The sequence below is a fragment of the Streptomyces sp. NPDC057428 genome, assembly GCF_042803195.1.
Classification (GTDB): domain Bacteria; phylum Actinomycetota; class Actinomycetes; order Streptomycetales; family Streptomycetaceae; genus Streptomyces.
Window position 1 is genome coordinate 57,672 of sequence record NZ_JBHVCT010000002.1, and the last position, 55,014, is coordinate 112,685.

Genomic DNA, 55,014 nt, shown 5'->3' on the forward strand with positions numbered 1-55,014 from the left:
GCGGTGCAGTCCGCCGTGGACTGCCGCCCGTCGACGGGCCGCTTCAGATACTTCTCGACCTGCTTCTGGTACGGACCGGCCCCTGCCGAGCAGGACGCCGCCTGCGCGGCCGTCCCGGTGCCCAGGACCAGGGCCGGTGCGGCCACCAGGCCCGCGACCGACAGGACGGCTCCGCGCCGTGCCCGTATGCCGCCCGTCTTCCCCATGATTCCCATGTACGCCTGCTCCCCTTCGCGCCGTCCGCGGTAAGTGACTCCACTTGTTGGACGTACGCCAGGGTGCTGCGGTTGTGGCCGGAAGGTCTCAGTTGTGCATAGGTGCCACGTTTTCGGTCCGGAGACGCTCGCTCCGCGCCGCCCGGGTGCCGTACACGGTGATCGACAGGACGCCGAGGAGCGCCAAGACGCCCAGCGCGACCGTGCCGGCCCAGCCACCGGCGTGGAAGGCGACGGCGCCGAGCGCGCCTCCCACGCTGGAGCCGAGGTAGTACACGGACTGGTAGATCGCCGAGGCCTGCGCGCGGCCGGTGGTCGCCGTACGGCTCACCGACGACGAGGCGACCGCGTGCCCGGCGAAGAAGCCGGCCGTGATCAGGACGAGCCCGGCCAGGACGGCGGCGAGCTGGTCGGCGAGGGTGAGCAGCAGACCCCCGGCCGTCGTGGACAGGGCGAGGTAGAGCGCGCCCCGGCGGCCCAGACGGGCGACCAGCCTGCCGGCGCCGGCGGAGGAGAGCGTACCGACGACGTAGACCAGGAAGATCGACCCGACGACGCCCTGCGGAAGACTGAAGGGCTCGTCGGTGAGCCGGTAGCCGATCACGGTGTAGACCGCGCCGAACACCGTCATGAACAGCGCGCCGATCGCGTACAGCCGTCGCAGCAGGGGGTTGGCGAGGTGGCCGCCGACGGTCTTCGCCAGGGCCCTCGGGTTGAGCGTGGCCGGGGTGAAGTGCCGGGCGGCGGGGACCATGAAGTGGAAGGCCACGGCGCAGGCCAGGGCGAGCAGCCCGATCGCGCCGACCGCCACGCGCCAGCCCCACAGCTGGGTGAGCCAGCCGGAGAGCACGCGGCCGCTCATGCCACCGATGCTGTTGCCCGCGACGAAGAGCCCGATCGCCCCCACCAGTGCCTTGGGCCGTACCTCCTCGGCCAGGTACGCCATCGCGGACGCGGGCAGTCCCGCCAGGGCCGCGCCTTGGACCGCGCGCAGCGCGATCAGCCAGCCGAGCGACGGGGCGAAGGGCACGAGGAGCCCGATCACCACGGCGACCGCCAGCGAACCCGTCATCATCTGCCGCCGCCCGAAGCGCTCGGACAGTGCGCTCAGCGGGAGGACGCACAGGGCCAGCCCGCCAGTGGCCGCGGAGACCGTCCAGCTCGCCTGCTCGGCCGTGGCGTGGAAGGACGCCGACACGGCGGGCAGCAGGGCCTGGGTGGAGTAGAGGAGGGCGAAAGTCGCTATCCCCGCCACGAAGAGGGCGAAGCTCATGCGCCGGTAGCCGGGACCACCGGGTGCGAGGCGGTCCGGCGAGGTCGGTGAGGAGGCGGCGGAAGACGGAACGGCGGCATCCAGCACGATGGCGGACGCCCCGGTACTGGCAGGAGGCATGCGTCGAACGTAGAGCGCGAGGTTTCATGCGTCCAATGCATGAAACCCTCATAATCGTTCCCATGGCGCATCAATACAGCTCACAGCCTCGGCTGTCACCGGGCAGTTACGAAGAAGACATCCGCGCCGTGCTCGCGCCCCGCCTGGCGTACTTCGAGGCGGTGGCCCGGCACGAGCACGTCACGCGCGCCGCGCAGGAGCTCGGCGTCCCCCAGTCGACGCTGTCGCGCGCCATCGTGCGGCTCGAGGAGGACCTGGGCGTCGCCCTGTTCGCCCGGAGCGGCCGCACCGTCTCCCTCACCCCCGCCGGCCGCACCTTCCTCGGATCCGCCGAACGCGCCCTGGCGGAGGTGGAGAAGGCGGCCGACTCGGTGCGTGCCGACGCCGACCCCACGGCGGGCAAGGTCGCCTTCGGTTTCCTGCACACGATGGGTTCCGAGACCGTTCCCGCCCTGCTCCGGGCCTTCCGCGCCGACCACCCCCGGGTCCGCTTCCAGCTGGTGCAGAACTACGGCGAGGCGATGATCGAACGGCTCCGCACGGGCGGACTGGACCTCTGCCTGACCTCACCGGTCCCGGACGAGCCGGACCTCGTCACCTGGCGCCTGGACGAGCAGCGGCTGCGCCTCGTGGTCCCCGACGACCACCGGCTCGCGAGCCGCCGCCGGGTCCGCCTCGCCGAGGCGGCCGACGAAGCGTTCGTCACCCTCGAACCCGGTTACGGGCTGCGGCGGATCACCGACGACCTCTGCGCCGAGGCCGGTTTCACCCCGCGGATCGCCTTCGAGGGTGAGGAGGCCGAGACCCTGCGCGGACTGGTCGCGGCCGGGCTCGGCGTCGCCCTGCTCCCACCACCCGCCGTCGCCAGGCCCGGAGTGGCCGAGCTGACGGTGACCTCGCCGCGCGCGGCCCGGGAGATCGGGGTCGCCTGGCTGGACGGACACCCCGACACGCCGCCGGTGGCCGCCTTCAAACAGTTCCTGCTGTCGCGCCGGGGGAGCCTGCTGCCGGACTGATCCGGCGCGGCGGCGCCCTCACTGCCGTGACGACCGCCCGAACCCCGCCGCGAGCGGCATCCGCAGGCCCAGCGGCGGGGGAGCGGCGAAGGCGTCGGCGACCGGGCGGGCGTACGACCGGGCGAACAGCGAACCCCGTACGAAGTCCGCGGCCAGGGCCATCACCTCCGACCGGTGCTGGCGCAGGGCGTGTCCGTCCGAGTGGACCTCGAACCGACAGGTGTCCCGGTTGGCCTTCTTGGCCCGCTCGGCCAGCCGGTAGGAGAGCTCGGGATCCGACCGGGCGTCGTTCGTGCCGTGCACGATCAGCACCCGGCGTCCCGCCAGGTGCCTGACCGGCTCGGGCCCGTTCCCGGGGCCGTCCGGGAGCCAGGGTGCCATCGCCAGCACGGAGTTGACCGCGGTGTGCCCCGCGGCCCGCAGGGCGGCCCGGCCGCCCGTCCCGTGCCCGGCGAGGCAGACGGGGACGTCGCCGTAGCGGCGTACGACCTCGTCCGCCGCCCACTGTGCGTCGGCCACCGGATCGGCCCCGGCGTTCCAGCCGCGGCTGCGGTAGCGCACGACGTGCACCGTGAGTCCGTCCTCCCGCCCCGCCCCGGCCAGGGTCCGGGCCAGCGGCAGCTGGGCCGCGTACGACAGCGGGGAAGGGCGACGCCGGGATTCGGTCTCGCCGTCGGGGAGCAGCAGGACCACTCCGCTGACCTCGGGTGTTGCTCCGGCCGTGTGAACGGCCCGTCCCAGCCTGGCGGAGGGCAGGGGAAGCGCGCGCTGTGCCATGACAGAACAGTGTCAGAAGGGCGGGTGTATCCGACCCGGCCCCGCGGTCACTGTTACGCATCGGCACTCGGAAATCTACGCGCGTAGGCGTTAGAGTGCCCGAATGACGAGCCAGACCCGGAATGTCCCCGGCCCCGAACAGATCCGCCGCGCGCCCAAGGTGCTGCTCCACGACCATCTCGACGGCGGCCTCCGCCCCGGCACGATCATCGAACTGGCGCTGGCCCAGAGTTACGACGCACTCCCCGAGACCGAGCCCGACAAGCTGGGTGTCTGGTTCCGCGAGGCGGCCGACTCAGGTTCGCTGGAGCGCTACCTGGAGACCTTCGCACACACCTGTGCCGTCATGCAGACCCGTGACGCACTGTTCCGGGTGGCCGCGGAGTGTGCGGAGGACCTCGCGGAGGACGGAGTCGTCTACGCCGAGGTGCGGTACGCCCCCGAGCAGCACCTCACGGCGGGCCTGACCCTGGAAGAGGTCGTCGAGGCGGTCAACGACGGCTTCCGCGAGGGCGAGCGCAGGGCCCGCGAGAGCGGCCACCGCATCCGCGTGGGCGCGCTGCTCACCGCCATGCGGCACGCCGCGCGCGCACTGGAGATCGCCGAACTCGCCAACCGCTACCGCGACCTGGGTGTCGTCGGCTTCGACATCGCCGGCGCCGAGGCGGGCTTCCCGCCCACCCGGCACCTGGACGCGTTCGAGTACCTCAAGCGCGAGAACAACCACTTCACCATCCACGCGGGCGAGGCCTTCGGGCTGCCGTCCATCTGGCAGGCCCTGCAGTGGTGCGGCGCGGACCGGCTCGGCCACGGTGTGCGGATCATCGACGACATCGAGATCGCCGACGACGGCAGCGTGACCCTGGGGCGCCTCGCCTCCTACGTGCGAGACAAGCGCATCCCGCTGGAGCTCTGCCCGACCTCGAACCTGCAGACGGGCGCGGCCGCCTCGTACGCCGAGCACCCGATCGGACTGCTGCGGAAGCTGCATTTCCGTGCCACCGTGAATACGGACAACCGGCTGATGAGCGGTACGAGCATGAGTCAGGAATTCGAGCGACTGATCGAGACATTCGGATACACGCTCGACGACATGCAGTGGTTCACAGTCAATGCGATGAAATCAGCGTTCATTCCTTTCGATGAACGTCTGGCGATGATCAACGACGTCGTGAAGCCTGGTTACGCGGAGCTGAAGTCCGAATGGCTCTTCCAGCAGACGGCTGTCACCAGCGGTTCTTCGTCCTTCGCCGGCTGACCGAGGCAAAAGGGGAACGGCCGGGAGAATCGGGTCCCGGCCGTTTTCCGTGTTCCGGCATGTTTGCGGTAGGGGTACCGGGCTGACTACCTTGCAGAGCCGCTCACATCCCCTTCCCAAGGATGAATTCCACATGAAGAAGTCTGCTGTCAGGACCCTCGGTGTCGCCGCTCTCGGTGCCGCTTTCGCGGCCGCCGGTGCGGGCAGCGCCTCCGCCGTCGCCGTGCCCCTCGACGCCGCGGCCGGTGCGCTGCCCGCCGGCATCGCGCTCGACTCCGTGACCGACGCCCTGCCCGCCGTGCAGAAGGCGGCCGGCGGACTTCTCGACCAGCAGCAGCAGCGCGGCAGCGGCAAGAACCTGTCTGCCCCCGGCACGAACCTGCTCGGCGGTCTGCCCGCCGGCGGCCTGACCGGCGTCCTGCCGATCGGCCGCTGAACCAGCCGTACACGCATGTGGGGCGCACACCCGGGTCAGGGTGTGCGCCCCACATGTCCTTTCCCCGTGGTCCCGCAGGTCACCACGCTGTCGCGGCCGGGGACTTCTCCGACGGGAGCAGTACCCACAGGGCCAGGTAGAGCAGGAACTGAGGCCCGGGGAGCAGGCACGAGACCAGGAAGATGACACGCATCGTCCCCGCGGAGGTGCCGAAGCGCCGTGCCAGCGCTGCGCACACTCCACCGATCATGCGTCCTTCAACGGGGCGGACAAGTGCGGCCATGGTGGGCTCCTTCGTCAACCGTTCGGGGAGCTGCACCGTCGCGCTCCCGGTACCTCCATAGTGACTCCGCGAAGGGGTGCAGGGCGTCGCTCTACGGGGCGACCCCGACCCCGGTAATCGTCGGGGTCGATCCCTGAGGAGCCTCGCTCCGGAACGTCCGGGTGCCGTTCCCCATCCGGGAGAGGTCGCCGGCGCCCGCCCGGTTGCCCCGGCGCAGCCGGGCCCGGCACAGCGGGACGACCAGCAGATGGGCCAGCGCGACCCCGACGGTGTTCAGCAGCAGTGAGTCGACGTCGACGACCTGACCGGGCACTCCCGTCTGCCCCAGCTCGATCGCCATCGAGATCAGGGCACCGGCGGCGACGGTACGGGCCAGCGAGGCCCAGGGGGACACCAGCAGCCGGCCGCCCGCCATCGGCAGCAGCACGCCCAGCGGCGCCAGCAGCAGCAGTCCCTTGCCGATGCGGCGTGCGGCCTCCGCCGGGCCCATGGCCAGATCCGCCTTGATCCCGTCGAACGGCTGCAGGTTCGCCGCCGTCACCCAGGGCACGTCCAGCGGGCGCAGTGTCAGCCAGCCGACGAACAGGAGGTGCGCGAGGAGGAGGACTACCCCCGCCGCGCGGAAGCGGATGACGGCCCGGCCGTCCGAACTGTGACGCACGTACACCGAGACGCCACGATCGGCAGGATCGGTTCCGCCCCCGTCGGGGAAGGCTCTGTGACGGGTACCACGACCGGCCGGGCACCACGGGCGGAGAGGCCTCAAGGAAGCTCTACCGCACCCAGCGTGGGCACCTCCGCGGGGCGGGCCTTCGTCTCCGACGTGCACAGATAGCCCCGCGGGGCGTAGTTCCCCGGCCCTCCGAGCAGCACCGAGCCGTTCGAGCCGATGCCGTCGCTCTCCGTGAACGTGCAGACCACCTGGGCGAGTGCCTCCGCGGGGAGGTCCTCCGGCTGCTCGCTGAGGCGCAGAGTGCCCTTCGGGTCACCCTGGCGGGCATCGGCGGCCCGCAGCCCCACCGGTACGTCGCTGGAGAAGCCGGCCCGCCGCTCGTCGGCCGAAGGCTCGCGCTCCAGCTCGTCCAGCAGCGCCTGGGCGACCATGAGCCGGTCGGACCGTGACTCGTCGAGTTCGGCCGTGCGCTCCACCGTCGCGAGCTGAGAGGCGCAGATGAGGTGGATCCTCACCGAGACGCTCCCCGGCGGAGGGGGCAGGGTGGCATCGGACGCAGCGGTACGGCACGGCATCCGCGACGGCGCCGCGCCCGCGTCGACCGGCACCGAGGTGCTCCGGATCCCGCAGCCCGAGGCCAGTGCCGCGCACGCCGCGACGACGGCCAGTGCTGCTGCGGCCCGGCGCCGGCCGCCCCTCGGACGGCCCCTTCGCGGTGCACCGTACGCCCGCTCGCTGCGCGTCACTTCGCGTCGCCCTTCTCGTCCCGGTCGTCGTCGCCCGGCATGCCGGTCAGCCCCTCGGCGTCACGCGGGAGCCGCAGCACGAACATCGCGCCCTCACCGTCCGGGAGGTTCGAGGCCGTGATGTCACCGCCGTGGATGTGCGCGTTCTCCAGCGCGATGGACAGGCCGAGACCGCTGCCCTCGGAGCGCGGCCTGGAGGCACTCGCCTTGTAGAAGCGGTCGAACACGTGGGGCAGGACCTCCTCGGGGATGCCCGGGCCGTGGTCGCGCACCTCGATGACGAGATCGTCGTCGTCGGTCCGTACCGACACCCGCACCGGCGAACCGCCGTGCTTGAGGGCGTTGCCGATCAGGTTCGCCAGGATCACGTCGAGCCGCCGCGGATCGAGCCGCACCATGATGCCGCGCTCCGCGTCCAGGTCGACCGCGTCCAGCCAGGCGCGGGCGTCGATGCAGGCGGTCACCTGGTCCGCGACGTCGACGGTGTCCAGGACGAGGCGGGCCGTACCCGCGTCGAAGCGGGTGACCTCCATGAGGTTCTCGACCAGGTCGTTCAGCCGCCGGGTCTCGCTCACCACCAGGTGCACGGCCGGGGCGATCATCGGGTCGAGACTGTCCGCCTCGTCCTCCAGCACCTCGGCGACCGCCGTGATCGCGGTCAGGGGAGTTCGCAGCTCGTGCGACATGTCGGCGACGAACCTGCGGCTCGACTCCTCCCGCGCGCTCATGTCGGCGACCTTCTTCTCCAGGGAACTCGCAGCCTTGTTGAACGTGTGGGAGAGATCAGCGAGTTCGTCCGTTCCGGAGACCGCGAGACGGGTGTCGAGCTTCCCCTCGCCGAGCTTGCGGGCCGCGTCGCCGAGCCGCTGCACCGGTCGCAGCACCGTCGTCGCGGCCGCCTGGGCGAGGAGTGCCGATCCGACGAGGGCCAGCGCCGTGGCGATGCCCAGCGACCAGGCGAGCGAACTCAGGTCCTCGCGCTCCTGGTCGAGCGACTTCAGCATGTAGCCGGCCGGACCACCACCGATGATCTTCGTGCCGGCCACCAGGTAGGGCGTGCCGCCCATCGTCGTGCGCTGCCAGAACAGGTGGTACTCAAAGGTGTTGCTCGACGTCAGCGGCTGCTTCTTGTTCACCTGCTTCTGCAGCGACGCGGGCACGTCGACCTTGGTGAACGAGTCGATGTCGGACGACCCGGTGACGGGCTTGCCGTCACGCGTGCCGACCAGCAGTACTTGGTAGCCGGGGCCGCTGCTCGCCATCTGCTCGGCGGCGTCCCGAAGGTCCGTCGACGAAGGCTCCAGTGGCAGCGAGGCGGCCTTGTTCTGCATCTGGCGGCGGAAGTCGCCCAGCGCCGAGTCCTGGGTGCGCGTCAGCACGGCCTCACGGTTGAGCCAGTACGCGATGCCCGAGGCGGACACCGCGGCCGTCAGGGCCACCAGCGCGAACACGATCAGCAGCCGCAGCCTCAGGCTGGTCCAGCGAAGACCCGCGAGTACGGAACGCTTCGCGGGATCGCTCACTGAGGCGAGTCCAGCCGGTAGCCGACGCCGCGCACGGTACGGATCAGCGTCGGCGAGGAGGGCACGTCCTCCACCTTCGCCCGCAGCCGCTGCACGCAGGCGTCCACCAGCCGCGAGTCACCGAGGTAGTCGTGTTCCCACACCAGACGCAGCAACTGCTGCCGCGAAAGGGCCTGTCCGGGCCTGCGGCTCAGTTCGAGCAGGAGACGCAGCTCGGTCGGCGTGAGCTGCAGGTCCTCCCCGTTCTTGGTGACGGTCATCGCCGAACGGTCGATGACGACACTCCCGAACGTCGCCGAGTCGGTCGACTCCCTCTCGCCGCGCCGCAGAACCGCACGGATACGGGCGTCGAGCACCCGGCCCTGCACGGGTTTCACCACGTAGTCGTCCGCGCCGGACTCCAGTCCCACCACGACGTCGATGTCGTCGCTGCGCGCGGTCAGCAGAATGATCGGCAGCTGGTCGGTGCGCCGGATGCGCCGGCAGACCTCGAAACCGTCGATCCCGGGCAGCATCACGTCCAGCACGACCAGGTCCGGCCGCTGCTCCCGGAGCAGCTCCAGGCCGTCCTCTCCCGTCGCCGCGGTGGCCACACGGTGGCCCTGGCGAGACAGCGAGAGTTCGAGGGCCGTGCGGATGGCGTCGTCGTCCTCGATCAGCAACAGGAAAGGCACGGGGGCCATTCTGGCCCATGGTGCTGCCACCTTTCGACAATCCCCCCTACTTGATCCCCGGCTCGATCCCCGGCGCGGGTGCCCGGCCCGCCCTGTGACAGCCCTGTGACAGTCGGGGGACAGCGCCATGAAACTGCCCCGGCAAGCTCAATGGCACACGGAACGAACGGACTCCACCGATGGGGGGCGCCAGATGAACGCACTGCACAGCACCACCTCAAGCGCAGTTGTCACACGCCTCCACGACGTCGGGAGGAGCCCGGAGAAGTCCGGCACCGGAGCGCGTGGGTGTTTCCGGGGTGCCGGTCGTCAGCACTCGTCGTACCTGACGATGGTTGACGCGTCCACGGGGGAAAACGGGGGAAAAGCGTACGGGGAGGGCTCGGGGGAGCGGAAGGTCCCGGCGCAGGCCGAGAGCGCCGAGGTGGCGTTCACCGCCTACGTCCAGGAGCGCCGTGCCTCCCTGTACGCGACCGCCTACCACCTGACCGGCGACCGGTTCGAGGCCGAGGACCTGCTGCAGAGCGCCCTCTTCTCGACGTACCGGGCGTGGGACAGGATCAGCGACAAGGCGGCGGTCGGCGGATACCTCCGCCGGACCATGACCAACCTGCACATCAGCGCATGGCGCAGGCGAAAGCTGAACGAGTACCCGACCGAGGAGCTGCCGGAGACGGTCGGCGACACGGACGCGATGCGGGGCACGGAACTGCGTGCGGTGCTCTGGCAGGCGCTGGCGCGGCTGCCCGAACTCCAGCGCACGATGCTGGTCCTGCGCTACTACGAGGGCCGCACGGACCCGGAGATCGCGTCCATACTCGGCATCAGTGTCGGCACGGTGAAGTCGAGCATCTGGCGGTCGCTCCGCCGGCTGCGCGAGGACGACGTCCTCAGCTTCGGCCGTGACGAGGAGGAGTCCTTCGGCGAGCTGGTGGCCTGAGGTCTACGGGGGAACGGGGGAGAACGCCGCCGCTTCGGGGGAAGCGGCGGTACGGGGGTGACACGCAGCGGGGGCGGACAGGCCGGGGGGTCCTGTCCGCCCCCGCTGTTTCGTCGCGCGACGGCCACGACGGCCCGGGTCCGGGCGGTCACGGCCTCAGTTCGGTACCCGGCTCCGGGGAGCGAGACAGCGGCCCGCCGCGGCGGCGGCCAGGCGGCCCAGCGCCTCCTGCTTGGCGCAGGGATACGCGCCCAGCGCGGCCTGGCGGGCCACGATGTGCCGCTCGGCCCGCATCAGCCGCCACCCGCGCCGCAGCAGGAACGGCACGGACTTCCGCCCTTCCCGCAGATCCCGCAGCAGACGCCGGCGGAACGTCGTGGACGGCCGCCCGCGCAGGCACAGGGCGTCGGCCAGTATGCCGAGCTCCTGGCAGCGCTCCACTATGTCCGCCGCGAAGATGCCCTCGGCGACGAACAGGGGCGTGCGTTCGATGTCGAGCGTCTCGCGGCCGACCCGCGCGCTCGTGGCGATGTCGTACAGCGGGACGTCCGTACGCCCCGTGCGGCACAGCTCGGCGACGGCCGCGACCGCACCGTCCGCGTCCCAGGACAGCGCCGAGTCCCAGTCGATGTCGGTACTACCGGTGACCCGGGGCAGTGTCGGGTCGTTTCCCTCCTTGTAGAAGTCGTCCAGGCGCAGCACGGGCAGACCGCTGCGGGCAGCGAGGGACGACTTGCCGGAGCCGGAAGGACCGGCGAGCAGCACGACGCGAGTGGGGATCGGTTGGGAACTCACAGAACAGAAGTGTGAGGCATTGACCCGCGTAGGGGATCCCCCGGAGGTCCTGTTGGTATCGAGCATCACACCTCAACTACTCTGCGCGCACGGATGATTACTCAACACGTCCCGATCAGGTGGGAAAACATGGCACGTCACGCACTGTCCAAGCCCCCCCGCCGCGCACTGCTGCGCGCCGGTCTGACCCTCACCGCACTGGGTGCGGCACTCGGTGCGGGAGGCACGGCGGCCCAGGCCGCCGTCCTGCCCGCCACACCCGCCACCGGTGCGGACTCCGCGGACAGCACCCTGGGGGCGGTCGGCGAGGCGGCGTCGCCCGCACTGACCAGCGCCCTCGGCTACGGACTCGCGGGGGCCGTCAAGCCCGTCACGGACCTGCAGCTGGATCCGCTCGCCGGGACGGGGGTGGATCCGCTGGACAACGCGGTGGGTACCCAGATCGCCGACTTCAAGCCGGTGACCACAGCCCTCGTCACAGACCCGCTGACCAGCGGGGCCGCTCTGGGCGACCTGCCCGTGATCGGCGAGGTGACCGGTCTGATCACCGGCTGAATCGACCGCGGACGCGCGTACGGGGCCGCTCGGGGCGGCCCCGCACGCGCGTCCGGCGGCTCAGTACGAGGAGCCGGAGGCCCCCAGGGCGCCCGTCGGGTGCCAGACCGTCTTGGTCTCCAGGAAGGCCGTCAGGCGGTGCGTGCCCGGGTCGGCCGACCAGTCCGCCCCGTCCACAGCCTGTGGACGGTTGCGCACGACGCGCTTCAGGTTGTCCGCGGCCGCGATCTCCAGTTCCGTCGCCAGTTCGGCGTCGGCGCCGGTGAGGTCGATGGCGTTGACGTCCTGGTGGGAGGCCAGCGGGGCCGCGAGCTCGGCCGTCCTCCCCGACAGGATGTTCACCACGCCGCCCGGCAGGTCGGAGGTGGCCAGTACCTCGCCCAGCGAGAGCGCGGGAAGGGGTGCGTCCGCCGAGGCGACGACGACCGCGGTGTTGCCGGTCGCGATCACCGGGGCGATCACCGAGACCAGGCCGAGGAAGGACGACTCCTGCGGCGCCAGGACCGCCACCACGCCCGTCGGCTCCGGGGTGGAGAGGTTGAAGAACGGGCCCGCCACCGGGTTCGCCCCGCCCACGATCTGGCCGATCTTGTCGGTCCAGCCCGCATACCAGACCCAGCGGTCGACCGCCGCGTCGACGACGGCCGCGGCCTTGGACTTCGACAGCCCCTCCGCGTCCGCGACCTCGCGCACGAACTGGTCCCGGCGCCCCTCCAGCATCTCCGCGACGCGGTAGAGGACCTGGCCGCGGTTGTACGCCGTCGCGCCCGACCAGCCGCCGAACGCCTTGCGCGCGGCGACGACCGCGTCACGGGCGTCCTTGCGGGACGACAGCGGGGCGTTGGCCAGCCACTTGCCCTTGCCCGCTGCGGCAGTGGCTGATTTCTTCGCGGTCACCTCGTACACCCGGCCGCTCTCGGAGCGGGGGAACTTGCCCCCGACGTACAGCTTGTAGGTCTTGAAGACGCTCAGTCGCCCGTCAGACATCGAGGTAGGCCTCCAGACCGTGGCGGCCGCCTTCGCGGCCGAAGCCCGACTCCTTGTATCCGCCGAACGGCGAGGTCGGGTCGAACTTGTTGAACGTGTTGGCCCAGACGACGCCCGCGCGGAGCTTGTTCGCCACCGCGAGGATGCGGGAGCCCTTCTCCGTCCAGATGCCTGCCGAGAGGCCGTACTGACTGTTGTTCGCCTTGGCGACCGCCTCGTCCGGGGTCCGGAACGAGAGGACGGACAGCACCGGGCCGAAGATCTCGTCACGGGCCACCGTGTGCGCCTGGGTGACGTTGGTGAAGAGGGTCGGGGCGAACCAGTAACCCGACGACGGGAGGTCGCAGGGGGCCGACCAGCGCTCCGCGCCCTCCGCCTCGCCGGTCTCCACCAGGGCGGTGATCCGGGCGAGCTGCTCGGCGGAGTTGATCGCGCCGATGTCGGTGTTCTTGTCCAGCGGATCGCCGAGCCGCAGCGTGGACAGCCTGCGCTTCAGGGCGTCCAGCACCTCGTCCTGGACCGACTCCTGGACCAGCAGCCGCGATCCCGCGCAGCAGACCTGGCCCTGGTTGAAGAAGATCCCGGTGACGATGCCCTCGACCGCCTGGTCGACCGGTGCGTCGTCGAAGACGATGTTCGCGCCCTTGCCGCCCAGTTCGAGCGTGGCCTTCTTGTCCGTGCCGGCGATCTGCCGGGCGATCGCCTTGCCGACCGCGGTCGAGCCGGTGAAGGCGACCTTGTTCACGTCGGGGTGCGAGACGAGTGCCTCGCCCGCGTCGCCGTAACCCGTCAGGATGTTGACGACACCCTTGGGCAGGCCGGCCTGGCGGCAGATGTCCGCGAAGAACAGGGCGGAGAGCGGAGTCGTCTCGGCGGGCTTCAGCACCACGGTGTTGCCGGTGGCGAGCGCCGGGGCGATCTTCCAGGCCAGCATCAGCAGCGGGAAGTTCCACGGGATGATCTGGCCGGCCACCCCGAGCGGACGGGGGTTCGCCCCGTAGCCCGCGTGGTCCAGCTTGTCGGCCCAGCCCGCGTAGTAGAAGAAGTGAGCGGCGACCAGCGGGAGGTCCGCGTCGCGGGTCTCCTTGATCGGCTTGCCGTTGTCCAGGGTCTCCAGGACGGCGAGCTCCCGGGAGCGCTCCTGGATGATCCTGGCGATCCGGAAGAGGTACTTGGCGCGCTCGGAGCCGGGCAGGGCCGACCACTTCTCGAACGCCTTGCGTGCGGCCTTCACGGCCCGGTCCACGTCCTCGGAGCCGGCCCGTGCGACCTCGGAGAGCACCTCCTCGGACGAGGGGCTGACCGTCTTGAAGACCTTGCCGTCGGCGGCCTCGGTGAACTCGCCGTCGATGAACAGGCCGTACGAGGGGGCGATGTCGACGACGGAGCGGGACTCCGGAGCCGGCGCGTATTCGAATGCAGATGCCATGGGGATCAGTCCACCGTCACGTAATCGGGGCCGGAGTAACGGCCGGTGCTGAGCTTCTGGCGCTGCATCAGCAGGTCGTTCAGCAGGCTGGAGGCGCCGAAGCGGAACCAGTGGTTGTCCAGCCAGTCCTCGCCCGCGGTCTCGTTCACCAGGACCAGGAACTTGATGGCGTCCTTGGTGGTGCGGATGCCGCCGGCGGGCTTCACGCCGATCTGCACACCCGTCTGCTGCCGGAAGTCGCGCACGGCCTCCAGCATCAGCAGGGTGTTCGCCGGCGTCGCGTTCGTGGCGACCTTGCCGGTCGACGTCTTGATGAAGTCCGCCCCCGCCAGCATCCCGAGCCAGGAGGCGCGCCGGATGTTGTCGTACGTCGACAGCTCGCCGGTCTCGAAGATCACCTTGAGCCGCGCCGAGCCGCACTCGGCCTTCACGGCGACGATCTCCTCGTACACCTTGAGGTAACGGCCGGAGAGGAAGGCCCCCCGGTCGATCACCATGTCGATCTCGTCGGCCCCGGCCGCCACGGCGTCGCGGACGTCCGCGAGCTTGACGTCGAGCGCGGCGCGGCCGGCGGGGAAGGCCGTCGCCACGGAGGCCACCTTCACCCCGGAGCCCGCCAGCGCCGCGACGGCGGTCGCCGCCATGTCGGGATAGACGCAGACCGCGGCGGTGCGCGGGGTCGTGCGGTCGGTGGGGTCGGGGTTGACGGCCTTGGCGGCGAGAGCCCGGACCTTGCCCGGGGTGTCCGCGCCTTCCAGCGTCGTCAGGTCGATCATCGAGATGGCGAGATCGATCGCGTACGCCTTGGCGGTCGTCTTGATCGATCGTGTGCCGAGGGACGCGGCGCGCGCTTCGAGGCCGACGGTGTCGACGCCGGGCAGCCCGTGCAGGAAGCGGCGCAGCGCACTGTCGGACGCCGTCGCGTCGGCGAATGCTGGAGCAGTGGTGGGCATGGTCACCACACCAGCATATCTACGCGCGTAGCAACATGTACAGGCCCGTTCTCCTTCCGGTCCTCCCGCGACCTCCGCGAGGCCGGGCCGCACCTGCTCCGCCACTTCAGGCAGAATCGGGAGCATGACGAGTCCCACACCCTCCGCCGAGCCCGCCCACGCCGACCGGACCTACCGGTCGGGTGCCGGCATCGTCAGCGGCGTGCTGCTGATCCTGCTGGTCGGCTGGATCGGCGGGGACGCGGTGTTCCGGGGCACGGGGCGGGTGCCCTGGCTGTCACTGGCCGCCCTGCTGACCGTGGTCCCGCTGATCGTCGCGTTCACCCTGAGGCCTGCGGTCTTCGCCGACGTCGAGCGGATCCGCATCCGCAACCCGTTCCGCACGATCGTGGTGCCGTGGGCCGACGTCTCCACGGTACGCGCCACGTACTCCAGCGAGATCTTCACCCACGGCGGTGACAAGTATCAGTTGTGGGCGGTCCCGGTCTCGCTGCGCGAGCGCAAGCGGGCGTCCAGGAAGGCCGTCCAGCGGGCGCACGACGATCCCTACGGCCGCACGTCCGCGCACGCCGACGTCCGCGACTCCCAGGCGCTTACGGCCGCCGCGGATCAGACGGTGGGCGACCTGCGGGAGCTCGCCGAGCGCGCCGCCGCCCGCACCGAGAAGGCCACGACGACCGCCTCGGTGCGCTGGGCCTACGAGGTGATCGCCCCGGCCGCCGTGGGTCTGGTGGCGCTCGTGGTCCTGTTCGCCGTCAGCTGACGGGGGAGCGGGGCGTCGGGCCCGCGCGCGTGCCCACCGGTCACGCCGCCTTCGCCTCCCCTGTGCGGCCCGCTCAGATGCCGGCCGCGGCTGCCAGGTCGCGCTTGACGGCGGCGAGGAGTCCGGCGCCCTTCGCGGCCGCCCCGGGCAGCTCGTCGGCCGATGCGACCGGGACGACGACCTCCAGGTAGCACTTGAGCTTGGGCTCGGTGCCGCTCGGGCGGACGATGACCCGGGCGCCCGTCAGGTGGTAGCGCAGGCCGTCGGTGGGCGGCAGCGCGCCGGTGCCCAGGGAGAGGTCCTCGGCCGAGGTGACGGGCAGGCCGGCCAGTTCGGCCGGCGGGTTCTCGCGCAGGCGCCGCATGGCGTCGGCGATGACCGACAGGTCCTCGACCCGGACGGACAGCTGGTCCGTCGCGTGCAGCCCGTGCTCGACGGCCAGGTCGTCCAGCAGGTCCAGGAGGGTGCGGCCCTTCTCCTTGAGCGCGGAGGCCAGCTCCGCGATCAGCAGGGCGGCCGTGATGCCGTCCTTGTCGCGCACCCCGTCCGGGTCGACGCAGTAACCGAGCGCCTCCTCGTAGCCGTACCTCAGCCCGTCGACGCGCGCGATCCACTTGAAGCCCGTCAGCGTCTCCTCGTAGCCGAGGCCGGCCTTCTCGGCGATACGCCCCAGCAGTGACGAGGAGACGATCGACTCGGCGAACACGCCCGTGACGCCCCGCTCGACGAGGTGCGCGGCGAGCAGCGCGCCGACCTCGTCGCCCCGCAGCATCCGCCAGCCGCCCTCGACGGCGGGGTCGGGTACGGCGACGGCGCAGCGGTCGGCGTCCGGGTCGTTGGCGATGACGATGTCCGGCCGGGCCGCGCGTGCGGTCGCGAAGGCCAGGTCCATGGCCCCCGGCTCCTCCGGGTTGGGGAAGGCGACGGTGGGGAACGCCGGGTCGGGCTCGGCCTGTTCGGCGACCAGCACCGGCTCGGGGAACCCGGCCCGTGCGAAGGCCGCGGTCAGGACGGACGTGCCGACGCCGTGCATGGCGGTGTAGACGGTCCGGGCGGTCCGGGGTGAGCCGGGGCTGAGGACGGCGTCCGTACGGGCGAGGTAGGCGGCCAGGACCTCTTCGCCGAGGGTCTCCCAGCCGGACTCGGGACGCGGCACACGCTCGAGCGGGCCGACCGCCTCGATCGCGGCGGCGATCTCCGCGTCGGCCGGAGGCACGATCTGCGAGCCGTCACCCAGGTAGACCTTGTAGCCGTTGTCGCGCGGCGGGTTGTGGCTGGCAGTGACCTCCACGCCGGCGACCGCCCCGAGGTGCCGTATGGCGAACGCCAGGACGGGTGTGGGCAGCGGGCGGGGGAGCACCGCCGCGCGCAGCCCCGCTCCGGTCATCACGGCCGCGGTGTCGCGGGCGAAGTCGGCCGACTTGTACCGGGCGTCGTAACCGATGACGACGAGCCCGCCGGCCTGTCCCTGCGCCCGCAGGTAGGCGGCCAGACCCGCGGCGGCACGGATGACGACGGAGCGGTTCATGCGCATCGGCCCGGCGCCGATCTCGCCCCGCAGGCCCGCCGTGCCGAACTGGAGCGTGCCGGCGAAGCGGTCGGCGAGCTCGGTGAGGTCACCGGCGTCGATGAGCCCGGCGAGCTCCGCGCGGGTCTCGGGGTCCGGGTCCTCGGCGAGCCAGGTCCTGGCCCGCGTGATGAGGTCCTGCTGCACGGTGTCCGCCTTTCTGCGGTGCGGTTGTGTGGGGCGGGGAGGGTCGGCTGTCGCGCGGGGCGGTCACCCCGCCGGCCCCTTCCGTGACCGGTGCTCCGGTCGAGGGGCCCCGGACCGCCGCGCCCCGATCGCCGGAGCGGCCGATGATGCCGGGCCCGGACGACGCGAGACGCCGGCCGAGGCCGATTCCGCCGGGTCGCGGGGTGATCAGATGCGGTCGAGTACCCGGGCCAGCAGGGCGCCCATCCGGGTGGCGGAGTCGCGGCCGGCCTGGAGGACCTCCTCGTGGTTGAGGGGCTCGCCGCTCAGGCCCGCGGCCAGGTTCGTGACCAGGGAGATGCCCAGCACCTCGGCACCGGCCTCACGCGCCGCGATGGCCTCCAGGACCGTCGACATGCCGACGAGGTCGCCGCCCATGACCCGGACCATGCCGATCTCGGCCGGGGTCTCGTAGTGCGGGCCGGGGAACTGTACGTACACGCCCTCCTCGAGCGTGTCGTCGATCTCCTTGCACAGGGCGCGCAGCCGCGGCGAGTACAGGTCGGTCAGGTCGACGAAGTTCGCGCCCACGATCGGCGAGGCCGACGTGAGGTTGATGTGGTCGCTGATGAGGACCGGCTGGCCGGGGCGCATGCCCTCGCGCAGCCCGCCGCAGCCGTTGGTCAGGACGATCGTCCCGCAGCCCGCCGCGACGGCCGTGCGCACGCCGTGCGCCACGGCCGCGACGCCGCGGCCCTCGTAGTAGTGCGTGCGGCCGAGGAAGACCAGGACGCGCTTCTCGCCGATCCGGTACGAGCGGATCGTGCCACCGTGCCCCTCCACGGCCGGGGCCGGGAAGCCGGGCAGCGCGGTGACGGGGAACTCGGCCTCCGGGGCGCCGAGCGCCTCGCCGGCGGGGGCCCACCCGGAGCCCATCACGAGAGCGACGTCGTGGGTCTCGACGCCGGTCAGCTCGCGCAGGCGGGCGGCGGCGTCGGCGGCGGCGGCGAGGGGGTCGCCCTGGATGTGGTCCGGAATAACAGATACGTTCACGCGGATGAGGGTAACCGCTGATTCCCTACGCGCGTAGATGTGCTCGTTGAGAGTCTGGCCGGACCTCTTCGTATTCTCGTACAGAAACTGTGGCGGGCCCAGGTTCAGCAGGGGTGCTTGCGCACGTTCATCACGTAGTCGTGCGGTGCTCCGGCGGACTCGGCGGCATCCGCCACCTCGCCCAGGTACCTGGCGGAGGGCAGCCCGCCCTCGTAACCGTTCAGCACGTACATCCAGGCGGGCTCGTCGCCGTCCAGCGTGTGGACGCGCACGCGCATGCGCCGGTAGACGTCGAGGCCGACGCCCTCCCAGCGGTCCATGGAGTCCTCGTCCATGGGTGCCAGGTCGTACAGCGCCACGAAGACCTGGGAGCGGGGGGCCTCCACCACCGTGGCCAGCGCGCCCTCCCAGCCCATCTGCTCTCCCCCGAACGTCAGCCGCCAGCCGTTGAGCCAGCCCGTGCCGCGCAGCGGGGAGTGCGGTGCGCGGCGCGTCATCAGCCGCGCGTCGAGGTTGCCGGCATACGCGGCGTAGAGCGACATGGGGTCGAGGGTACGGGAGGTGACGCGCGGTGCGGCGGTTCCGGGGCGAGGGACCACCCGTGCGGGACGCCCTGCGGCGGCCGGTGAACCGCGCCTCGACCGGGCGCGTGCCCGTATGGAGGGCCCCGGGGCGAAGCAGCTTGGCGCGTGCGGGACAATGAATTACGTACTGCATACGCCGGGGCGGCCCCCCGGACCCCCGGCCGGGGCGGCAGACGGCCGTGGGATGACACCACGCGAGGCGGACTTTTCGTGACCCGGATCGTGATCATCGGCGGCGGCCCCGGCGGCTACGAGGCTGCATTGGTGGGCGCCCAGCTCGGCGCGGAGGTGACCGTCGTCGACTGCGACGGCCTCGGCGGCGCGTCGGTACTCACCGACTGCGTGCCCTCGAAGACCCTGATCGCGACGGCCGAGGTGATGACCACCTTCGACTCCTCCTACGAGGAACTGGGCATCATCGTCGCCGACGACACCCCGCACATCGAACAGGTGGCGCGGGTGGTCGGGGTCGACCTCGGCAAGGTCAACCGGCGGGTGAAGCGCCTGGCGCTCGCCCAGTCCCACGACATCACCGCCTCCGTCACCCGCGCGGGGGCCAGGGTCATGCGGGGCCGCGGCCGCTTGGAGGGCCTCCAGGCCTCCGACGGCTCCCGGCAGGTCGTGGTGACCGCGGCCGACGGGACCGAGGAGCGGCTCACCGCCGACGCGGTCCTGATCGCGACGGGCGGCCACCCTCGGGAGATCCCGGACGCCCTGCCCGACGGCGAGCGCATCCTGAACTGGACCCAGGTCTACGACCTCGACGAGCTCCCCGAGGAGCTCATCGTCGTCGGATCCGGTGTCACCGGCGCCGAGTTCGCCGGCGCCTACCAGGCACTGGGCTCACGCGTGACCCTGGTCTCATCCCGCGACCGGGTGCTCCCCGGCGAGGACCCGGACGCGGCGGCCGTCCTTGAGGACGTCTTCCGCCGCCGGGGCATGAACGTCATGGCGCGCTCCCGCGCGCAGTCCGCCAAGCGCGTCGGCGACCGGGTCGAGGTCACGCTGGCCGACGGCCGCGTCATCTCCGGTACCCACTGCCTCATGGCGGTCGGTGCGATCCCGAACACCGCGGGCATGGGCCTGGAGGAGTCCGGGGTGCAGCTCAAGGACTCCGGGCACATCCGCACCGACCGGGTCTCCCGCACCAGCGCCCCCGGCGTGTACGCGGCCGGTGACGTCACCGGGATCTTCGCGCTGGCCTCGGTCGCCGCGATGCAGGGCCGGATCGCGATGTACCACTTCCTCGGCGACGCCGTGGCGCCGCTGAACCTGAAGACGGTCTCCGCGAACGTCTTCACCGACCCCGAGATCGCCACGGTCGGTTACAGTCAGGCCGACGTCGACTCCGGCAAGATCGACGCCCGTGTCGTGAAGCTGCCGCTGCTGCGCAACCCGCGCGCCAAGATGCAGGGCATCAGGGACGGGTTCGTCAAGATCCTCTGCCGCCCGGGCACCGGCATCGTGGTAGGCGGCTGTGTCGTCGCACCGAGGGCCAGCGAGCTGATCCACCCGATCTCGCTCGCGGTCGACAACAACCTGACGGTGGAGCAGATCGCGAACGCCTTCACGGTCTACCCCTCCCTGTCGGGCTCGATCGCCGAGGTCGCCCGCCAGTTGCACACCCGTAAGTCGGCCGGCGAGGCGTAGTACGGACCGCTCCACCTGCGACGAGGCCCCCTATACCACTAGGGGGCCTCACGCATGTACAACTTCTCTTATTCGGCGCAAACTGCTGAAAAGCAACGTACGGCCAGGTTACTGTCAGTTTCGTGTTCGCTGCAGAACGTCGTCAATTGATCCTCGAAATGGTGCGCGCCAACGGGGCAGTATCGCTCCGTGAGCTCGCCCGCGTCGTCCAGACCTCCGAAGTGACCGTACGGCGGGACGTGCGGGCGCTGGAGGCAGAAGGACTCCTCGACCGCCGGCACGGCGGTGCGGTATTGCCGGGCGGTTTTACGCGGGAGTCCGGCTTTCCGCAGAAATCCCATCTTGCCACCGCGGAGAAAACGGCCATCGCCGATCTGGCGGCCGGCCTGGTCGGTGAAGGCGAGGCCATCGTGGTCGGCGCCGGAACGACCACGCAGGAGCTGGCCCGCCGGCTCGCACGTGTGCCCGGTCTGACCGTGGTCACCAACTCGCTGCTCGTCGCCCAGGCGTTGGCCCATGCCAACCGGGTGGAGGTGGTGATGACAGGCGGCACGCTGCGGGGGAGCAACTACGCCCTCGTCGGCAGCGGGGCCGAACAGTCCCTCCAGGGGCTGCGGGTCTCCCGGGCCTTCCTCTCCGGGAGCGGGCTGACCGCGGAGCGGGGGCTGTCCACGTCCAACATGCTCTCGGCCAGCGTGGACCGGGCGCTGGTGCAGGCCGCCGCCGAGGTGGTGGTCCTCGCGGACCACACGAAGCTCGGCTCCGACACCATGTTCCAGACGGTGCCCACGGAGCTGATCACCCGTCTGGTGACGGACGAGCCACCGGTGCACGACGAGCGTGCGGCCACCGAGCTGCAGGCCCTGGCCGACCAGGGGGTGGAGATCACGGTGGCGGGACCCGACGCGGATACCTCGGCCGGAGACGCCCCGCCTCCTGGACGGCAGCCCAGGCAGGAGATGCCGCTGCCCGGGCAGCGGCGCACCCAGGGCGGCCACGGAGGGCCGGGAGGTCTCGGGCCGCAACTGCGGAGCGCGGCGGTGCTGGCGGACGGGCCGGTGGGCCGCGTCGCGGACATGCGGCGACGCTAGGGCGCGGGGTACCGGACGGCGCCCTCAGCCGCCGAGCGGGGATGACGGCCGCGGATCGGCCGGGTCCGCCTTCAGTCCGTGCAGCGCCAGCCGCAGCAGGCGGCCGGCCAGGGCCGGATCGGCCGGGGCCTGCTCCGTGGCCAGCGCGATCGCGTTGGTGAGGCGCAGCAGGTCGTCGATCGACACGTCCGCCCGGACCGAGCCGCTCGTCCTGGCCCGGGAGAGCAGCCGCTCGCCCGCCTGACGCAACGGCACATGACAGGACGTCAGCGCCGAGGTCTCGTCCGCGGAAGCCGACATGAGTGCCTGCGCCAGGCCCCGGTACTCACCCGCATGGGCGACGATCGCACCCAGCCACTCCACGAGCGCGGCGCAGGGCTGTTCGGCGTGCGCCAGCACGCGGGAACGGTCGAGCAGGTCGGTCAGGGCGTCCTGGAACACCGCGTTCATCAAAGCGTGGCGGTTCGGGAAGTGCCGGTAGAGCGTGCCGATGCCGACGCCCGCCCTCCGGGCGATGTCCTCCAGCGACGCGTCCGTGCCGTGGGCCGCGAAGGACGCCCGCGCCTCGCTCACCAGCCGGTCGCGGTTGCGGCGCGCGTCGGCGCGCATCGGCCGGGCCGGTGTCGTGCTCATCGCCATAGCCCTGTCCTCCTGGTGTCCGCTTCCGCGTCCCAGGATGCCACTGGGGGCCCGGCGGATGCCGGGCCCCCAGTGCACGAGGACGAGCGTCAGTCCTTGATCTCGCAGATCGCGGCGCCGGAGGAGATCGACGTGCCGACCTCGGCCGCCAGGCCCTTGACGGTGCCGGATCGGTGCGCGTTGAGGGGCTGCTCCATCTTCATCGCTTCGAGCACGACGATGAGGTCGCCCTCCTTGACCTCCTGCCCCTCCTCGACGGCGATCTTGACGATCGTGCCCTGCATCGGGGAAGCGAGGGTGTCGCCGGAGGCCGCCGAGCCGGACTTCTTCGCCGCGCGGCGCTTGGGCTTCGCCCCCGCCGCGAGGCCGGTGCGGGCCAGGCTCATGCCGAGCGAGGACGGCAGGGACACCTCGAGGCGCTTGCCGCCGACCTCGACGACCACGGTCTCGCGGCCGGACTCCTCGTCGGCGTCCTGGTCCGCGGGCACCGTGAAGGGCTTGATGTCGTTGACGAACTCCGTCTCGATCCACCGGGTGTGGACCTGGAAGGGGTCCGAGGTGAACGCCGGGTCGGTGACGACCGCGCGGTGGAAGGGGATGGCGGTGGCCATGCCCTCGACGGTGAACTCGCTCAGCGCACGCGCGGCGCGCTGCAAGGCCTGCTCACGGGTCGCGCCGGTCACGACCAGCTTCGCGAGGAGGGAGTCCCAGGCGGGACCGATGACGCTGCCGGTCTCCACGCCCGCGTCCAGGCGGACGCCCGGACCGGTGGGCGGGTCGAAGAGGGTGACGGTGCCGGGGGCGGGGAGGAAGCCGCGGCCCGGGTCCTCGCCGTTGATCCGGAACTCGAAGGAGTGGCCGCGCACGGCCGGGTCGCCGTAACCGAGCTCCTCGCCGTCGGCGATGCGGAACATCTCGCGGACGAGGTCGAGGCCGGTGACCTCCTCGGTGACGGGGTGTTCCACCTGGAGGCGGGTGTTGACCTCGAGGAAGGAGATCGTGCCGTCCATGCCGACGAGGAACTCGACGGTGCCGGCGCCGACGTAGCCGGCCTCCTTCAGGATCGCCTTCGAGGCCGCGTACAGCTCGGCGTTCTGCGCCTCGGACAGGAAGGGCGCCGGGGCCTCCTCGACGAGCTTCTGGTGGCGGCGCTGCAGTGAGCAGTCACGCGTCGAGACGACGACGACGTTGCCGTGCTGGTCGGCCAGGCACTGGGTCTCCACGTGGCGCGGCTTGTCCAGGTAGCGCTCGACGAAGCACTCGCCCCGGCCGAAGGCCGCGACGGCCTCACGGACCGCGGAGTCGTACAGCTCGGGGATCTCCTCCAGCGTGCGGGCGACCTTCAGGCCGCGGCCGCCACCGCCGAAGGCCGCCTTGATCGCGACCGGCAGGCCGTTCTTCTCGGCGAACTCCACGACCTCGTCGGAACCCGAGACCGGGTCCGGCGTGCCTGCCACCAGCGGCGCGCCGGCGCGCTGGGCGATGTGGCGGGCGGCGACCTTGTCACCCAGGTCGCGGATCGCCTGCGGCGGCGGGCCGATCCACGTCAGGTCCGCGTCCAGCACGGCCTGGGCGAACTCCGCGTTCTCCGAGAGGAAGCCGTAACCCGGGTGGATCGCGTCCGCCCCCGAGTCCTTGGCTGCCTGGAGCACCTTGGCCATGTCCAGATAACTGGCGGCCGGGGTGTCACCGCCCAGAGCGAACGCTTCGTCGGCCGCGCGCACATGCAGGGCGTCCCGGTCCGGATCGGCGTAGACGGCTACGCTCGCGATCCCGGCATCCCGGCAAGCCCGAGCAACACGGACAGCGATTTCGCCACGGTTGGCGATGAGCACCTTGCGCACGATGGCTCCCTCCTTGAGAACAAGCTGAGTTTAGGGACTACCGACACGGCCGTACGACCCGTCCCCAATAGTGAACTTGCCCACACGGAGTGTGATTCGAGGCTTGCTCGAGTCGCGAAATCCCTTGTCGCACCACGCTACGCCGGGATCCTCAAGGGCACAGTAGCCACGAAGTGTGGCCCAAGTCTCTGTCCGGACGGCCAACGGCGCGCGGCGTTTCTTTGTGGACTCCCTACGAATGGCCGATGGAATCTTTGCCTCGGCACGACGGCGCGCACGGCGCGTCCCCGCGGTGGGACGCGCGGGCGGTGCGCGCGAGCGGCCGAGGGCGCCCGCCCCCTTGTCCGGCGCGTTACCCGTTAGTAGGGTCCGCGCTATCGCACGTACTACAGGTAACAGGGGGTGGCGCCGTGGTGCGCAGACCGGTGGCCTTCGTGACCGCGATCGTTCTGTTCGTGGAGGCCGTGGGCATCGTGATCGTCAACGGCATCCTGGCGACGGTCGCGGGCAACCAGAGCATGTCCCTCGCGGGGATGGACCCGGCCGCCATGGTCACCGGCACCTGGGTGATGGGCTGCGTCTCGGGCGTCCTGCTCGTACTGTGCGGGCTGATACCGCTGCTGGCCGGGATACGCGACCGGGCACCGGGCCGCTTCGGCAGGATCGCCCTCATCGCCTGCGCGGTCGTCCACGGGGTGCTGGGCGCACTGGCGGTGGGGCTGATCGGCTGGGCGGCCTTCGCGTTCATGATGGCCGTCCTCGCACTGATCGTGCTGACGCTGGTGGCGTTCGACCGGCGTGGGCCGGAGGCCGCTCCGGCCGGTCCCGGAGGGACCCCGGCCGCCGTGTGAGTCGGCCGTCGCCGGTTCGGACCCGGAAATCGCCCGTTCAGACCCAGAAATCGGTGACGGAGAAGTCCAGTTCGCCCAGAAGCCGGCGCAGGAGGGGCAGCGAGAGCCCGATGACGTTGCCGTGGCTGCCCTCGATCGCCTCGACGAACGGCGCCGAGCGGCCGTCCAGCGTGAACGCTCCCGCGACGTGCAGCGGTTCGCCCGACGCGACGTACGCCGCTACCTCGGCGTCGGTCGGCTCGCCGAACCTGACGACGGTGGAGGCGGTCGCCGACGCCGTGCGGCCGGTCGCCGTGTCGATGACGCTGTGGCCCGTCCGCAGGATGCCCGACCGGCCGCGCATCGACTTCCAGCGCGCCGTGGCCTCCTCGCCGTCCGCGGGCTTGCCGAACGCCTCGCCGTCCAGCTCCAGCACCGAGTCGCAGCCGATCACCAGTGCGCCGGACGCCTCCGGGCGGGCCGCGACCGCGGCGGCCTTCGCCTCGGCCAGGACGAGCGCCAGCTCGCCGGGGGTGGGAGCGCTGACCGCCTCCTCGTCCACACCGCTGACGATCACCTCGGGGGCGAGGCCCGCCTGACGGAGGAGGCCGAGACGGGCGGGGGAGGCGGAGGCGAGCACGAGGCGGCGCTGATCAGTCATACCCGCCATCGTAGGCGGGGCGGGAGACCTCAGCGGGTGCCCAGTACGAACATCGCCACGACCATGGCCAGCGCCAGCAGCAGCCCCGCGCGGCGCATCATGTCCTGGGCGTCGCGGAGTTCCTTCGGAGGCTTGTTCTCGGGGTCGGACCACAGCATGCGTCCGATGGTGCTCCGGACACGGCTGCGGCGCCTGAGTACGCGTACTCAAGCGCCGCCCGCGGGCCCGTCGGGCCGCCGTGCCTCAGGAGGGCCAGTACGTCCGCGCCCACGACCGGGGACCCGGCCGCAGCGCACCACCGCGGGCGATGCGTCCCGGGTCCGACCACTGCTCGGGCGGCAGTGGGGCGCCGGTCGGTGCGGCGACGGCCGCCGCCGCGCGCGCCCGGACCACGGCGAGGGCCGCGGCAAGCTCCTCCGGGGTCGGATTGCCCCGTACGACCTTGATCATGGTGGCTCCCGTGGCTAGAGGGGGATGTTTCCGTGCTTCTTCGGCGGCAGGGACTCGCGCTTCGTCCGGAGCTGGCGCAGGCCCTTCACCAGGTGCGCCCGGGTCTCGGACGGCATGATCACCGCGTCGACGTAGCCGCGCTCGGCCGCGACGTACGGGTTGAGGAGGGCGTCCTCGTAGTCGGTCATCAGCTCGGCGCGGGTGGCCTCGGGGTCCTCGGCGGCCGCGATCGTGCGCCGGTGCAGGATGTTCACCGCGCCCTGGGCGCCCATGACCGCGATCTGCGCGGTCGGCCAGGCCAGGTTGAGGTCGGCGCCCAGGTGCTTGGAGCCCATGACGTCGTAGGCGCCGCCGAACGCCTTGCGGGTGATCACCGTGATCAGCGGGACGGTGGCCTCGGCGTACGCGTAGATGAGCTTGGCGCCCCGGCGGATGATGCCGCCGTACTCCTGGTCGACGCCCGGAAGGAAGCCGGGCACGTCGACGAAGGTGAGGACCGGCACGTTGAAGGCGTCGCAGGTGCGGACGAATCGCGCTGCCTTCTCGCTCGCGTTGATGTCCAGACAGCCGGCGAACTGCATCGGCTGGTTGGCGACGATGCCGACCGGATAGCCCTCGACGCGCCCGAAGCCGGTGATGATGTTCGGCGCGAACAGGGCCTGGGTCTCCAGGAACTCGCCGTCGTCGAGCACGTGCTCGATCGCGGTGTGCATGTCGTACGGCTGGTTCGCCGAGTCCGGGATGAGGGCGTCGAGCTCGCGGTCCTCGTCCGTGGTCTCCAGGGTGGCCTCCTCGGGGAAGGCCGGCGCCTCGGAGAGGTTGTTCGACGGAAGGTAGGACAGCAGGGACTTGACGTACTCGATGGCGTCCTTCTCGTCACCCGCCATGTGGTGCGCCACACCTGACGTGGTGTTGTGGGTGCGGGCGCCGCCCAGCTCCTCGAAACCGACGTCCTCGCCGGTGACCGTCTTGATGACGTCCGGGCCGGTGATGAACATGTGCGAGGTCTGGTCGACCATCACGGTGAAGTCGGTGATCGCCGGCGAGTAGACCGCACCGCCCGCGCAGGGGCCGACGATCAGCGAGATCTGCGGGACCACGCCCGATGCGTGGACGTTACGGCGGAAGATCTCGGCGAACAGGCCCAGGGCGACGACGCCCTCCTGGATGCGGGCCCCGCCGCCGTCGTTGATGCCGATGACCGGGCAGCCGGTCTTCAGCGCGAAGTCCATGACCTTGACGATCTTCTCGCCGTAGACCTCGCCCAGCGAGCCGCCGAAGATGGTGAAGTCCTGCGAGTACACACAGACGGGGCGGCCGTCCACCGTGCCGTATCCGGTGACGACGCCGTCCCCGTACGGGCGGTTCTTCTCGATGCCGAAGTTGGTGGAGCGGTGCCGCGCGAACTCGTCGAGCTCCACGAAAGAACCTGCGTCGAGCAAGAGCTCGACGCGCTCCCGGGCAGTCAACTTGCCCTTGGCGTGCTGCTTTTCGACGGCGCGGGCGGAACCTGCGTGTGTCGCCTCTTCAATACGGCGCTGCAGGTCCGCGATCTTGCCCGCGGTCGTGTGGATGTCGCTCTGCGGCTCGGACATCGGGTGGCGGCTCCCTGCCTGGTCACGGGGGACGGCTGGTACGTCCGGTAGCGCGCTCGACGGCAAGCTGCTCGTCGGCCGGTGTTGGCTACCGACCCGTAGCGTATCGGCGCGGATACGGTTCGGCAGTGCGTCGTTGGCCACACCTAATGTGGGTTGCATGACACCTTCCGATGCGCCGCACAACCGCTGGTCGGACCTCGACAGGCCGCCCCTCAACGTCACGGCGCTGCGCCGCGCGCTGCTGAGGCCCGGCGGTCTGTGGAGCTCCCTCGACGTGGTCGAGTCGACCGGCTCCACCAACTCCGACCTCGCGGCGCTGGCGGCGGGTGAGGGGCTCGCCGAGGGGGCGGTCCTGGTCGCGGAGGAGCAGACCGCGGGCCGCGGCCGTCTGGACCGTAGCTGGACCGCGCCGCCCCGCTCGGGCATCTTCCTCTCGGTCCACCTGACCCCCGGCGACGTGCCCGCCGAGCGGTGGGGCTGGCTGCCGCTGCTGACCGGCGTCGCGGCCGCGACGGGCCTCGCGCAGGCGGCGGGCGTCGACATGGCACTGAAATGGCCCAACGACCTCCTGGTGACCATCGGCGGCGAGGAGCGCAAGACCGGAGGCATCCTCGCCGAGCGGGCCGGGGACGGCGTCGTGATCGGCATCGGCCTCAACGTGTCGCTCCGCGCGGCAGAGCTCCCCGCCCCGCACGCCGGGTCGCTGGCGCTCGCCGGAGCGGTGTCCACCGACCGCGAGACGCTCCTGCGGGCCGTCCTGCGGTCGCTGGAGCATTGGTACACAAAGTGGCGTGACGCCGGCGGCGACGCGGCGGCCTCCGGCCTCCAGGCGGCCTACGCGGCTGGCTGCGCCACGCTCGACCGCACGGTGCGGGCCGAGCTGCCGGGTGACCGGTCGGTCGTGGGAGAGGCCGTCGCGATCGACGGCGACGGCCGGCTCGTGCTGGCCACGGGCGACGGCGTCCAGGAGCCGGTGTCGGCGGGCGACATCGTGCACCTGCGCGGCGAGGGGGGAGGTCTGACCTGATCCGGGGGCCGGGCACATGCGGGTGACGTCTCGCGGGACATCACCGCGCAACCGCGTGACCGGGGACGTGAGCCAGGGCACACCTGCCGTATCGTTGAGGGGATCCCGCGACAGATCGGCAGGGCAGTGCGCACGGAACGGGCAGGAGGCGGCCGGTGACCGTCGACGACGCGAACCCTGACGACGGCGCGAACCCTGACGACGGCGCGGAGCCCTCGTCGGCACGGCCGGTCCACTCGACACCGCATCACGAGGTCGACCACACGGCCGAACCGACCGACGACCCGCTCGCCATCCGGCTGGAGTCCCTGATCCTGGGGGCCGACCGCCGCTACACGCCTTTCCAGGCGGCCAGGACCGCCGGGGTCTCCATGGACCTGGCGTCCCGCTTCTGGCGGGCCATGGGCTTCGCCGACATCGGGCAGGCCAAGGCGCTCACCGAGGCCGACGTGCTGGCGCTGCGCCGGCTCGCCGGTCTCGTGGAGGCCGGCCTGCTCAGCGAGCCGATGGCGATCCAGGTGGCGCGGTCGACCGGGCAGACCACGGCCCGGCTGGCCGAGTGGCAGATCGACTCCTTCCTGGAGGGGCTGATCGAGCCCCCCGAGCCCGGCATGACCCGCACCGAGGTCACGTATCCCCTGGTCGAGCTGCTCCTGCCCGAGCTGCAGGAGTTCCTGGTCTACGTGTGGCGGCGCCAGCTCGCCGCCGCCACCGGCCGGGTGGTCCAGGCGGCGGACGACGAGGAGATGGTCGACCGGCGGCTCGCGGTGGGCTTCGCCGACCTCGTCGGCTTCACCCGGCTGACGCGCAGGCTGGAGGAGGAGGAGCTCGGCGAGCTGGTCGAGGCCTTCGAGACGACCTCGGCGGACCTGGTCGCCGCGCACGGGGGACGGCTCATCAAGACGCTGGGGGACGAGGTCCTCTTCGCCGCGGACGACGCGGGCACGGCCGCCGAGATCGCGCTCCGGCTGGTCGAGGCGATGGCCCAGGACACCACGATGCCGGCGCTCCGGGTCGGTATGGCGTTCGGGACGGTCACCACCCGCATGGGCGACGTCTTCGGTACGACCGTGAACCTCGCCAGCCGGCTCACGTCGATAGCGCCGAAGGACGCCGTGCTGGTCGACGGAGCGTTCGCCCAGGAAGTGATCCGGACCGGGGACGCCCCCGCCTCGGAGGCCCAGGCGGCCGAGGACGTCAGCGCCGCGGCGGAGCGGGCCCGGCTGGCGGAGAAGGAGGGGCGGATTCCCGGCGAGGAGCGGCCGCTGCCCACCTATCGCTTCGGTCTGCAGCCGATGTGGCAGCGTCCGGTGCGAGGGCTCGGCGTGGTGGAGCCCTGGCTGCTGGCACGGCGGGGCACACCGTCCTCCTGACACCGGGCCTTCCGGTCCCCGTGCGGGACGGCGGCCCAGGCCGGGCGCCCTTCCCGGGCCCGCCCGGCCGCGGCGGGCCAGGCCGTGTCCAGTGCCCCTCCCGGCAAGCTTTGCCCCGTCGCGCCGCCCAGCACGCACGCTCGCTGCGTTGGCCAAAAGCCCTGGTAGCTCCGCTACAAGGACTTCCGGCCGCCTTGCGATCGCACGCACCGGACGACGCTCCTACCGGGCAGACATTGCCGGTCGCGGCACTAGGATCCCGGAAACGCTCGTTAACCGTCAGGGGTGCAGCCGTGGGTGTCACGTCGGAGCAGAGGTTCGGGGAGTTCGTCGTCGTACGGCGGCACGAGGGCCAGGAGCACGTGGCCGAGCTGGTGCTCGACCGGCCCAAGGCGATGAACGCCGTGAGCACCGCCATGGCGGCCGCCATCGGTGAGGCCTGTGCCGCGCTGGGCGCCGATCCGGGGGTGCGGGCGACCGTGCTCACCTCCAGCCATGAGCGGGCCTTCTGCGTGGGCGCGGACCTCAAGGAGCGGAACTCCTTCAGCGACGCCGAGCTGGTACGGCAGCGGCCGACCGCCCGCGCCGCCTACACCGGTGTGCTCGAACTCCCGATGCCGGTGGTCGCCGCCGTGCACGGCTTCGCCCTCGGTGGCGGCTTCGAGCTGGCCCTGGCCTGCGACGTCATCGTGGCCGACCGTACGGCCGTGGTGGGCCTGCCCGAGGTCTCCGTCGGCGTGATCCCGGGAGGCGGGGGTACGCAGCTGCTGCCCCGCCGGGTCGGTGCCGCACGAGCCGCCGAGCTGGTCTTCACCGCGCGGCGGGTGGAGGCCGCCGAGGCGCGTGAGCTCGGCCTGGTCGACGAGCTGGTGGACGCCGGACGGGACCGCGAGGAGGCGCTCGCCCTCGGCGGCCGGATCGCGGCCAACTCCCCGGTCGGCCTGCGGGCGGCCAAGAGGGCCCTGCGGCTCGGGCACGGTCTCGACCTGCGGGCCGGGCTCGAGGTCGAGGACGCGGCCTGGCGGTCCGTGGCCTTTTCCGGCGACCGTGCCGAGGGCGTCGCCGCGTTCAACGAGAAGCGGAAGCCCAGCTGGCCGGGCGAGTGACCCCGGAGGCGGACCGGGCGATCTGAAGATCATCCGCGCCGTCAACTGATCAATTCGCCGCTGACCTACATAAACTGTGGCGATGGGCGGTGATGATGCACGGCTGCGTGCCGTGGTTGCGCTGGCGCAGACGATGGCGGCGGCCTACACGCCGCGCGAGTCGTGGCATGCGGCGGCCGTGGGGGCGTGCGAGGCGCTGGGAGGCAGCTTCGCGGCCCTGTCCGTCTGGGAGCGCGAGCAGGGCAGGCTGCGGGTGCTGGTGAACGCGGGGGAGCGGGCCGAGGGGGAGGAGGAGTTCCCCGAGGAGGAGTCCTACCCCGTCCATCAGTTCCCCGAGATCACCGAGTTCCTGCACGAGCGCTGGGCGGGCGGAGGCGAGCCGGACGCCTGGGTCGAGACCGCCGCCGGCGCCGCCGCCTCCGGTGCCCCGGCCCGCGGCGCCCGCCCGTACTGCCACCAGCGGGTCGCGGCCCTGCGCCGGCGCGGGCGGGGCTGCTGTGTCGTGGCGCCGATCGTGCTGCACGGCCGGGCCTGGGGCGAGCTGTACGTGGCGCGCCGGGCCGGGGTGCCGGTGTTCGACCGGGACGACGCGGACTTCGCGACGGTGCTGGCGGCCGTGGTCGCGGCGGGCATCGCTCAGACCGAGCGCCTGGAGGAGGTCCGCAAGCTGGCCTTCACCGACCCGCTGACCGGGCTCGCCAACCGCCGGGCCGTCGACATCCGGCTCGACGAGGCGCTGGAGCTGCACCGTGTGGAGGGGGTCGTGGTCAGCCTGGTGGTCTGTGACCTGAACGGCCTCAAGGCGGTCAACGACACGCACGGGCACGCGGTCGGCGACCGCTTGCTGGAACGTTTCGGCTCCGTGCTCTCGCTCTGCGGGGCGATGCTCCCCGGCGCACTGGCCGCCCGCCTCGGCGGGGACGAGTTCTGTCTGCTGACCGTGGGGCCCCCGGCCGACGACGTGGTGCGGGTGTCGGAGGAGCTCTGCGCGCGGGCCGTCGCCATGGAGGTCGGTGACGGCGTGGCCTGCGGAATCGCGTCCACAGGCGACGAGATCGGTCCGGTCCCGTCCGCGCGCCGGCTCTTCCGGCTGGCGGACGCCGCGCAGTACCGGGCGAAGGCGGCGCACTCCAGGAAGCCGGTGGTGGCGGGGCGCGACGGCGATGTGATCCGGCTCGCCGACTCGCCGCCCAGGTCGCCCCACGACCGCCGGAGGCTGCGCGGCAATCCGCCCGGGGGCGAGGAGTAAGGGGCCAACCCCTCGACCACTGGTGACATAGAGGTTTTCAGTCCGTACGCTTCTGAATATGGATATGCACACAGTCGTGGTGGGGACGTCCGGTACCACCGCCGAGGACGTCATCGCCGTGGCCCGCGAGGGCGCCCGCGTCGAACTCTCCCCGGCGGCGGTCGAGGCCCTCGCCGCCGCCCGCGCGATCGTCGACACCCTCGCCGCCAAGCCCGAACCGGTCTACGGCGTCTCCACCGGCTTCGGCGCCCTCGCCAGCCGGCACATCAGCCCCGGTCTGCGGGCGCAGCTGCAGCGCAACATCGTGCGCTCGCACGCGGCGGGCATGGGACCCCACGTCGAGCGCGAGGTCGTACGCGCCCTGATGTTCCTCCGCCTGAAGACCCTGGCCTCCGGTCACACCGGCGTACGCCCCGAGGTCGCGCAGACCATCGCCGACGTGCTGAACGCGGGTATCACCCCGGTCGTCCACGAATACGGCTCGCTGGGCTGCTCCGGCGACCTCGCTCCGCTTTCGCACTGCGCCCTGACCCTGATGGGCGAGGGGGACGCCGAGGGCCCCGACGGGACCGTGCACCCGGCCGGTGAACTCCTCGCGGAGCACGGCATCACCCCGGTCGAGCTGCGCGAGAAGGAGGGCCTCGCCCTCCTCAACGGCACGGACGGCATGCTCGGCATGCTCGTGATGGCCCTCGCGGACCTGAAGAACCTCTACACCAGCGCCGACATCACCGCCGCGCTGTCCCTGGAGGCCCTCCTCGGCACGGACAAGGTCCTCGCCCCGGAGCTGCACGCCATCCGCCCCCACCCGGGCCAGGGAACCTCGGCCGACAACATGCTGCGGGTGCTCGCCGGGTCCGGCCTCACCGGGCACCACCAGGATGACGCCCCCCGGGTCCAGGACGCCTACTCCGTGCGGTGCGCGCCGCAGGTCAACGGCGCAGGGCGCGACACCCTCGCCCACGGGCGGCTCGTCGCGGACCGCGAGCTGGCCGCGGCCGTCGACAATCCGGTGGTCCTGCCGGGAGGGCGTGTGGAGTCCAACGGCAACTTCCACGGCGCGCCCGTCGCCTACGTCCTGGACTTCCTGGCGATCGCCGCCGCCGACCTCGGGTCGATCACCGAGCGGCGCACGGACCGGCTGCTGGACAAGAACCGCTCGCACGGCCTTCCGCCGTTCCTGGCGGGCGACGCGGGCGTCGACTCGGGACTGATGATCGCCCAGTACACGCAGGCCGCCCTCGTCAGCGAGATGAAGCGGCTCGCGGTCCCGGCGTCCGTCGACTCGATCCCGTCCTCCGCCATGCAGGAGGACCACGTCTCCATGGGCTGGTCGGCCGCGCGCAAGCTCCGCACCGCCGTGGACGCCCTCGCGCGGATCGTGGCCGTCGAGCTCTACGCGGCTACCCGGGCCGTCGAACTGCGCACCGCCGAGGGGCTGACCCCCGCGCCCGCGTCGGTGGCCGTCATCGCGGCGCTCCGCGCCGCCGGTGTGCAGGGACCCGGACCCGACCGGTTCCTCGCCCCCGACCTGGCAAGCGCCGACGCGTTCGTGCGGGAGGGCAGGCTGGTCGCCGCGGTCGAGCCGGTGACCGGGCCGTTGGCCTGACGCCGTCGCCGCGCGGGCTGCCGGGTCCCGCGGGACCCGGCAGCCCGCGCGGCGACGGCGTCAGGCCAACGGCCCGGTCACCGGCTCGACCGCGGCGACCAGCCTGCCCTCCCGCACGAACGCGTCGGCGCTTGCCAGGTCGGGGGCGAGGAACCGGTCGGGTCCGGGTCCCTGCACACCGGCGGCGCGGAGCGCCGCGATGACGGCCACCGACGCGGGCGCGGGGGTCAGCCCCTCGGCGGTGCGCAGTTCGACGGCCCGGGTAGCCGCGTAGAGCTCGACGGCCACGATCCGCGCGAGGGCGTCCACGGCGGTGCGGAGCTTGCGCGCGGCCGACCAGCCCATGGAGACGTGGTCCTCCTGCATGGCGGAGGACGGGATCGAGTCGACGGACGCCGGGACCGCGAGCCGCTTCATCTCGCTGACGAGGGCGGCCTGCGTGTACTGGGCGATCATCAGTCCCGAGTCGACGCCCGCGTCGCCCGCCAGGAACGGCGGAAGGCCGTGCGAGCGGTTCTTGTCCAGCAGCCGGTCCGTGCGCCGCTCGGTGATCGACCCGAGGTCGGCGGCGGCGATCGCCAGGAAGTCCAGGACGTAGGCGACGGGCGCGCCGTGGAAGTTGCCGTTGGACTCCACACGCCCTCCCGGCAGGACCACCGGATTGTCGACGGCCGCGGCCAGCTCGCGGTCCGCGACGAGCCGCCCGTGGGCGAGGGTGTCGCGCCCTGCGCCGTTGACCTGCGGCGCGCACCGCACGGAGTAGGCGTCCTGGACCCGGGGGGCGTCATCCTGGTGGTGCCCGGTGAGGCCGGACCCGGCGAGCACCCGCAGCATGTTGTCGGCCGAGGTTCCCTGGCCCGGGTGGGGGCGGATGGCGTGCAGCTCCGGGGCGAGGACCTTGTCCGTGCCGAGGAGGGCCTCCAGGGACAGCGCGGCGGTGATGTCGGCGCTGGTGTAGAGGTTCTTCAGGTCCGCGAGGGCCATCACGAGCATGCCGAGCATGCCGTCCGTGCCGTTGAGGAGGGCGAGGCCCTCCTTCTCGCGCAGCTCGACCGGGGTGATGCCGTGCTCCGCGAGGAGTTCACCGGCCGGGTGCACGGTCCCGTCGGGGCCCTCGGCGTCCCCCTCGCCCATCAGGGTCAGGGCGCAGTGCGAAAGCGGAGCGAGGTCGCCGGAGCAGCCCAGCGAGCCGTATTCGTGGACGACCGGGGTGATACCCGCGTTCAGCACGTCGGCGATGGTCTGCGCGACCTCGGGGCGTACGCCGGTGTGACCGGAGGCCAGGGTCTTCAGGCGGAGGAACATCAGGGCGCGTACGACCTCGCGCTCGACGTGGGGTCCCATGCCCGCCGCGTGCGAGCGCACGATGTTGCGCTGCAGCTGCGCCCGCAGACCGGGGCTGATGTGCCGGCTGGCGAGGGCGCCGAAGCCGGTGGAGACGCCGTAGACCGGTTCGGGCTTGGCGGCGAGGGTGTCGACGATCGCGCGGGCGGCGGCGAGGGCCTCGACCGCCGCCGGGGAGAGTTCGACGCGGGCGCCCTCGCGGGCCACGGCGATGACGTCCTCGGCGGTGGTACCGGACGTCCCCACCACGACTGTGTGCATATCCATATTCAGAAGCGTACGGACTGAAAACCTCTATGTCACCAGTGGTCGAGGGGTTGGCCCCTTACTCCTCGCCCCCGGGCGGATTGCCGCGCAGCCTCCGGCGGTCGTGGGGCGACCTGGGCGGCGAGTCGGCGAGCCGGATCACATCGCCGTCGCGCCCCGCCACCACCGGCTTCCTGGAGTGCGCCGCCTTCGCCCGGTACTGCGCGGCGTCCGCCAGCCGGAAGAGCCGGCGCGCGGACGGGACCGGACCGATCTCGTCGCCTGTGGACGCGATTCCGCAGGCCACGCCGTCACCGACCTCCATGGCGACGGCCCGCGCGCAGAGCTCCTCCGACACCCGCACCACGTCGTCGGCCGGGGGCCCCACGGTCAGCAGACAGAACTCGTCCCCGCCGAGGCGGGCGGCCAGTGCGCCGGGGAGCATCGCCCCGCAGAGCGAGAGCACGGAGCCGAAACGTTCCAGCAAGCGGTCGCCGACCGCGTGCCCGTGCGTGTCGTTGACCGCCTTGAGGCCGTTCAGGTCACAGACCACCAGGCTGACCACGACCCCCTCCACACGGTGCAGCTCCAGCGCCTCGTCGAGCCGGATGTCGACGGCCCGGCGGTTGGCGAGCCCGGTCAGCGGGTCGGTGAAGGCCAGCTTGCGGACCTCCTCCAGGCGCTCGGTCTGAGCGATGCCCGCCGCGACCACGGCCGCCAGCACCGTCGCGAAGTCCGCGTCGTCCCGGTCGAACACCGGCACCCCGGCCCGGCGCGCCACGTACAGCTCGCCCCAGGCCCGGCCGTGCAGCACGATCGGCGCCACGACACAGCAGCCCCGCCCGCGCCGGCGCAGGGCCGCGACCCGCTGGTGGCAGTACGGGCGGGCGCCGCGGGCCGGGGCACCGGAGGCGGCGGCGCCGGCGGCGGTCTCGACCCAGGCGTCCGGCTCGCCTCCGCCCGCCCAGCGCTCGTGCAGGAACTCGGTGATCTCGGGGAACTGATGGACGGGGTAGGACTCCTCCTCGGGGAACTCCTCCTCCCCCTCGGCCCGCTCCCCCGCGTTCACCAGCACCCGCAGCCTGCCCTGCTCGCGCTCCCAGACGGACAGGGCCGCGAAGCTGCCTCCCAGCGCCTCGCACGCCCCCACGGCCGCCGCATGCCACGACTCGCGCGGCGTGTAGGCCGCCGCCATCGTCTGCGCCAGCGCAACCACGGCACGCAGCCGTGCATCATCACCGCCCATCGCCACAGTTTATGTAGGTCAGCGGCGAATTGATCAGTTGACGGCGCGGATGATCTTCAGATCGCCCGGTCCGCCTCCGGGGTCACTCGCCCGGCCAGCTGGGCTTCCGCTTCTCGTTGAACGCGGCGACGCCCTCGGCACGGTCGCCGGAAAAGGCCACGGACCGCCAGGCCGCGTCCTCGACCTCGAGCCCGGCCCGCAGGTCGAGACCGTGCCCGAGCCGCAGGGCCCTCTTGGCCGCCCGCAGGCCGACCGGGGAGTTGGCCGCGATCCGGCCGCCGAGGGCGAGCGCCTCCTCGCGGTCCCGTCCGGCGTCCACCAGCTCGTCGACCAGGCCGAGCTCACGCGCCTCGGCGGCCTCCACCCGCCGCGCGGTGAAGACCAGCTCGGCGGCTCGTGCGGCACCGACCCGGCGGGGCAGCAGCTGCGTACCCCCGCCTCCCGGGATCACGCCGACGGAGACCTCGGGCAGGCCCACCACGGCCGTACGGTCGGCCACGATGACGTCGCAGGCCAGGGCCAGCTCGAAGCCGCCACCGAGGGCGAAGCCGTGCACGGCGGCGACCACCGGCATCGGGAGTTCGAGCACACCGGTGTAGGCGGCGCGGGCGGTCGGCCGCTGCCGTACCAGCTCGGCGTCGCTGAAGGAGTTCCGCTCCTTGAGGTCCGCGCCCACGCAGAAGGCCCGCTCATGGCTGGAGGTGAGCACGGTCGCCCGCACCCCCGGATCGGCGCCCAGCGCGGCACAGGCCTCACCGATGGCGGCCGCCATGGCGGTGCTCACGGCGTTCATCGCCTTGGGCCGGTCGAGCACCAGCTCGGCCACGTGCTCCTGGCCCTCGTGCCGCCGTACGACGACGAACTCCCCGAACCTCTGCTCCGACGTGACACCCACGGCTGCACCCCTGACGGTTAACGAGCGTTTCCGGGATCCTAGTGCCGCGACCGGCAATGTCTGCCCGGTAGGAGCGTCGTCCGGTGCGTGCGATCGCAAGGCGGCCGGAAGTCCTTGTAGCGGAGCTACCAGGGCTTTTGGCCAACGCAGCGAGCGTGCGTGCTGGGCGGCGCGACGGGGCAAAGCTTGCCGGGAGGGGCACTGGACACGGCCTGGCCCGCCGCGGCCGGGCGGGCCCGGGAAGGGCGCCCGGCCTGGGCCGCCGTCCCGCACGGGGACCGGAAGGCCCGGTGTCAGGAGGACGGTGTGCCCCGCCGTGCCAGCAGCCAGGGCTCCACCACGCCGAGCCCTCGCACCGGACGCTGCCACATCGGCTGCAGACCGAAGCGATAGGTGGGCAGCGGCCGCTCCTCGCCGGGAATCCGCCCCTCCTTCTCCGCCAGCCGGGCCCGCTCCGCCGCGGCGCTGACGTCCTCGGCCGCCTGGGCCTCCGAGGCGGGGGCGTCCCCGGTCCGGATCACTTCCTGGGCGAACGCTCCGTCGACCAGCACGGCGTCCTTCGGCGCTATCGACGTGAGCCGGCTGGCGAGGTTCACGGTCGTACCGAAGACGTCGCCCATGCGGGTGGTGACCGTCCCGAACGCCATACCGACCCGGAGCGCCGGCATCGTGGTGTCCTGGGCCATCGCCTCGACCAGCCGGAGCGCGATCTCGGCGGCCGTGCCCGCGTCGTCCGCGGCGAAGAGGACCTCGTCCCCCAGCGTCTTGATGAGCCGTCCCCCGTGCGCGGCGACCAGGTCCGCCGAGGTCGTCTCGAAGGCCTCGACCAGCTCGCCGAGCTCCTCCTCCTCCAGCCTGCGCGTCAGCCGGGTGAAGCCGACGAGGTCGGCGAAGCCCACCGCGAGCCGCCGGTCGACCATCTCCTCGTCGTCCGCCGCCTGGACCACCCGGCCGGTGGCGGCGGCGAGCTGGCGCCGCCACACGTAGACCAGGAACTCCTGCAGCTCGGGCAGGAGCAGCTCGACCAGGGGATACGTGACCTCGGTGCGGGTCATGCCGGGCTCGGGGGGCTCGATCAGCCCCTCCAGGAAGGAGTCGATCTGCCACTCGGCCAGCCGGGCCGTGGTCTGCCCGGTCGACCGCGCCACCTGGATCGCCATCGGCTCGCTGAGCAGGCCGGCCTCCACGAGACCGGCGAGCCGGCGCAGCGCCAGCACGTCGGCCTCGGTGAGCGCCTTGGCCTGCCCGATGTCGGCGAAGCCCATGGCCCGCCAGAAGCGGGACGCCAGGTCCATGGAGACCCCGGCGGTCCTGGCCGCCTGGAAAGGCGTGTAGCGGCGGTCGGCCCCCAGGATCAGGGACTCCAGCCGGATGGCGAGCGGGTCGTCGGTCGGTTCGGCCGTGTGGTCGACCTCGTGATGCGGTGTCGAGTGGACCGGCCGTGCCGACGAGGGCTCCGCGCCGTCGTCAGGGTTCGCGCCGTCGTCAGGGTTCGCGTCGTCGACGGTCACCGGCCGCCTCCTGCCCGTTCCGTGCGCACTGCCCTGCCGATCTGTCGCGGGATCCCCTCAACGATACGGCAGGTGTGCCCTGGCTCACGTCCCCGGTCACGCGGTTGCGCGGTGATGTCCCGCGAGACGTCACCCGCATGTGCCCGGCCCCCGGATCAGGTCAGACCTCCCCCCTCGCCGCGCAGGTGCACGATGTCGCCCGCCGACACCGGCTCCTGGACGCCGTCGCCCGTGGCCAGCACGAGCCGGCCGTCGCCGTCGATCGCGACGGCCTCTCCCACGACCGACCGGTCACCCGGCAGCTCGGCCCGCACCGTGCGGTCGAGCGTGGCGCAGCCAGCCGCGTAGGCCGCCTGGAGGCCGGAGGCCGCCGCGTCGCCGCCGGCGTCACGCCACTTTGTGTACCAATGCTCCAGCGACCGCAGGACGGCCCGCAGGAGCGTCTCGCGGTCGGTGGACACCGCTCCGGCGAGCGCCAGCGACCCGGCGTGCGGGGCGGGGAGCTCTGCCGCGCGGAGCGACACGTTGAGGCCGATGCCGATCACGACGCCGTCCCCGGCCCGCTCGGCGAGGATGCCTCCGGTCTTGCGCTCCTCGCCGCCGATGGTCACCAGGAGGTCGTTGGGCCATTTCAGTGCCATGTCGACGCCCGCCGCCTGCGCGAGGCCCGTCGCGGCCGCGACGCCGGTCAGCAGCGGCAGCCAGCCCCACCGCTCGGCGGGCACGTCGCCGGGGGTCAGGTGGACCGAGAGGAAGATGCCCGAGCGGGGCGGCGCGGTCCAGCTACGGTCCAGACGGCCGCGGCCCGCGGTCTGCTCCTCCGCGACCAGGACCGCCCCCTCGGCGAGCCCCTCACCCGCCGCCAGCGCCGCGAGGTCGGAGTTGGTGGAGCCGGTCGACTCGACCACGTCGAGGGAGCTCCACAGACCGCCGGGCCTCAGCAGCGCGCGGCGCAGCGCCGTGACGTTGAGGGGCGGCCTGTCGAGGTCCGACCAGCGGTTGTGCGGCGCATCGGAAGGTGTCATGCAACCCACATTAGGTGTGGCCAACGACGCACTGCCGAACCGTATCCGCGCCGATACGCTACGGGTCGGTAGCCAACACCGGCCGACGAGCAGCTTGCCGTCGAGCGCGCTACCGGACGTACCAGCCGTCCCCCGTGACCAGGCAGGGAGCCGCCACCCGATGTCCGAGCCGCAGAGCGACATCCACACGACCGCGGGCAAGATCGCGGACCTGCAGCGCCGTATTGAAGAGGCGACACACGCAGGTTCCGCCCGCGCCGTCGAAAAGCAGCACGCCAAGGGCAAGTTGACTGCCCGGGAGCGCGTCGAGCTCTTGCTCGACGCAGGTTCTTTCGTGGAGCTCGACGAGTTCGCGCGGCACCGCTCCACCAACTTCGGCATCGAGAAGAACCGCCCGTACGGGGACGGCGTCGTCACCGGATACGGCACGGTGGACGGCCGCCCCGTCTGTGTGTACTCGCAGGACTTCACCATCTTCGGCGGCTCGCTGGGCGAGGTCTACGGCGAGAAGATCGTCAAGGTCATGGACTTCGCGCTGAAGACCGGCTGCCCGGTCATCGGCATCAACGACGGCGGCGGGGCCCGCATCCAGGAGGGCGTCGTCGCCCTGGGCCTGTTCGCCGAGATCTTCCGCCGTAACGTCCACGCATCGGGCGTGGTCCCGCAGATCTCGCTGATCGTCGGCCCCTGCGCGGGCGGTGCGGTCTACTCGCCGGCGATCACCGACTTCACCGTGATGGTCGACCAGACCTCGCACATGTTCATCACCGGCCCGGACGTCATCAAGACGGTCACCGGCGAGGACGTCGGTTTCGAGGAGCTGGGCGGCGCCCGCACCCACAACACCACGTCAGGTGTGGCGCACCACATGGCGGGTGACGAGAAGGACGCCATCGAGTACGTCAAGTCCCTGCTGTCCTACCTTCCGTCGAACAACCTCTCCGAGGCGCCGGCCTTCCCCGAGGAGGCCACCCTGGAGACCACGGACGAGGACCGCGAGCTCGACGCCCTCATCCCGGACTCGGCGAACCAGCCGTACGACATGCACACCGCGATCGAGCACGTGCTCGACGACGGCGAGTTCCTGGAGACCCAGGCCCTGTTCGCGCCGAACATCATCACCGGCTTCGGGCGCGTCGAGGGCTATCCGGTCGGCATCGTCGCCAACCAGCCGATGCAGTTCGCCGGCTGTCTGGACATCAACGCGAGCGAGAAGGCAGCGCGATTCGTCCGCACCTGCGACGCCTTCAACGTGCCGGTCCTCACCTTCGTCGACGTGCCCGGCTTCCTTCCGGGCGTCGACCAGGAGTACGGCGGCATCATCCGCCGGGGCGCCAAGCTCATCTACGCGTACGCCGAGGCCACCGTCCCGCTGATCACGGTGATCACCCGCAAGGCGTTCGGCGGCGCCTACGACGTCATGGGCTCCAAGCACCTGGGCGCCGACCTCAACCTGGCCTGGCCGACCGCGCAGATCGCGGTCATGGGCGCCCAGGGCGCGGTGAACATCCTGCACCGGCGCACGATCGCGGCCGCCGAGGACCCCGAGGCCACCCGCGCCGAGCTGATGACCGACTACGAGGACGCCCTCCTCAACCCGTACGTCGCGGCCGAGCGCGGCTACGTCGACGCGGTGATCATGCCGTCCGAGACCCGGGCGCACCTGGTGAAGGGCCTGCGCCAGCTCCGGACGAAGCGCGAGTCCCTGCCGCCGAAGAAGCACGGAAACATCCCCCTCTAGCCACGGGAGCCACCATGATCAAGGTCGTACGGGGCAATCCGACCCCGGAGGAGCTTGCCGCGGCCCTCGCCGTGGTCCGGGCGCGCGCGGCGGCGGCCGTCGCCGCACCGACCGGCGCCCCACTGCCGCCCGAGCAGTGGTCGGACCCGGGACGCATCGCCCGCGGTGGTGCGCTGCGGCCGGGTCCCCGGTCGTGGGCGCGGACGTACTGGCCCTCCTGAGGCACGGCGGCCCGACGGGCCCGCGGGCGGCGCTTGAGTACGCGTACTCAGGCGCCGCAGCCGTGTCCGGAGCACCATCGGACGCATGCTGTGGTCCGACCCCGAGAACAAGCCTCCGAAGGAACTCCGCGACGCCCAGGACATGATGCGCCGCGCGGGGCTGCTGCTGGCGCTGGCCATGGTCGTGGCGATGTTCGTACTGGGCACCCGCTGAGGTCTCCCGCCCCGCCTACGATGGCGGGTATGACTGATCAGCGCCGCCTCGTGCTCGCCTCCGCCTCCCCCGCCCGTCTCGGCCTCCTCCGTCAGGCGGGCCTCGCCCCCGAGGTGATCGTCAGCGGTGTGGACGAGGAGGCGGTCAGCGCTCCCACCCCCGGCGAGCTGGCGCTCGTCCTGGCCGAGGCGAAGGCCGCCGCGGTCGCGGCCCGCCCGGAGGCGTCCGGCGCACTGGTGATCGGCTGCGACTCGGTGCTGGAGCTGGACGGCGAGGCGTTCGGCAAGCCCGCGGACGGCGAGGAGGCCACGGCGCGCTGGAAGTCGATGCGCGGCCGGTCGGGCATCCTGCGGACGGGCCACAGCGTCATCGACACGGCGACCGGCCGCACGGCGTCGGCGACCGCCTCCACCGTCGTCAGGTTCGGCGAGCCGACCGACGCCGAGGTAGCGGCGTACGTCGCGTCGGGCGAACCGCTGCACGTCGCGGGAGCGTTCACGCTGGACGGCCGCTCGGCGCCGTTCGTCGAGGCGATCGAGGGCAGCCACGGCAACGTCATCGGGCTCTCGCTGCCCCTCCTGCGCCGGCTTCTGGGCGAACTGGACTTCTCCGTCACCGATTTCTGGGTCTGAACGGGCGATTTCCGGGTCCGAACCGGCGACGGCCGACTCACACGGCGGCCGGGGTCCCTCCGGGACCGGCCGGAGCGGCCTCCGGCCCACGCCGGTCGAACGCCACCAGCGTCAGCACGATCAGTGCGAGGACGGCCATCATGAACGCGAAGGCCGCCCAGCCGATCAGCCCCACCGCCAGTGCGCCCAGCACCCCGTGGACGACCGCGCAGGCGATGAGGGCGATCCTGCCGAAGCGGCCCGGTGCCCGGTCGCGTATCCCGGCCAGCAGCGGTATCAGCCCGCACAGTACGAGCAGGACGCCCGAGACGCAGCCCATCACCCAGGTGCCGGTGACCATGGCGGCCGGGTCCATCCCCGCGAGGGACATGCTCTGGTTGCCCGCGACCGTCGCCAGGATGCCGTTGACGATCACGATGCCCACGGCCTCCACGAACAGAACGATCGCGGTCACGAAGGCCACCGGTCTGCGCACCACGGCGCCACCCCCTGTTACCTGTAGTACGTGCGATAGCGCGGACCCTACTAACGGGTAACGCGCCGGACAAGGGGGCGGGCGCCCTCGGCCGCTCGCGCGCACCGCCCGCGCGTCCCACCGCGGGGACGCGCCGTGCGCGCCGTCGTGCCGAGGCAAAGATTCCATCGGCCATTCGTAGGGAGTCCACAAAGAAACGCCGCGCGCCGTTGGCCGTCCGGACAGAGACTTGGGCCACACTTCGTGGCTACTGTGCCCTTGAGGATCCCGGCGTAGCGTGGTGCGACAAGGGATTTCGCGACTCGAGCAAGCCTCGAATCACACTCCGTGTGGGCAAGTTCACTATTGGGGACGGGTCGTACGGCCGTGTCGGTAGTCCCTAAACTCAGCTTGTTCTCAAGGAGGGAGCCATCGTGCGCAAGGTGCTCATCGCCAACCGTGGCGAAATCGCTGTCCGTGTTGCTCGGGCTTGCCGGGATGCCGGGATCGCGAGCGTAGCCGTCTACGCCGATCCGGACCGGGACGCCCTGCATGTGCGCGCGGCCGACGAAGCGTTCGCTCTGGGCGGTGACACCCCGGCCGCCAGTTATCTGGACATGGCCAAGGTGCTCCAGGCAGCCAAGGACTCGGGGGCGGACGCGATCCACCCGGGTTACGGCTTCCTCTCGGAGAACGCGGAGTTCGCCCAGGCCGTGCTGGACGCGGACCTGACGTGGATCGGCCCGCCGCCGCAGGCGATCCGCGACCTGGGTGACAAGGTCGCCGCCCGCCACATCGCCCAGCGCGCCGGCGCGCCGCTGGTGGCAGGCACGCCGGACCCGGTCTCGGGTTCCGACGAGGTCGTGGAGTTCGCCGAGAAGAACGGCCTGCCGGTCGCGATCAAGGCGGCCTTCGGCGGTGGCGGCCGCGGCCTGAAGGTCGCCCGCACGCTGGAGGAGATCCCCGAGCTGTACGACTCCGCGGTCCGTGAGGCCGTCGCGGCCTTCGGCCGGGGCGAGTGCTTCGTCGAGCGCTACCTGGACAAGCCGCGCCACGTGGAGACCCAGTGCCTGGCCGACCAGCACGGCAACGTCGTCGTCGTCTCGACGCGTGACTGCTCACTGCAGCGCCGCCACCAGAAGCTCGTCGAGGAGGCCCCGGCGCCCTTCCTGTCCGAGGCGCAGAACGCCGAGCTGTACGCGGCCTCGAAGGCGATCCTGAAGGAGGCCGGCTACGTCGGCGCCGGCACCGTCGAGTTCCTCGTCGGCATGGACGGCACGATCTCCTTCCTCGAGGTCAACACCCGCCTCCAGGTGGAACACCCCGTCACCGAGGAGGTCACCGGCCTCGACCTCGTCCGCGAGATGTTCCGCATCGCCGACGGCGAGGAGCTCGGTTACGGCGACCCGGCCGTGCGCGGCCACTCCTTCGAGTTCCGGATCAACGGCGAGGACCCGGGCCGCGGCTTCCTCCCCGCCCCCGGCACCGTCACCCTCTTCGACCCGCCCACCGGTCCGGGCGTCCGCCTGGACGCGGGCGTGGAGACCGGCAGCGTCATCGGTCCCGCCTGGGACTCCCTCCTCGCGAAGCTGGTCGTGACCGGCGCGACCCGTGAGCAGGCCTTGCAGCGCGCCGCGCGTGCGCTGAGCGAGTTCACCGTCGAGGGCATGGCCACCGCCATCCCCTTCCACCGCGCGGTCGTCACCGACCCGGCGTTCACCTCGGACCCCTTCCAGGTCCACACCCGGTGGATCGAGACGGAGTTCGTCAACGACATCAAGCCCTTCACGGTGCCCGCGGACCAGGACGCCGACGAGGAGTCCGGCCGCGAGACCGTGGTCGTCGAGGTCGGCGGCAAGCGCCTCGAGGTGTCCCTGCCGTCCTCGCTCGGCATGAGCCTGGCCCGCACCGGCCTCGCGGCGGGGGCGAAGCCCAAGCGCCGCGCGGCGAAGAAGTCCGGCTCGGCGGCCTCCGGCGACACCCTCGCTTCCCCGATGCAGGGCACGATCGTCAAGATCGCCGTCGAGGAGGGGCAGGAGGTCAAGGAGGGCGACCTCATCGTCGTGCTCGAAGCGATGAAGATGGAGCAGCCCCTCAACGCGCACCGATCCGGCACCGTCAAGGGCCTGGCGGCCGAGGTCGGCACGTCGATCTCCTCCGGCGCCGCGATCTGCGAGATCAAGGACTGACGCTCGTCCTCGTGCACTGGGGGCCCGGCATCCGCCGGGCCCCCAGTGGCATCCTGGGACGCGGAAGCGGACACCAGGAGGACAGGGCTATGGCGATGAGCACGACACCGGCCCGGCCGATGCGCGCCGACGCGCGCCGCAACCGCGACCGGCTGGTGAGCGAGGCGCGGGCGTCCTTCGCGGCCCACGGCACGGACGCGTCGCTGGAGGACATCGCCCGGAGGGCGGGCGTCGGCATCGGCACGCTCTACCGGCACTTCCCGAACCGCCACGCTTTGATGAACGCGGTGTTCCAGGACGCCCTGACCGACCTGCTCGACCGTTCCCGCGTGCTGGCGCACGCCGAACAGCCCTGCGCCGCGCTCGTGGAGTGGCTGGGTGCGATCGTCGCCCATGCGGGTGAGTACCGGGGCCTGGCGCAGGCACTCATGTCGGCTTCCGCGGACGAGACCTCGGCGCTGACGTCCTGTCATGTGCCGTTGCGTCAGGCGGGCGAGCGGCTGCTCTCCCGGGCCAGGACGAGCGGCTCGGTCCGGGCGGACGTGTCGATCGACGACCTGCTGCGCCTCACCAACGCGATCGCGCTGGCCACGGAGCAGGCCCCGGCCGATCCGGCCCTGGCCGGCCGCCTGCTGCGGCTGGCGCTGCACGGACTGAAGGCGGACCCGGCCGATCCGCGGCCGTCATCCCCGCTCGGCGGCTGAGGGCGCCGTCCGGTACCCCGCGCCCTAGCGTCGCCGCATGTCCGCGACGCGGCCCACCGGCCCGTCCGCCAGCACCGCCGCGCTCCGCAGTTGCGGCCCGAGACCTCCCGGCCCTCCGTGGCCGCCCTGGGTGCGCCGCTGCCCGGGCAGCGGCATCTCCTGCCTGGGCTGCCGTCCAGGAGGCGGGGCGTCTCCGGCCGAGGTATCCGCGTCGGGTCCCGCCACCGTGATCTCCACCCCCTGGTCGGCCAGGGCCTGCAGCTCGGTGGCCGCACGCTCGTCGTGCACCGGTGGCTCGTCCGTCACCAGACGGGTGATCAGCTCCGTGGGCACCGTCTGGAACATGGTGTCGGAGCCGAGCTTCGTGTGGTCCGCGAGGACCACCACCTCGGCGGCGGCCTGCACCAGCGCCCGGTCCACGCTGGCCGAGAGCATGTTGGACGTGGACAGCCCCCGCTCCGCGGTCAGCCCGCTCCCGGAGAGGAAGGCCCGGGAGACCCGCAGCCCCTGGAGGGACTGTTCGGCCCCGCTGCCGACGAGGGCGTAGTTGCTCCCCCGCAGCGTGCCGCCTGTCATCACCACCTCCACCCGGTTGGCATGGGCCAACGCCTGGGCGACGAGCAGCGAGTTGGTGACCACGGTCAGACCGGGCACACGTGCGAGCCGGCGGGCCAGCTCCTGCGTGGTCGTTCCGGCGCCGACCACGATGGCCTCGCCTTCACCGACCAGGCCGGCCGCCAGATCGGCGATGGCCGTTTTCTCCGCGGTGGCAAGATGGGATTTCTGCGGAAAGCCGGACTCCCGCGTAAAACCGCCCGGCAATACCGCACCGCCGTGCCGGCGGTCGAGGAGTCCTTCTGCCTCCAGCGCCCGCACGTCCCGCCGTACGGTCACTTCGGAGGTCTGGACGACGCGGGCGAGCTCACGGAGCGATACTGCCCCGTTGGCGCGCACCATTTCGAGGATCAATTGACGACGTTCTGCAGCGAACACGAAACTGACAGTAACCTGGCCGTACGTTGCTTTTCAGCAGTTTGCGCCGAATAAGAGAAGTTGTACATGCGTGAGGCCCCCTAGTGGTATAGGGGGCCTCGTCGCAGGTGGAGCGGTCCGTACTACGCCTCGCCGGCCGACTTACGGGTGTGCAACTGGCGGGCGACCTCGGCGATCGAGCCCGACAGGGAGGGGTAGACCGTGAAGGCGTTCGCGATCTGCTCCACCGTCAGGTTGTTGTCGACCGCGAGCGAGATCGGGTGGATCAGCTCGCTGGCCCTCGGTGCGACGACACAGCCGCCTACCACGATGCCGGTGCCCGGGCGGCAGAGGATCTTGACGAACCCGTCCCTGATGCCCTGCATCTTGGCGCGCGGGTTGCGCAGCAGCGGCAGCTTCACGACACGGGCGTCGATCTTGCCGGAGTCGACGTCGGCCTGACTGTAACCGACCGTGGCGATCTCGGGGTCGGTGAAGACGTTCGCGGAGACCGTCTTCAGGTTCAGCGGCGCCACGGCGTCGCCGAGGAAGTGGTACATCGCGATCCGGCCCTGCATCGCGGCGACCGAGGCCAGCGCGAAGATCCCGGTGACGTCACCGGCCGCGTACACGCCGGGGGCGCTGGTGCGGGAGACCCGGTCGGTGCGGATGTGCCCGGAGTCCTTGAGCTGCACCCCGGACTCCTCCAGGCCCATGCCCGCGGTGTTCGGGATCGCACCGACCGCCATGAGGCAGTGGGTACCGGAGATGACGCGGCCGTCGGCCAGCGTGACCTCGACCCGGTCGCCGACGCGCTTGGCGGACTGCGCGCGGGAGCGCGCCATGACGTTCATGCCCCGGCGGCGGAAGACGTCCTCAAGGACGGCCGCCGCGTCCGGGTCCTCGCCGGGGAGCACCCGGTCGCGGGATGAGACCAGGGTCACGCGTGAGCCCAGTGCCTGGTAGGCGCCGGCGAACTCGGCGCCGGTGACACCGGATCCGACGACGATGAGCTCCTCGGGGAGCTCGTCGAGGTCGTAGACCTGGGTCCAGTTCAGGATGCGCTCGCCGTCGGGCAGGGCGTCCGGGATCTCCCGAGGGTGGCCGCCCGTCGCGATCAGGACCGCGTCGGCGGTGAGCCGCTCCTCGGTCCCGTCGGCCGCGGTCACCACGACCTGCCGGGAGCCGTCGGAGGCCTGGAGGCCCTCCAAGCGGCCGCGGCCCCGCATGACCCTGGCCCCCGCGCGGGTGACGGAGGCGGTGATGTCGTGGGACTGGGCGAGCGCCAGGCGCTTCACCCGCCGGTTGACCTTGCCGAGGTCGACCCCGACCACCCGCGCCACCTGTTCGATGTGCGGGGTGTCGTCGGCGACGATGATGCCCAGTTCCTCGTAGGAGGAGTCGAAGGTGGTCATCACCTCGGCCGTCGCGATCAGGGTCTTCGAGGGCACGCAGTCGGTGAGTACCGACGCGCCGCCGAGGCCGTCGCAGTCGACGACGGTCACCTCCGCGCCGAGCTGGGCGCCCACCAATGCAGCCTCGTAGCCGCCGGGGCCGCCGCCGATGATCACGATCCGGGTCACGAAAAGTCCGCCTCGCGTGGTGTCATCCCACGGCCGTCTGCCGCCCCGGCCGGGGGTCCGGGGGGCCGCCCCGGCGTATGCAGTACGTAATTCATTGTCCCGCACGCGCCAAGCTGCTTCGCCCCGGGGCCCTCCATACGGGCACGCGCCCGGTCGAGGCGCGGTTCACCGGCCGCCGCAGGGCGTCCCGCACGGGTGGTCCCTCGCCCCGGAACCGCCGCACCGCGCGTCACCTCCCGTACCCTCGACCCCATGTCGCTCTACGCCGCGTATGCCGGCAACCTCGACGCGCGGCTGATGACGCGCCGCGCACCGCACTCCCCGCTGCGCGGCACGGGCTGGCTCAACGGCTGGCGGCTGACGTTCGGGGGAGAGCAGATGGGCTGGGAGGGCGCGCTGGCCACGGTGGTGGAGGCCCCCCGCTCCCAGGTCTTCGTGGCGCTGTACGACCTGGCACCCATGGACGAGGACTCCATGGACCGCTGGGAGGGCGTCGGCCTCGACGTCTACCGGCGCATGCGCGTGCGCGTCCACACGCTGGACGGCGACGAGCCCGCCTGGATGTACGTGCTGAACGGTTACGAGGGCGGGCTGCCCTCCGCCAGGTACCTGGGCGAGGTGGCGGATGCCGCCGAGTCCGCCGGAGCACCGCACGACTACGTGATGAACGTGCGCAAGCACCCCTGCTGAACCTGGGCCCGCCACAGTTTCTGTACGAGAATACGAAGAGGTCCGGCCAGACTCTCAACGAGCACATCTACGCGCGTAGGGAATCAGCGGTTACCCTCATCCGCGTGAACGTATCTGTTATTCCGGACCACATCCAGGGCGACCCCCTCGCCGCCGCCGCCGACGCCGCCGCCCGCCTGCGCGAGCTGACCGGCGTCGAGACCCACGACGTCGCTCTCGTGATGGGCTCCGGGTGGGCCCCCGCCGGCGAGGCGCTCGGCGCCCCGGAGGCCGAGTTCCCCGTCACCGCGCTGCCCGGCTTCCCGGCCCCGGCCGTGGAGGGGCACGGTGGCACGATCCGCTCGTACCGGATCGGCGAGAAGCGCGTCCTGGTCTTCCTCGGCCGCACGCACTACTACGAGGGCCGCGGCGTCGCGGCCGTGGCGCACGGCGTGCGCACGGCCGTCGCGGCGGGCTGCGGGACGATCGTCCTGACCAACGGCTGCGGCGGGCTGCGCGAGGGCATGCGCCCCGGCCAGCCGGTCCTCATCAGCGACCACATCAACCTCACGTCGGCCTCGCCGATCGTGGGCGCGAACTTCGTCGACCTGACCGACCTGTACTCGCCGCGGCTGCGCGCCCTGTGCAAGGAGATCGACGACACGCTCGAGGAGGGCGTGTACGTACAGTTCCCCGGCCCGCACTACGAGACCCCGGCCGAGATCGGCATGGTCCGGGTCATGGGCGGCGACCTCGTCGGCATGTCGACGGTCCTGGAGGCCATCGCGGCGCGTGAGGCCGGTGCCGAGGTGCTGGGCATCTCCCTGGTCACGAACCTGGCCGCGGGCCTGAGCGGCGAGCCCCTCAACCACGAGGAGGTCCTCCAGGCCGGCCGCGACTCCGCCACCCGGATGGGCGCCCTGCTGGCCCGGGTACTCGACCGCATCTGATCACCCCGCGACCCGGCGGAATCGGCCTCGGCCGGCGTCTCGCGTCGTCCGGGCCCGGCATCATCGGCCGCTCCGGCGATCGGGGCGCGGCGGTCCGGGGCCCCTCGACCGGAGCACCGGTCACGGAAGGGGCCGGCGGGGTGACCGCCCCGCGCGACAGCCGACCCTCCCCGCCCCACACAACCGCACCGCAGAAAGGCGGACACCGTGCAGCAGGACCTCATCACGCGGGCCAGGACCTGGCTCGCCGAGGACCCGGACCCCGAGACCCGCGCGGAGCTCGCCGGGCTCATCGACGCCGGTGACCTCACCGAGCTCGCCGACCGCTTCGCCGGCACGCTCCAGTTCGGCACGGCGGGCCTGCGGGGCGAGATCGGCGCCGGGCCGATGCGCATGAACCGCTCCGTCGTCATCCGTGCCGCCGCGGGTCTGGCCGCCTACCTGCGGGCGCAGGGACAGGCCGGCGGGCTCGTCGTCATCGGTTACGACGCCCGGTACAAGTCGGCCGACTTCGCCCGCGACACCGCGGCCGTGATGACCGGAGCGGGGCTGCGCGCGGCGGTGCTCCCCCGCCCGCTGCCCACACCCGTCCTGGCGTTCGCCATACGGCACCTCGGGGCGGTCGCCGGCGTGGAGGTCACTGCCAGCCACAACCCGCCGCGCGACAACGGCTACAAGGTCTACCTGGGTGACGGCTCGCAGATCGTGCCTCCGGCCGACGCGGAGATCGCCGCCGCGATCGAGGCGGTCGGCCCGCTCGAGCGTGTGCCGCGTCCCGAGTCCGGCTGGGAGACCCTCGGCGAAGAGGTCCTGGCCGCCTACCTCGCCCGTACGGACGCCGTCCTCAGCCCCGGCTCACCCCGGACCGCCCGGACCGTCTACACCGCCATGCACGGCGTCGGCACGTCCGTCCTGACCGCGGCCTTCGCACGGGCCGGGTTCCCCGAGCCGGTGCTGGTCGCCGAACAGGCCGAGCCCGACCCGGCGTTCCCCACCGTCGCCTTCCCCAACCCGGAGGAGCCGGGGGCCATGGACCTGGCCTTCGCGACCGCACGCGCGGCCCGGCCGGACATCGTCATCGCCAACGACCCGGACGCCGACCGCTGCGCCGTCGCCGTACCCGACCCCGCCGTCGAGGGCGGCTGGCGGATGCTGCGGGGCGACGAGGTCGGCGCGCTGCTCGCCGCGCACCTCGTCGAGCGGGGCGTCACGGGCGTGTTCGCCGAGTCGATCGTCTCCTCGTCACTGCTGGGGCGTATCGCCGAGAAGGCCGGCCTCGGCTACGAGGAGACGCTGACGGGCTTCAAGTGGATCGCGCGCGTCGACGGGCTGAGGTACGGCTACGAGGAGGCGCTCGGTTACTGCGTCGACCCGGACGGGGTGCGCGACAAGGACGGCATCACGGCCGCCCTGCTGATCGCGGAGCTGGCCTCCGCGCTCAAGGAGAAGGGCCGCACCCTCCTGGACCTGCTGGACGACCTGGCCGTCGAGCACGGGCTGCACGCGACGGACCAGCTGTCCGTCCGGGTCGAGGACCTGTCGGTCATCGCCGACGCCATGCGGCGCCTGCGCGAGAACCCGCCGGCCGAACTGGCCGGCCTGCCCGTCACCTCGGCCGAGGACCTCTCCCTGGGCACCGGCGCGCTGCCGCCCACCGACGGCCTGCGCTACCACCTGACGGGCGCCCGGGTCATCGTCCGCCCGAGCGGCACCGAGCCCAAGCTCAAGTGCTACCTGGAGGTCGTCGTCCCGGTCGCATCGGCCGACGAGCTGCCCGGGGCGGCCGCGAAGGGCGCCGGACTCCTCGCCGCCGTCAAGCGCGACCTGGCAGCCGCGGCCGGCATCTGAGCGGGCCGCACAGGGGAGGCGAAGGCGGCGTGACCGGTGGGCACGCGCGCGGGCCCGACGCCCCGCTCCCCCGTCAGCTGACGGCGAACAGGACCACGAGCGCCACCAGACCCACGGCGGCCGGGGCGATCACCTCGTAGGCCCAGCGCACCGAGGCGGTCGTCGTGGCCTTCTCGGTGCGGGCGGCGGCGCGCTCGGCGAGCTCCCGCAGGTCGCCCACCGTCTGATCCGCGGCGGCCGTAAGCGCCTGGGAGTCGCGGACGTCGGCGTGCGCGGACGTGCGGCCGTAGGGATCGTCGTGCGCCCGCTGGACGGCCTTCCTGGACGCCCGCTTGCGCTCGCGCAGCGAGACCGGGACCGCCCACAACTGATACTTGTCACCGCCGTGGGTGAAGATCTCGCTGGAGTACGTGGCGCGTACCGTGGAGACGTCGGCCCACGGCACCACGATCGTGCGGAACGGGTTGCGGATGCGGATCCGCTCGACGTCGGCGAAGACCGCAGGCCTCAGGGTGAACGCGACGATCAGCGGGACCACGGTCAGCAGGGCGGCCAGTGACAGCCAGGGCACCCGCCCCGTGCCCCGGAACACCGCGTCCCCGCCGATCCAGCCGACCAGCAGGATCAGCAGCACGCCGCTGACGATGCCGGCACCCGACCGGTAGGTCCGGTCGGCGTGGGCGGGCTCGGCGGAGGGTGTGGGACTCGTCATGCTCCCGATTCTGCCTGAAGTGGCGGAGCAGGTGCGGCCCGGCCTCGCGGAGGTCGCGGGAGGACCGGAAGGAGAACGGGCCTGTACATGTTGCTACGCGCGTAGATATGCTGGTGTGGTGACCATGCCCACCACTGCTCCAGCATTCGCCGACGCGACGGCGTCCGACAGTGCGCTGCGCCGCTTCCTGCACGGGCTGCCCGGCGTCGACACCGTCGGCCTCGAAGCGCGCGCCGCGTCCCTCGGCACACGATCGATCAAGACGACCGCCAAGGCGTACGCGATCGATCTCGCCATCTCGATGATCGACCTGACGACGCTGGAAGGCGCGGACACCCCGGGCAAGGTCCGGGCTCTCGCCGCCAAGGCCGTCAACCCCGACCCCACCGACCGCACGACCCCGCGCACCGCCGCGGTCTGCGTCTATCCCGACATGGCGGCGACCGCCGTCGCGGCGCTGGCGGGCTCCGGGGTGAAGGTGGCCTCCGTGGCGACGGCCTTCCCCGCCGGCCGCGCCGCGCTCGACGTCAAGCTCGCGGACGTCCGCGACGCCGTGGCGGCCGGGGCCGACGAGATCGACATGGTGATCGACCGGGGGGCCTTCCTCTCCGGCCGTTACCTCAAGGTGTACGAGGAGATCGTCGCCGTGAAGGCCGAGTGCGGCTCGGCGCGGCTCAAGGTGATCTTCGAGACCGGCGAGCTGTCGACGTACGACAACATCCGGCGCGCCTCCTGGCTCGGGATGCTGGCGGGGGCGGACTTCATCAAGACGTCGACCGGCAAGGTCGCCACGAACGCGACGCCGGCGAACACCCTGCTGATGCTGGAGGCCGTGCGCGACTTCCGGCAGCAGACGGGTGTGCAGATCGGCGTGAAGCCCGCCGGCGGCATCCGCACCACCAAGGACGCCATCAAGTTCCTGGTCCTGGTGAACGAGACCGCGGGCGAGGACTGGCTGGACAACCACTGGTTCCGCTTCGGCGCCTCCAGCCTGCTGAACGACCTGCTGATGCAGCGCCAGAAGCTCAGCACCGGCCGTTACTCCGGCCCCGATTACGTGACGGTGGACTGATCCCCATGGCATCTGCATTCGAATACGCGCCGGCTCCGGAGTCCCGCTCCGTCGTCGACATCGCCCCCTCGTACGGCCTGTTCATCGACGGCGAGTTCACCGAGGCCGCCGACGGCAAGGTCTTCAAGACGGTCAGCCCCTCGTCCGAGGAGGTGCTCTCCGAGGTCGCACGGGCCGGCTCCGAGGACGTGGACCGGGCCGTGAAGGCCGCACGCAAGGCGTTCGAGAAGTGGTCGGCCCTGCCCGGCTCCGAGCGCGCCAAGTACCTCTTCCGGATCGCCAGGATCATCCAGGAGCGCTCCCGGGAGCTCGCCGTCCTGGAGACCCTGGACAACGGCAAGCCGATCAAGGAGACCCGCGACGCGGACCTCCCGCTGGTCGCCGCTCACTTCTTCTACTACGCGGGCTGGGCCGACAAGCTGGACCACGCGGGCTACGGGGCGAACCCCCGTCCGCTCGGGGTGGCCGGCCAGATCATCCCGTGGAACTTCCCGCTGCTGATGCTGGCCTGGAAGATCGCCCCGGCGCTCGCCACCGGCAACACCGTGGTGCTGAAGCCCGCCGAGACGACTCCGCTCTCCGCCCTGTTCTTCGCGGACATCTGCCGCCAGGCCGGCCTGCCCAAGGGTGTCGTCAACATCCTGACGGGTTACGGCGACGCGGGCGAGGCACTCGTCTCGCACCCCGACGTGAACAAGGTCGCCTTCACCGGCTCGACCGCGGTCGGCAAGGCGATCGCCCGGCAGATCGCCGGCACGGACAAGAAGGCCACGCTCGAACTGGGCGGCAAGGGCGCGAACATCGTCTTCGACGACGCACCGGTCGACCAGGCGGTCGAGGGCATCGTCACCGGGATCTTCTTCAACCAGGGCCAGGTCTGCTGCGCGGGATCGCGGCTGCTGGTCCAGGAGTC

The 55,014-nt window shown here is 72.0% G+C and carries 55 protein-coding genes (2 of these 55 running past the window's edge); 25 read left to right on the forward strand and 30 right to left on the reverse strand.

Features of this window, described 5'->3' with window-relative positions; all coding sequences use genetic code 11:
- Both ACFU5K_RS01155 and ACFU5K_RS01160 read right to left on the reverse strand, forming a co-directional pair.
- Positions 1 to 215 carry the start of a L,D-transpeptidase family protein gene (locus tag ACFU5K_RS01155; protein WP_384055233.1) on the reverse strand. The gene continues 502 nt to the left of window position 1, outside the view, so only the first 215 of its 717 coding nucleotides appear in the window; it begins with the start codon at positions 213 to 215; its stop codon lies off the left edge, out of view.
- A gap of 88 nt (positions 216 to 303) precedes the next feature.
- Complete coding sequence (locus tag ACFU5K_RS01160; RefSeq protein WP_384055236.1) at positions 304 to 1,608, reverse strand: MFS transporter; 1,305 nt, start codon at positions 1,606 to 1,608, stop codon at positions 304 to 306.
- Positions 1,609 to 1,670: 62 nt separating this feature from the next.
- On the opposite strand from ACFU5K_RS01160, the gene ACFU5K_RS01165 reads away from it, so the two are divergent.
- A complete protein-coding gene (locus ACFU5K_RS01165; protein ID WP_384055239.1) occupies positions 1,671 to 2,624 on the forward strand; it encodes a LysR family transcriptional regulator in 954 nt (317 codons plus the stop codon).
- An 18-nt stretch (positions 2,625 to 2,642) separates the two neighbouring features.
- On the opposite strand, the gene ACFU5K_RS01170 is transcribed toward ACFU5K_RS01165, so the two are convergent.
- Positions 2,643 to 3,401 carry an alpha/beta hydrolase gene (locus tag ACFU5K_RS01170; RefSeq protein ID WP_384055242.1) on the reverse strand — a complete coding sequence of 253 codons (759 nt, stop codon included), beginning with the start codon at positions 3,399 to 3,401 and terminating at the stop codon, positions 2,643 to 2,645.
- Between the two features lie 103 nt (positions 3,402 to 3,504).
- Between ACFU5K_RS01170 and ACFU5K_RS01175 the strand changes: the two genes are divergently transcribed.
- On the forward strand, positions 3,505 to 4,659 hold the full coding sequence (locus tag ACFU5K_RS01175) for an adenosine deaminase (protein WP_384055245.1): 1,155 nt from the start codon (positions 3,505 to 3,507) through the stop codon (positions 4,657 to 4,659).
- 133 nt (positions 4,660 to 4,792) lie between these two features.
- Positions 4,793 to 5,095, forward strand: a complete 303-nt coding sequence (locus tag ACFU5K_RS01180; protein ID WP_384055247.1) for a hypothetical protein — start codon at positions 4,793 to 4,795, stop codon at positions 5,093 to 5,095.
- A gap of 79 nt (positions 5,096 to 5,174) precedes the next feature.
- On the opposite strand, the gene ACFU5K_RS01185 is transcribed toward ACFU5K_RS01180, so the two are convergent.
- The 5 genes from ACFU5K_RS01185 to afsQ1 form a co-directional block, all read right to left on the reverse strand.
- A complete protein-coding gene (locus ACFU5K_RS01185) occupies positions 5,175 to 5,378 on the reverse strand; it encodes a PspC domain-containing protein (protein WP_384055250.1) in 204 nt (67 codons plus the stop codon).
- Between the two features lie 91 nt (positions 5,379 to 5,469).
- The gene (locus ACFU5K_RS01190; RefSeq protein WP_384055253.1) at positions 5,470 to 6,045 is read right to left on the reverse strand and encodes a VanZ family protein; all 576 of its coding nucleotides are present in this window, start codon (positions 6,043 to 6,045) and stop codon (positions 5,470 to 5,472) included.
- Between the two features lie 95 nt (positions 6,046 to 6,140).
- Entirely contained in the window at positions 6,141 to 6,797 is a 657-nt protein-coding gene (locus tag ACFU5K_RS01195) for a hypothetical protein (RefSeq protein WP_384055256.1), read from the reverse strand.
- Positions 6,794 to 8,320, reverse strand: coding sequence for an ATP-binding protein (locus tag ACFU5K_RS01200; RefSeq protein ID WP_384055259.1), 1,527 nt, complete (start codon positions 8,318 to 8,320; stop codon positions 6,794 to 6,796). The genes ACFU5K_RS01195 and ACFU5K_RS01200 overlap by 4 nt, the downstream gene beginning before the upstream one ends.
- Positions 8,317 to 8,994: a two-component system response regulator AfsQ1 gene (gene afsQ1 / locus ACFU5K_RS01205; RefSeq protein ID WP_015578482.1), complete on the reverse strand. Its 678-nt coding sequence runs from the start codon at positions 8,992 to 8,994 to the stop codon at positions 8,317 to 8,319. Before afsQ1 ends, ACFU5K_RS01200 begins: the two co-directional genes overlap by 4 nt.
- A gap of 193 nt (positions 8,995 to 9,187) precedes the next feature.
- On the opposite strand from afsQ1, the gene ACFU5K_RS01210 reads away from it, so the two are divergent.
- A complete protein-coding gene (locus ACFU5K_RS01210) occupies positions 9,188 to 9,934 on the forward strand; it encodes a SigE family RNA polymerase sigma factor (RefSeq protein WP_384055261.1) in 747 nt (248 codons plus the stop codon).
- A 156-nt stretch (positions 9,935 to 10,090) separates the two neighbouring features.
- On the opposite strand, the gene ACFU5K_RS01215 is transcribed toward ACFU5K_RS01210, so the two are convergent.
- Positions 10,091 to 10,795, reverse strand: coding sequence for a uridine kinase (locus ACFU5K_RS01215; protein WP_384055264.1), 705 nt, complete (start codon positions 10,793 to 10,795; stop codon positions 10,091 to 10,093).
- Positions 10,796 to 10,858: 63 nt separating this feature from the next.
- Between ACFU5K_RS01215 and ACFU5K_RS01220 the strand changes: the two genes are divergently transcribed.
- Entirely contained in the window at positions 10,859 to 11,284 is a 426-nt protein-coding gene (locus ACFU5K_RS01220) for a hypothetical protein (protein ID WP_384055267.1), read from the forward strand.
- A gap of 60 nt (positions 11,285 to 11,344) precedes the next feature.
- On the opposite strand, the gene ACFU5K_RS01225 is transcribed toward ACFU5K_RS01220, so the two are convergent.
- Genes ACFU5K_RS01225 through deoC (ACFU5K_RS01235) form a run of 3 tightly spaced genes read right to left on the reverse strand, consistent with a single transcriptional unit; the run spans position 11,345 to position 14,653 of the window.
- A complete protein-coding gene (locus ACFU5K_RS01225) occupies positions 11,345 to 12,271 on the reverse strand; it encodes an aldehyde dehydrogenase family protein (RefSeq protein ID WP_384055270.1) in 927 nt (308 codons plus the stop codon).
- Positions 12,264 to 13,700 carry an aldehyde dehydrogenase family protein gene (locus ACFU5K_RS01230; protein WP_384055273.1) on the reverse strand — a complete coding sequence of 479 codons (1,437 nt, stop codon included), beginning with the start codon at positions 13,698 to 13,700 and terminating at the stop codon, positions 12,264 to 12,266. Before ACFU5K_RS01230 ends, ACFU5K_RS01225 begins: the two co-directional genes overlap by 8 nt.
- Before the next feature lie 5 nt (positions 13,701 to 13,705).
- Positions 13,706 to 14,653: a deoxyribose-phosphate aldolase gene (gene deoC / locus ACFU5K_RS01235; protein ID WP_384055334.1), complete on the reverse strand. Its 948-nt coding sequence runs from the start codon at positions 14,651 to 14,653 to the stop codon at positions 13,706 to 13,708.
- Between the two features lie 124 nt (positions 14,654 to 14,777).
- Here deoC (ACFU5K_RS01235) and ACFU5K_RS01240 point away from each other — a divergent pair, with 124 nt between their 5' ends.
- Positions 14,778 to 15,416 carry a PH domain-containing protein gene (locus tag ACFU5K_RS01240; RefSeq protein ID WP_384055276.1) on the forward strand — a complete coding sequence of 213 codons (639 nt, stop codon included), beginning with the start codon at positions 14,778 to 14,780 and terminating at the stop codon, positions 15,414 to 15,416.
- Between the two features lie 73 nt (positions 15,417 to 15,489).
- On the opposite strand, the gene ACFU5K_RS01245 is transcribed toward ACFU5K_RS01240, so the two are convergent.
- The 3 genes from ACFU5K_RS01245 to ACFU5K_RS01255 all read right to left on the reverse strand — a co-directional run bounded on the left by ACFU5K_RS01245 (position 15,490) and on the right by ACFU5K_RS01255 (position 18,704).
- Positions 15,490 to 17,130 (reverse strand): phospho-sugar mutase, encoded by a 1,641-nt coding sequence (locus ACFU5K_RS01245; RefSeq protein ID WP_384055279.1) that lies wholly within the window; start codon positions 17,128 to 17,130, stop codon positions 15,490 to 15,492.
- Positions 17,131 to 17,337: 207 nt separating this feature from the next.
- The gene (locus ACFU5K_RS01250) at positions 17,338 to 18,162 is read right to left on the reverse strand and encodes a purine-nucleoside phosphorylase (RefSeq protein WP_384055281.1); all 825 of its coding nucleotides are present in this window, start codon (positions 18,160 to 18,162) and stop codon (positions 17,338 to 17,340) included.
- A gap of 104 nt (positions 18,163 to 18,266) precedes the next feature.
- On the reverse strand, positions 18,267 to 18,704 hold the full coding sequence (locus ACFU5K_RS01255) for a gamma-glutamylcyclotransferase (protein WP_384055284.1): 438 nt from the start codon (positions 18,702 to 18,704) through the stop codon (positions 18,267 to 18,269).
- Between the two features lie 252 nt (positions 18,705 to 18,956).
- On the opposite strand from ACFU5K_RS01255, the gene ACFU5K_RS01260 reads away from it, so the two are divergent.
- The gene (locus ACFU5K_RS01260) at positions 18,957 to 20,396 is read left to right on the forward strand and encodes an NAD(P)H-quinone dehydrogenase (RefSeq protein ID WP_384055287.1); all 1,440 of its coding nucleotides are present in this window, start codon (positions 18,957 to 18,959) and stop codon (positions 20,394 to 20,396) included.
- A 122-nt stretch (positions 20,397 to 20,518) separates the two neighbouring features.
- On the forward strand, positions 20,519 to 21,487 hold the full coding sequence (locus ACFU5K_RS01265; RefSeq protein WP_384055290.1) for a DeoR/GlpR family DNA-binding transcription regulator: 969 nt from the start codon (positions 20,519 to 20,521) through the stop codon (positions 21,485 to 21,487).
- A 24-nt stretch (positions 21,488 to 21,511) separates the two neighbouring features.
- On the opposite strand, the gene ACFU5K_RS01270 is transcribed toward ACFU5K_RS01265, so the two are convergent.
- Both ACFU5K_RS01270 and ACFU5K_RS01275 read right to left on the reverse strand, forming a co-directional pair.
- Complete coding sequence (locus ACFU5K_RS01270; RefSeq protein WP_384055292.1) at positions 21,512 to 22,126, reverse strand: TetR/AcrR family transcriptional regulator; 615 nt, start codon at positions 22,124 to 22,126, stop codon at positions 21,512 to 21,514.
- 89 nt (positions 22,127 to 22,215) lie between these two features.
- The gene (locus tag ACFU5K_RS01275; protein ID WP_384055295.1) at positions 22,216 to 23,970 is read right to left on the reverse strand and encodes an acetyl/propionyl/methylcrotonyl-CoA carboxylase subunit alpha; all 1,755 of its coding nucleotides are present in this window, start codon (positions 23,968 to 23,970) and stop codon (positions 22,216 to 22,218) included.
- Between the two features lie 410 nt (positions 23,971 to 24,380).
- Here ACFU5K_RS01275 and ACFU5K_RS01280 point away from each other — a divergent pair, with 410 nt between their 5' ends.
- Positions 24,381 to 24,821 carry a hypothetical protein gene (locus tag ACFU5K_RS01280; RefSeq protein WP_384055298.1) on the forward strand — a complete coding sequence of 147 codons (441 nt, stop codon included), beginning with the start codon at positions 24,381 to 24,383 and terminating at the stop codon, positions 24,819 to 24,821.
- A 37-nt stretch (positions 24,822 to 24,858) separates the two neighbouring features.
- On the opposite strand, the gene ACFU5K_RS01285 is transcribed toward ACFU5K_RS01280, so the two are convergent.
- From ACFU5K_RS01285 to ACFU5K_RS01300, 4 genes are all read right to left on the reverse strand, one after another.
- Positions 24,859 to 25,470 carry a nucleoside triphosphate pyrophosphatase gene (locus ACFU5K_RS01285; RefSeq protein ID WP_384055301.1) on the reverse strand — a complete coding sequence of 204 codons (612 nt, stop codon included), beginning with the start codon at positions 25,468 to 25,470 and terminating at the stop codon, positions 24,859 to 24,861.
- Between the two features lie 20 nt (positions 25,471 to 25,490).
- Complete coding sequence (gene mmpB / locus ACFU5K_RS01290) at positions 25,491 to 25,619, reverse strand: morphogenic membrane protein MmpB (protein WP_099174806.1); 129 nt, start codon at positions 25,617 to 25,619, stop codon at positions 25,491 to 25,493.
- Positions 25,620 to 25,704: 85 nt separating this feature from the next.
- Complete coding sequence (locus ACFU5K_RS01295) at positions 25,705 to 25,911, reverse strand: acyl-CoA carboxylase epsilon subunit (protein WP_384055303.1); 207 nt, start codon at positions 25,909 to 25,911, stop codon at positions 25,705 to 25,707.
- 14 nt (positions 25,912 to 25,925) lie between these two features.
- Positions 25,926 to 27,506, reverse strand: a complete 1,581-nt coding sequence (locus ACFU5K_RS01300) for an acyl-CoA carboxylase subunit beta (protein ID WP_384055306.1) — start codon at positions 27,504 to 27,506, stop codon at positions 25,926 to 25,928.
- A gap of 160 nt (positions 27,507 to 27,666) precedes the next feature.
- Here ACFU5K_RS01300 and ACFU5K_RS01305 point away from each other — a divergent pair, with 160 nt between their 5' ends.
- The 5 genes from ACFU5K_RS01305 to hutH (ACFU5K_RS01325) all read left to right on the forward strand — a co-directional run bounded on the left by ACFU5K_RS01305 (position 27,667) and on the right by hutH (ACFU5K_RS01325) (position 33,873).
- On the forward strand, positions 27,667 to 28,536 hold the full coding sequence (locus ACFU5K_RS01305) for a biotin--[acetyl-CoA-carboxylase] ligase (protein ID WP_384055308.1): 870 nt from the start codon (positions 27,667 to 27,669) through the stop codon (positions 28,534 to 28,536).
- Positions 28,537 to 28,691: 155 nt separating this feature from the next.
- Positions 28,692 to 29,909: an adenylate/guanylate cyclase domain-containing protein gene (locus ACFU5K_RS01310; protein ID WP_384055311.1), complete on the forward strand. Its 1,218-nt coding sequence runs from the start codon at positions 28,692 to 28,694 to the stop codon at positions 29,907 to 29,909.
- A 293-nt stretch (positions 29,910 to 30,202) separates the two neighbouring features.
- Complete coding sequence (locus ACFU5K_RS01315) at positions 30,203 to 31,015, forward strand: enoyl-CoA hydratase/isomerase family protein (protein ID WP_384055313.1); 813 nt, start codon at positions 30,203 to 30,205, stop codon at positions 31,013 to 31,015.
- A gap of 82 nt (positions 31,016 to 31,097) precedes the next feature.
- Positions 31,098 to 32,264, forward strand: a complete 1,167-nt coding sequence (locus ACFU5K_RS01320; RefSeq protein ID WP_384055316.1) for a diguanylate cyclase domain-containing protein — start codon at positions 31,098 to 31,100, stop codon at positions 32,262 to 32,264.
- Between the two features lie 58 nt (positions 32,265 to 32,322).
- Positions 32,323 to 33,873 carry a histidine ammonia-lyase gene (hutH, locus tag ACFU5K_RS01325; RefSeq protein ID WP_384055319.1) on the forward strand — a complete coding sequence of 517 codons (1,551 nt, stop codon included), beginning with the start codon at positions 32,323 to 32,325 and terminating at the stop codon, positions 33,871 to 33,873.
- 60 nt (positions 33,874 to 33,933) lie between these two features.
- On the opposite strand, the gene hutH (ACFU5K_RS01330) is transcribed toward hutH (ACFU5K_RS01325), so the two are convergent.
- From hutH (ACFU5K_RS01330) to ACFU5K_RS01350, 5 genes are all read right to left on the reverse strand, one after another.
- Positions 33,934 to 35,484, reverse strand: coding sequence for a histidine ammonia-lyase (gene hutH / locus ACFU5K_RS01330; protein WP_384055319.1), 1,551 nt, complete (start codon positions 35,482 to 35,484; stop codon positions 33,934 to 33,936).
- Positions 35,485 to 35,542: 58 nt separating this feature from the next.
- Positions 35,543 to 36,709 (reverse strand): diguanylate cyclase domain-containing protein, encoded by a 1,167-nt coding sequence (locus ACFU5K_RS01335; RefSeq protein ID WP_384055316.1) that lies wholly within the window; start codon positions 36,707 to 36,709, stop codon positions 35,543 to 35,545.
- 82 nt (positions 36,710 to 36,791) lie between these two features.
- On the reverse strand, positions 36,792 to 37,604 hold the full coding sequence (locus ACFU5K_RS01340; RefSeq protein ID WP_384055313.1) for an enoyl-CoA hydratase/isomerase family protein: 813 nt from the start codon (positions 37,602 to 37,604) through the stop codon (positions 36,792 to 36,794).
- A 293-nt stretch (positions 37,605 to 37,897) separates the two neighbouring features.
- A complete protein-coding gene (locus ACFU5K_RS01345; protein ID WP_384055311.1) occupies positions 37,898 to 39,115 on the reverse strand; it encodes an adenylate/guanylate cyclase domain-containing protein in 1,218 nt (405 codons plus the stop codon).
- Positions 39,116 to 39,270: 155 nt separating this feature from the next.
- Positions 39,271 to 40,140, reverse strand: coding sequence for a biotin--[acetyl-CoA-carboxylase] ligase (locus tag ACFU5K_RS01350; protein ID WP_384055308.1), 870 nt, complete (start codon positions 40,138 to 40,140; stop codon positions 39,271 to 39,273).
- Positions 40,141 to 40,300: 160 nt separating this feature from the next.
- Between ACFU5K_RS01350 and ACFU5K_RS01355 the strand changes: the two genes are divergently transcribed.
- From ACFU5K_RS01355 to ACFU5K_RS01370, 4 genes are all read left to right on the forward strand, one after another.
- Complete coding sequence (locus ACFU5K_RS01355) at positions 40,301 to 41,881, forward strand: acyl-CoA carboxylase subunit beta (RefSeq protein ID WP_384055306.1); 1,581 nt, start codon at positions 40,301 to 40,303, stop codon at positions 41,879 to 41,881.
- A 14-nt stretch (positions 41,882 to 41,895) separates the two neighbouring features.
- Positions 41,896 to 42,102, forward strand: coding sequence for an acyl-CoA carboxylase epsilon subunit (locus tag ACFU5K_RS01360; protein ID WP_384055303.1), 207 nt, complete (start codon positions 41,896 to 41,898; stop codon positions 42,100 to 42,102).
- 85 nt (positions 42,103 to 42,187) lie between these two features.
- Positions 42,188 to 42,316: a morphogenic membrane protein MmpB gene (gene mmpB, locus ACFU5K_RS01365; RefSeq protein ID WP_099174806.1), complete on the forward strand. Its 129-nt coding sequence runs from the start codon at positions 42,188 to 42,190 to the stop codon at positions 42,314 to 42,316.
- Positions 42,317 to 42,336: 20 nt separating this feature from the next.
- Complete coding sequence (locus ACFU5K_RS01370; RefSeq protein WP_384055301.1) at positions 42,337 to 42,948, forward strand: nucleoside triphosphate pyrophosphatase; 612 nt, start codon at positions 42,337 to 42,339, stop codon at positions 42,946 to 42,948.
- Between the two features lie 37 nt (positions 42,949 to 42,985).
- Here the strand turns inward: ACFU5K_RS01370 and ACFU5K_RS01375 are convergent, their stop codons facing one another.
- Positions 42,986 to 43,426: a hypothetical protein gene (locus tag ACFU5K_RS01375; protein WP_384055298.1), complete on the reverse strand. Its 441-nt coding sequence runs from the start codon at positions 43,424 to 43,426 to the stop codon at positions 42,986 to 42,988.
- A gap of 410 nt (positions 43,427 to 43,836) precedes the next feature.
- Here ACFU5K_RS01375 and ACFU5K_RS01380 point away from each other — a divergent pair, with 410 nt between their 5' ends.
- Together ACFU5K_RS01380 and ACFU5K_RS01385 are read left to right on the forward strand one after the other, a co-directional pair.
- Positions 43,837 to 45,591 carry an acetyl/propionyl/methylcrotonyl-CoA carboxylase subunit alpha gene (locus ACFU5K_RS01380; RefSeq protein WP_384055295.1) on the forward strand — a complete coding sequence of 585 codons (1,755 nt, stop codon included), beginning with the start codon at positions 43,837 to 43,839 and terminating at the stop codon, positions 45,589 to 45,591.
- An 89-nt stretch (positions 45,592 to 45,680) separates the two neighbouring features.
- Complete coding sequence (locus tag ACFU5K_RS01385) at positions 45,681 to 46,295, forward strand: TetR/AcrR family transcriptional regulator (protein WP_384055292.1); 615 nt, start codon at positions 45,681 to 45,683, stop codon at positions 46,293 to 46,295.
- A 24-nt stretch (positions 46,296 to 46,319) separates the two neighbouring features.
- On the opposite strand, the gene ACFU5K_RS01390 is transcribed toward ACFU5K_RS01385, so the two are convergent.
- Together ACFU5K_RS01390 and ACFU5K_RS01395 are read right to left on the reverse strand one after the other, a co-directional pair.
- A complete protein-coding gene (locus tag ACFU5K_RS01390) occupies positions 46,320 to 47,288 on the reverse strand; it encodes a DeoR/GlpR family DNA-binding transcription regulator (RefSeq protein ID WP_384055290.1) in 969 nt (322 codons plus the stop codon).
- A gap of 122 nt (positions 47,289 to 47,410) precedes the next feature.
- Complete coding sequence (locus ACFU5K_RS01395) at positions 47,411 to 48,850, reverse strand: NAD(P)H-quinone dehydrogenase (RefSeq protein WP_384055287.1); 1,440 nt, start codon at positions 48,848 to 48,850, stop codon at positions 47,411 to 47,413.
- Positions 48,851 to 49,102: 252 nt separating this feature from the next.
- On the opposite strand from ACFU5K_RS01395, the gene ACFU5K_RS01400 reads away from it, so the two are divergent.
- The 3 genes from ACFU5K_RS01400 (at position 49,103) to ACFU5K_RS01410 (ending at position 52,317) form a co-directional block, all read left to right on the forward strand.
- Positions 49,103 to 49,540 carry a gamma-glutamylcyclotransferase gene (locus tag ACFU5K_RS01400; protein ID WP_384055284.1) on the forward strand — a complete coding sequence of 146 codons (438 nt, stop codon included), beginning with the start codon at positions 49,103 to 49,105 and terminating at the stop codon, positions 49,538 to 49,540.
- 104 nt (positions 49,541 to 49,644) lie between these two features.
- Positions 49,645 to 50,469, forward strand: coding sequence for a purine-nucleoside phosphorylase (locus tag ACFU5K_RS01405; RefSeq protein WP_384055281.1), 825 nt, complete (start codon positions 49,645 to 49,647; stop codon positions 50,467 to 50,469).
- A 207-nt stretch (positions 50,470 to 50,676) separates the two neighbouring features.
- Positions 50,677 to 52,317, forward strand: a complete 1,641-nt coding sequence (locus tag ACFU5K_RS01410) for a phospho-sugar mutase (protein ID WP_384055279.1) — start codon at positions 50,677 to 50,679, stop codon at positions 52,315 to 52,317.
- Between the two features lie 73 nt (positions 52,318 to 52,390).
- Here ACFU5K_RS01410 and ACFU5K_RS01415 read toward each other — a convergent pair whose 3' ends face one another.
- Positions 52,391 to 53,029 (reverse strand): PH domain-containing protein, encoded by a 639-nt coding sequence (locus ACFU5K_RS01415; protein ID WP_384055276.1) that lies wholly within the window; start codon positions 53,027 to 53,029, stop codon positions 52,391 to 52,393.
- 124 nt (positions 53,030 to 53,153) lie between these two features.
- On the opposite strand from ACFU5K_RS01415, the gene deoC (ACFU5K_RS01420) reads away from it, so the two are divergent.
- Entirely contained in the window at positions 53,154 to 54,101 is a 948-nt protein-coding gene (deoC, locus tag ACFU5K_RS01420) for a deoxyribose-phosphate aldolase (protein ID WP_384055334.1), read from the forward strand.
- A gap of 5 nt (positions 54,102 to 54,106) precedes the next feature.
- Positions 54,107 to 55,014 carry the 5' portion of an aldehyde dehydrogenase family protein gene (locus ACFU5K_RS01425; protein WP_384055273.1) on the forward strand. Its footprint extends 529 nt past the window's final position, so 908 of the gene's 1,437 nt are visible here — the first part of the coding sequence; its start codon is at positions 54,107 to 54,109; the stop codon falls past the right edge of the window.

What these genes read in the sequence shown, in the direction of transcription:
- ACFU5K_RS01255 (WP_384055284.1), bottom strand. Translation starts at nt 18,704, where the DNA reads ATGTCGCTCTACGCCGCGTATGCCGGCAACCTCGACGCGCGGCTGATG.
- deoC (WP_384055334.1), bottom strand. Translation starts at nt 14,653, where the DNA reads ATGCCCACCACTGCTCCAGCATTCGCCGACGCGACGGCGTCCGACAGT.
- hutH (WP_384055319.1), top strand. Translation starts at nt 32,323, where the DNA reads ATGGATATGCACACAGTCGTGGTGGGGACGTCCGGTACCACCGCCGAG.
- ACFU5K_RS01230 (WP_384055273.1), bottom strand. Translation starts at nt 13,700, where the DNA reads ATGGCATCTGCATTCGAATACGCGCCGGCTCCGGAGTCCCGCTCCGTC.
- ACFU5K_RS01180 (WP_384055247.1), top strand. Translation starts at nt 4,793, where the DNA reads ATGAAGAAGTCTGCTGTCAGGACCCTCGGTGTCGCCGCTCTCGGTGCC.
- ACFU5K_RS01295 (WP_384055303.1), bottom strand. Translation starts at nt 25,911, where the DNA reads ATGATCAAGGTCGTACGGGGCAATCCGACCCCGGAGGAGCTTGCCGCG.
- mmpB (WP_099174806.1), bottom strand. Translation starts at nt 25,619, where the DNA reads ATGCTGTGGTCCGACCCCGAGAACAAGCCTCCGAAGGAACTCCGCGAC.
- ACFU5K_RS01400 (WP_384055284.1), top strand. Translation starts at nt 49,103, where the DNA reads ATGTCGCTCTACGCCGCGTATGCCGGCAACCTCGACGCGCGGCTGATG.
- mmpB (WP_099174806.1), top strand. Translation starts at nt 42,188, where the DNA reads ATGCTGTGGTCCGACCCCGAGAACAAGCCTCCGAAGGAACTCCGCGAC.
- ACFU5K_RS01415 (WP_384055276.1), bottom strand. Translation starts at nt 53,029, where the DNA reads ATGACGAGTCCCACACCCTCCGCCGAGCCCGCCCACGCCGACCGGACC.
- ACFU5K_RS01320 (WP_384055316.1), top strand. Translation starts at nt 31,098, where the DNA reads ATGGGCGGTGATGATGCACGGCTGCGTGCCGTGGTTGCGCTGGCGCAG.
- ACFU5K_RS01270 (WP_384055292.1), bottom strand. Translation starts at nt 22,126, where the DNA reads ATGGCGATGAGCACGACACCGGCCCGGCCGATGCGCGCCGACGCGCGC.
- ACFU5K_RS01370 (WP_384055301.1), top strand. Translation starts at nt 42,337, where the DNA reads ATGGCGGGTATGACTGATCAGCGCCGCCTCGTGCTCGCCTCCGCCTCC.
- ACFU5K_RS01385 (WP_384055292.1), top strand. Translation starts at nt 45,681, where the DNA reads ATGGCGATGAGCACGACACCGGCCCGGCCGATGCGCGCCGACGCGCGC.
- ACFU5K_RS01225 (WP_384055270.1), bottom strand. Translation starts at nt 12,271, where the DNA reads ATGTCTGACGGGCGACTGAGCGTCTTCAAGACCTACAAGCTGTACGTC.
- ACFU5K_RS01175 (WP_384055245.1), top strand. Translation starts at nt 3,505, where the DNA reads ATGACGAGCCAGACCCGGAATGTCCCCGGCCCCGAACAGATCCGCCGC.
- ACFU5K_RS01215 (WP_384055264.1), bottom strand. Translation starts at nt 10,795, where the DNA reads ATGCTCGATACCAACAGGACCTCCGGGGGATCCCCTACGCGGGTCAAT.
- hutH (WP_384055319.1), bottom strand. Translation starts at nt 35,484, where the DNA reads ATGGATATGCACACAGTCGTGGTGGGGACGTCCGGTACCACCGCCGAG.
- ACFU5K_RS01185 (WP_384055250.1), bottom strand. Translation starts at nt 5,378, where the DNA reads ATGGCCGCACTTGTCCGCCCCGTTGAAGGACGCATGATCGGTGGAGTG.
- ACFU5K_RS01305 (WP_384055308.1), top strand. Translation starts at nt 27,667, where the DNA reads ATGACACCTTCCGATGCGCCGCACAACCGCTGGTCGGACCTCGACAGG.
- ACFU5K_RS01220 (WP_384055267.1), top strand. Translation starts at nt 10,859, where the DNA reads ATGGCACGTCACGCACTGTCCAAGCCCCCCCGCCGCGCACTGCTGCGC.
- ACFU5K_RS01210 (WP_384055261.1), top strand. Translation starts at nt 9,188, where the DNA reads ATGAACGCACTGCACAGCACCACCTCAAGCGCAGTTGTCACACGCCTC.
- ACFU5K_RS01350 (WP_384055308.1), bottom strand. Translation starts at nt 40,140, where the DNA reads ATGACACCTTCCGATGCGCCGCACAACCGCTGGTCGGACCTCGACAGG.
- ACFU5K_RS01170 (WP_384055242.1), bottom strand. Translation starts at nt 3,401, where the DNA reads ATGGCACAGCGCGCGCTTCCCCTGCCCTCCGCCAGGCTGGGACGGGCC.
- ACFU5K_RS01300 (WP_384055306.1), bottom strand. Translation starts at nt 27,506, where the DNA reads ATGTCCGAGCCGCAGAGCGACATCCACACGACCGCGGGCAAGATCGCG.
- ACFU5K_RS01360 (WP_384055303.1), top strand. Translation starts at nt 41,896, where the DNA reads ATGATCAAGGTCGTACGGGGCAATCCGACCCCGGAGGAGCTTGCCGCG.
- ACFU5K_RS01355 (WP_384055306.1), top strand. Translation starts at nt 40,301, where the DNA reads ATGTCCGAGCCGCAGAGCGACATCCACACGACCGCGGGCAAGATCGCG.
- ACFU5K_RS01240 (WP_384055276.1), top strand. Translation starts at nt 14,778, where the DNA reads ATGACGAGTCCCACACCCTCCGCCGAGCCCGCCCACGCCGACCGGACC.
- ACFU5K_RS01165 (WP_384055239.1), top strand. Translation starts at nt 1,671, where the DNA reads ATGGCGCATCAATACAGCTCACAGCCTCGGCTGTCACCGGGCAGTTAC.
- deoC (WP_384055334.1), top strand. Translation starts at nt 53,154, where the DNA reads ATGCCCACCACTGCTCCAGCATTCGCCGACGCGACGGCGTCCGACAGT.
- ACFU5K_RS01335 (WP_384055316.1), bottom strand. Translation starts at nt 36,709, where the DNA reads ATGGGCGGTGATGATGCACGGCTGCGTGCCGTGGTTGCGCTGGCGCAG.
- ACFU5K_RS01160 (WP_384055236.1), bottom strand. Translation starts at nt 1,608, where the DNA reads ATGCCTCCTGCCAGTACCGGGGCGTCCGCCATCGTGCTGGATGCCGCC.
- ACFU5K_RS01285 (WP_384055301.1), bottom strand. Translation starts at nt 25,470, where the DNA reads ATGGCGGGTATGACTGATCAGCGCCGCCTCGTGCTCGCCTCCGCCTCC.